The 57671-nt window shown below is 45.7% G+C and carries 53 protein-coding genes (2 of these 53 running past the window's edge); 27 read left to right on the forward strand and 26 right to left on the reverse strand.

Annotated elements, in window-relative coordinates:
* Both LEP1GSC047_RS06795 and LEP1GSC047_RS06800 read right to left on the reverse strand, forming a co-directional pair.
* Positions 1-535, reverse strand: partial view of a S1C family serine protease gene (locus LEP1GSC047_RS06795; protein ID WP_010411360.1) — the beginning only. 953 nt of this gene lie to the left of the window's left edge; the window shows 535 of its 1488 coding nt (coding positions 1-535); the start codon lies at positions 533-535; its stop codon lies off the left edge, out of view.
* Positions 528-1415: an LIC11113 family protein gene (locus LEP1GSC047_RS06800; protein WP_010411356.1), complete on the reverse strand. Its 888-nt coding sequence runs from the start codon at positions 1413-1415 to the stop codon at positions 528-530. Before LEP1GSC047_RS06800 ends, LEP1GSC047_RS06795 begins: the two co-directional genes overlap by 8 nt.
* Before the next feature lie 257 nt (positions 1416-1672).
* Here LEP1GSC047_RS06800 and LEP1GSC047_RS06805 point away from each other — a divergent pair, with 257 nt between their 5' ends.
* The 4 genes from LEP1GSC047_RS06805 (at position 1673) to LEP1GSC047_RS06820 (ending at position 5117) form a co-directional block, all read left to right on the forward strand.
* Entirely contained in the window at positions 1673-2521 is an 849-nt protein-coding gene (locus LEP1GSC047_RS06805) for a sulfurtransferase (RefSeq protein ID WP_010411353.1), read from the forward strand.
* Between the two features lie 116 nt (positions 2522-2637).
* Positions 2638-3066 (forward strand): thiol-disulfide oxidoreductase DCC family protein, encoded by a 429-nt coding sequence (locus LEP1GSC047_RS06810; protein ID WP_010411349.1) that lies wholly within the window; start codon positions 2638-2640, stop codon positions 3064-3066.
* Positions 3067-3483: 417 nt separating this feature from the next.
* Positions 3484-4302, forward strand: coding sequence for a M23 family metallopeptidase (locus LEP1GSC047_RS06815; protein ID WP_052580639.1), 819 nt, complete (start codon positions 3484-3486; stop codon positions 4300-4302).
* A gap of 5 nt (positions 4303-4307) precedes the next feature.
* Entirely contained in the window at positions 4308-5117 is an 810-nt protein-coding gene (locus tag LEP1GSC047_RS06820) for an HAD family hydrolase (protein ID WP_010411344.1), read from the forward strand.
* 247 nt (positions 5118-5364) lie between these two features.
* On the opposite strand, the gene LEP1GSC047_RS06825 is transcribed toward LEP1GSC047_RS06820, so the two are convergent.
* Both LEP1GSC047_RS06825 and LEP1GSC047_RS06830 read right to left on the reverse strand, forming a co-directional pair.
* Positions 5365-6207 (reverse strand): Rossmann-fold NAD(P)-binding domain-containing protein, encoded by an 843-nt coding sequence (locus LEP1GSC047_RS06825; protein WP_010411340.1) that lies wholly within the window; start codon positions 6205-6207, stop codon positions 5365-5367.
* A 54-nt stretch (positions 6208-6261) separates the two neighbouring features.
* Positions 6262-6996 carry an RluA family pseudouridine synthase gene (locus LEP1GSC047_RS06830; RefSeq protein ID WP_010411338.1) on the reverse strand — a complete coding sequence of 245 codons (735 nt, stop codon included), beginning with the start codon at positions 6994-6996 and terminating at the stop codon, positions 6262-6264.
* 98 nt (positions 6997-7094) lie between these two features.
* Here LEP1GSC047_RS06830 and LEP1GSC047_RS06835 point away from each other — a divergent pair, with 98 nt between their 5' ends.
* Positions 7095-7709: a helix-turn-helix domain-containing protein gene (locus LEP1GSC047_RS06835; RefSeq protein ID WP_010411335.1), complete on the forward strand. Its 615-nt coding sequence runs from the start codon at positions 7095-7097 to the stop codon at positions 7707-7709.
* Positions 7710-7724: 15 nt separating this feature from the next.
* The gene (locus LEP1GSC047_RS06840; protein WP_010411332.1) at positions 7725-8732 is read left to right on the forward strand and encodes a hypothetical protein; all 1008 of its coding nucleotides are present in this window, start codon (positions 7725-7727) and stop codon (positions 8730-8732) included.
* A 118-nt stretch (positions 8733-8850) separates the two neighbouring features.
* Here the strand turns inward: LEP1GSC047_RS06840 and LEP1GSC047_RS06845 are convergent, their stop codons facing one another.
* Positions 8851-10341, reverse strand: coding sequence for a sodium:proton antiporter (locus tag LEP1GSC047_RS06845; RefSeq protein ID WP_020988402.1), 1491 nt, complete (start codon positions 10339-10341; stop codon positions 8851-8853).
* Between the two features lie 228 nt (positions 10342-10569).
* Here LEP1GSC047_RS06845 and perRB point away from each other — a divergent pair, with 228 nt between their 5' ends.
* Positions 10570-11031 carry a peroxide-responsive transcriptional repressor PerRB gene (gene perRB, locus LEP1GSC047_RS06850; RefSeq protein WP_010411327.1) on the forward strand — a complete coding sequence of 154 codons (462 nt, stop codon included), beginning with the start codon at positions 10570-10572 and terminating at the stop codon, positions 11029-11031.
* Here perRB and lpdA read toward each other — a convergent pair.
* Complete coding sequence (gene lpdA / locus LEP1GSC047_RS06855) at positions 11021-12439, reverse strand: dihydrolipoyl dehydrogenase (protein WP_010411324.1); 1419 nt, start codon at positions 12437-12439, stop codon at positions 11021-11023. The genes perRB and lpdA overlap by 11 nt on opposite strands.
* A gap of 508 nt (positions 12440-12947) precedes the next feature.
* Positions 12948-13691 (reverse strand): class I SAM-dependent DNA methyltransferase, encoded by a 744-nt coding sequence (locus tag LEP1GSC047_RS06865; RefSeq protein WP_039934388.1) that lies wholly within the window; start codon positions 13689-13691, stop codon positions 12948-12950.
* A gap of 67 nt (positions 13692-13758) precedes the next feature.
* On the opposite strand from LEP1GSC047_RS06865, the gene LEP1GSC047_RS06870 reads away from it, so the two are divergent.
* From LEP1GSC047_RS06870 to LEP1GSC047_RS06885, 4 genes are all read left to right on the forward strand, one after another.
* The gene (locus LEP1GSC047_RS06870) at positions 13759-14874 is read left to right on the forward strand and encodes a hypothetical protein (protein WP_010411316.1); all 1116 of its coding nucleotides are present in this window, start codon (positions 13759-13761) and stop codon (positions 14872-14874) included.
* Entirely contained in the window at positions 14865-15377 is a 513-nt protein-coding gene (locus LEP1GSC047_RS06875) for a chemotaxis protein CheX (RefSeq protein ID WP_010411313.1), read from the forward strand. The genes LEP1GSC047_RS06870 and LEP1GSC047_RS06875 overlap by 10 nt, the downstream gene beginning before the upstream one ends.
* 38 nt (positions 15378-15415) lie before the next feature.
* On the forward strand, positions 15416-16447 hold the full coding sequence (locus LEP1GSC047_RS06880; protein ID WP_020988530.1) for an alpha/beta hydrolase family protein: 1032 nt from the start codon (positions 15416-15418) through the stop codon (positions 16445-16447).
* A gap of 263 nt (positions 16448-16710) precedes the next feature.
* The gene (locus LEP1GSC047_RS06885) at positions 16711-18201 is read left to right on the forward strand and encodes a DUF342 domain-containing protein (RefSeq protein ID WP_010411307.1); all 1491 of its coding nucleotides are present in this window, start codon (positions 16711-16713) and stop codon (positions 18199-18201) included.
* A gap of 30 nt (positions 18202-18231) precedes the next feature.
* On the opposite strand, the gene mtnA is transcribed toward LEP1GSC047_RS06885, so the two are convergent.
* Positions 18232-19311 carry an S-methyl-5-thioribose-1-phosphate isomerase gene (mtnA, locus tag LEP1GSC047_RS06890; RefSeq protein ID WP_010411304.1) on the reverse strand — a complete coding sequence of 360 codons (1080 nt, stop codon included), beginning with the start codon at positions 19309-19311 and terminating at the stop codon, positions 18232-18234.
* A gap of 166 nt (positions 19312-19477) precedes the next feature.
* Between mtnA and LEP1GSC047_RS06895 the strand changes: the two genes are divergently transcribed.
* Together LEP1GSC047_RS06895 and LEP1GSC047_RS06900 are read left to right on the forward strand one after the other, a co-directional pair.
* The gene (locus tag LEP1GSC047_RS06895; RefSeq protein ID WP_010411301.1) at positions 19478-20488 is read left to right on the forward strand and encodes a rhomboid family intramembrane serine protease; all 1011 of its coding nucleotides are present in this window, start codon (positions 19478-19480) and stop codon (positions 20486-20488) included.
* 163 nt (positions 20489-20651) lie between these two features.
* The gene (locus tag LEP1GSC047_RS06900) at positions 20652-21089 is read left to right on the forward strand and encodes an LIC11177 family protein (RefSeq protein WP_020988318.1); all 438 of its coding nucleotides are present in this window, start codon (positions 20652-20654) and stop codon (positions 21087-21089) included.
* 204 nt (positions 21090-21293) lie between these two features.
* On the opposite strand, the gene LEP1GSC047_RS06905 is transcribed toward LEP1GSC047_RS06900, so the two are convergent.
* Positions 21294-22283 carry an HpcH/HpaI aldolase/citrate lyase family protein gene (locus LEP1GSC047_RS06905; protein WP_010411295.1) on the reverse strand — a complete coding sequence of 330 codons (990 nt, stop codon included), beginning with the start codon at positions 22281-22283 and terminating at the stop codon, positions 21294-21296.
* Positions 22284-22384: 101 nt separating this feature from the next.
* Positions 22385-23317, reverse strand: a complete 933-nt coding sequence (locus tag LEP1GSC047_RS06910) for an ornithine carbamoyltransferase (protein ID WP_010411292.1) — start codon at positions 23315-23317, stop codon at positions 22385-22387.
* A gap of 297 nt (positions 23318-23614) precedes the next feature.
* Between LEP1GSC047_RS06910 and LEP1GSC047_RS06915 the strand changes: the two genes are divergently transcribed.
* Both LEP1GSC047_RS06915 and LEP1GSC047_RS06920 read left to right on the forward strand, forming a co-directional pair.
* On the forward strand, positions 23615-25228 hold the full coding sequence (locus LEP1GSC047_RS06915) for a peptide chain release factor 3 (protein ID WP_010411287.1): 1614 nt from the start codon (positions 23615-23617) through the stop codon (positions 25226-25228).
* Between the two features lie 382 nt (positions 25229-25610).
* Positions 25611-26204: a CsgG/HfaB family protein gene (locus LEP1GSC047_RS06920; RefSeq protein WP_020988405.1), complete on the forward strand. Its 594-nt coding sequence runs from the start codon at positions 25611-25613 to the stop codon at positions 26202-26204.
* Between the two features lie 138 nt (positions 26205-26342).
* Here the strand turns inward: LEP1GSC047_RS06920 and LEP1GSC047_RS06925 are convergent, their stop codons facing one another.
* A complete protein-coding gene (locus LEP1GSC047_RS06925) occupies positions 26343-26537 on the reverse strand; it encodes a hypothetical protein (protein ID WP_010411280.1) in 195 nt (64 codons plus the stop codon).
* Between the two features lie 82 nt (positions 26538-26619).
* Positions 26620-28704 carry a heterodisulfide reductase-related iron-sulfur binding cluster gene (locus LEP1GSC047_RS06930; RefSeq protein WP_020988497.1) on the reverse strand — a complete coding sequence of 695 codons (2085 nt, stop codon included), beginning with the start codon at positions 28702-28704 and terminating at the stop codon, positions 26620-26622.
* A gap of 330 nt (positions 28705-29034) precedes the next feature.
* Between LEP1GSC047_RS06930 and mqnC the strand changes: the two genes are divergently transcribed.
* Positions 29035-30141, forward strand: a complete 1107-nt coding sequence (gene mqnC / locus LEP1GSC047_RS06940; protein WP_010411270.1) for a cyclic dehypoxanthinyl futalosine synthase — start codon at positions 29035-29037, stop codon at positions 30139-30141.
* 74 nt (positions 30142-30215) lie between these two features.
* Entirely contained in the window at positions 30216-30605 is a 390-nt protein-coding gene (locus tag LEP1GSC047_RS06945) for an LIC11299 family lipoprotein (RefSeq protein ID WP_010411267.1), read from the forward strand.
* On the opposite strand, the gene LEP1GSC047_RS06950 is transcribed toward LEP1GSC047_RS06945, so the two are convergent.
* The 3 genes from LEP1GSC047_RS06950 to LEP1GSC047_RS06960 all read right to left on the reverse strand — a co-directional run bounded on the left by LEP1GSC047_RS06950 (position 30568) and on the right by LEP1GSC047_RS06960 (position 33738).
* Entirely contained in the window at positions 30568-31818 is a 1251-nt protein-coding gene (locus LEP1GSC047_RS06950) for a GGDEF domain-containing protein (protein WP_010411265.1), read from the reverse strand. The genes LEP1GSC047_RS06945 and LEP1GSC047_RS06950 overlap by 38 nt on opposite strands.
* Positions 31819-32007: 189 nt before the next feature.
* Positions 32008-32823, reverse strand: a complete 816-nt coding sequence (locus tag LEP1GSC047_RS06955) for a GerMN domain-containing protein (RefSeq protein ID WP_010411263.1) — start codon at positions 32821-32823, stop codon at positions 32008-32010.
* 231 nt (positions 32824-33054) lie between these two features.
* Positions 33055-33738, reverse strand: coding sequence for an HAD family hydrolase (locus LEP1GSC047_RS06960; RefSeq protein ID WP_039934390.1), 684 nt, complete (start codon positions 33736-33738; stop codon positions 33055-33057).
* Between the two features lie 83 nt (positions 33739-33821).
* Between LEP1GSC047_RS06960 and LEP1GSC047_RS06965 the strand changes: the two genes are divergently transcribed.
* Genes LEP1GSC047_RS06965 through LEP1GSC047_RS06975 form a run of 3 tightly spaced genes read left to right on the forward strand, consistent with a single transcriptional unit; the run spans position 33822 to position 36851 of the window.
* Positions 33822-35096, forward strand: a complete 1275-nt coding sequence (locus LEP1GSC047_RS06965; RefSeq protein ID WP_010411258.1) for a KamA family radical SAM protein — start codon at positions 33822-33824, stop codon at positions 35094-35096.
* Between the two features lies 1 nt (position 35097).
* Entirely contained in the window at positions 35098-36171 is a 1074-nt protein-coding gene (locus tag LEP1GSC047_RS06970; RefSeq protein WP_010411255.1) for a D-alanine--D-alanine ligase family protein, read from the forward strand.
* Entirely contained in the window at positions 36171-36851 is a 681-nt protein-coding gene (locus tag LEP1GSC047_RS06975; RefSeq protein ID WP_010411253.1) for an iron-containing redox enzyme family protein, read from the forward strand. The genes LEP1GSC047_RS06970 and LEP1GSC047_RS06975 overlap by 1 nt, the downstream gene beginning before the upstream one ends.
* A gap of 41 nt (positions 36852-36892) precedes the next feature.
* Here LEP1GSC047_RS06975 and LEP1GSC047_RS06980 read toward each other — a convergent pair whose 3' ends face one another.
* The 5 genes from LEP1GSC047_RS06980 to bfr all read right to left on the reverse strand — a co-directional run bounded on the left by LEP1GSC047_RS06980 (position 36893) and on the right by bfr (position 41416).
* Positions 36893-37249, reverse strand: a complete 357-nt coding sequence (locus LEP1GSC047_RS06980; RefSeq protein ID WP_010411249.1) for a DCC1-like thiol-disulfide oxidoreductase family protein — start codon at positions 37247-37249, stop codon at positions 36893-36895.
* Positions 37250-37259: 10 nt separating this feature from the next.
* Positions 37260-38444 carry a hypothetical protein gene (locus LEP1GSC047_RS06985; RefSeq protein WP_010411246.1) on the reverse strand — a complete coding sequence of 395 codons (1185 nt, stop codon included), beginning with the start codon at positions 38442-38444 and terminating at the stop codon, positions 37260-37262.
* Between the two features lie 17 nt (positions 38445-38461).
* Positions 38462-39571, reverse strand: coding sequence for a THUMP domain-containing class I SAM-dependent RNA methyltransferase (locus LEP1GSC047_RS06990; RefSeq protein WP_010411245.1), 1110 nt, complete (start codon positions 39569-39571; stop codon positions 38462-38464).
* A gap of 23 nt (positions 39572-39594) precedes the next feature.
* Positions 39595-40776: a hypothetical protein gene (locus tag LEP1GSC047_RS06995; RefSeq protein WP_010411242.1), complete on the reverse strand. Its 1182-nt coding sequence runs from the start codon at positions 40774-40776 to the stop codon at positions 39595-39597.
* Between the two features lie 172 nt (positions 40777-40948).
* Positions 40949-41416, reverse strand: coding sequence for a bacterioferritin (gene bfr / locus LEP1GSC047_RS07000; protein ID WP_010411238.1), 468 nt, complete (start codon positions 41414-41416; stop codon positions 40949-40951).
* Between the two features lie 133 nt (positions 41417-41549).
* Between bfr and LEP1GSC047_RS07005 the strand changes: the two genes are divergently transcribed.
* From LEP1GSC047_RS07005 to LEP1GSC047_RS07020, 4 genes are all read left to right on the forward strand, one after another.
* Positions 41550-42674 carry a thiolase family protein gene (locus LEP1GSC047_RS07005; RefSeq protein ID WP_020988244.1) on the forward strand — a complete coding sequence of 375 codons (1125 nt, stop codon included), beginning with the start codon at positions 41550-41552 and terminating at the stop codon, positions 42672-42674.
* Between the two features lie 73 nt (positions 42675-42747).
* The gene (gene waaF / locus LEP1GSC047_RS07010) at positions 42748-43770 is read left to right on the forward strand and encodes a lipopolysaccharide heptosyltransferase II (RefSeq protein WP_010411234.1); all 1023 of its coding nucleotides are present in this window, start codon (positions 42748-42750) and stop codon (positions 43768-43770) included.
* Between the two features lie 3 nt (positions 43771-43773).
* A complete protein-coding gene (locus LEP1GSC047_RS07015) occupies positions 43774-45063 on the forward strand; it encodes an aminopeptidase P N-terminal domain-containing protein (RefSeq protein WP_010411231.1) in 1290 nt (429 codons plus the stop codon).
* A gap of 427 nt (positions 45064-45490) precedes the next feature.
* Positions 45491-45925 carry a hypothetical protein gene (locus tag LEP1GSC047_RS07020; protein ID WP_238325529.1) on the forward strand — a complete coding sequence of 145 codons (435 nt, stop codon included), beginning with the start codon at positions 45491-45493 and terminating at the stop codon, positions 45923-45925.
* Here the strand turns inward: LEP1GSC047_RS07020 and LEP1GSC047_RS07025 are convergent.
* From LEP1GSC047_RS07025 to LEP1GSC047_RS07050, 6 genes are all read right to left on the reverse strand, one after another.
* Complete coding sequence (locus LEP1GSC047_RS07025; RefSeq protein ID WP_039934392.1) at positions 45922-47100, reverse strand: M20 metallopeptidase family protein; 1179 nt, start codon at positions 47098-47100, stop codon at positions 45922-45924. The genes LEP1GSC047_RS07020 and LEP1GSC047_RS07025 overlap by 4 nt on opposite strands.
* Positions 47101-47395: 295 nt before the next feature.
* Positions 47396-48970, reverse strand: a complete 1575-nt coding sequence (locus LEP1GSC047_RS07030) for an FAD-dependent thymidylate synthase (RefSeq protein WP_039934394.1) — start codon at positions 48968-48970, stop codon at positions 47396-47398.
* 177 nt (positions 48971-49147) lie between these two features.
* A complete protein-coding gene (locus tag LEP1GSC047_RS07035; protein ID WP_010411219.1) occupies positions 49148-52435 on the reverse strand; it encodes an efflux RND transporter permease subunit in 3288 nt (1095 codons plus the stop codon).
* Between the two features lie 97 nt (positions 52436-52532).
* Positions 52533-53261, reverse strand: a complete 729-nt coding sequence (locus LEP1GSC047_RS07040) for a class I SAM-dependent methyltransferase (RefSeq protein ID WP_020988351.1) — start codon at positions 53259-53261, stop codon at positions 52533-52535.
* A 79-nt stretch (positions 53262-53340) separates the two neighbouring features.
* Positions 53341-54645 carry an adenylate/guanylate cyclase domain-containing protein gene (locus LEP1GSC047_RS07045; protein WP_010411216.1) on the reverse strand — a complete coding sequence of 435 codons (1305 nt, stop codon included), beginning with the start codon at positions 54643-54645 and terminating at the stop codon, positions 53341-53343.
* A 38-nt stretch (positions 54646-54683) separates the two neighbouring features.
* Positions 54684-56081, reverse strand: coding sequence for an MptA/MptB family glycosyltransferase (locus tag LEP1GSC047_RS07050; RefSeq protein ID WP_010411213.1), 1398 nt, complete (start codon positions 56079-56081; stop codon positions 54684-54686).
* Positions 56082-56168: 87 nt separating this feature from the next.
* Between LEP1GSC047_RS07050 and LEP1GSC047_RS07055 the strand changes: the two genes are divergently transcribed.
* The 3 genes from LEP1GSC047_RS07055 to arsS all read left to right on the forward strand — a co-directional run.
* Entirely contained in the window at positions 56169-56654 is a 486-nt protein-coding gene (locus tag LEP1GSC047_RS07055) for a DUF4395 domain-containing protein (protein WP_010411210.1), read from the forward strand.
* Between the two features lie 171 nt (positions 56655-56825).
* Entirely contained in the window at positions 56826-57167 is a 342-nt protein-coding gene (locus tag LEP1GSC047_RS07060) for an arsenosugar biosynthesis-associated peroxidase-like protein (protein WP_010411208.1), read from the forward strand.
* Between the two features lie 12 nt (positions 57168-57179).
* On the forward strand, positions 57180-57671 hold the beginning of the coding sequence (gene arsS, locus LEP1GSC047_RS07065) for an arsenosugar biosynthesis radical SAM (seleno)protein ArsS (RefSeq protein WP_010411204.1). Its footprint extends 561 nt past the window's final position; only the first 492 of its 1053 coding nucleotides appear in the window; the start codon lies at positions 57180-57182; its stop codon lies off the right edge, out of view.

Genomic DNA, 57671 nt, shown 5'->3' on the forward strand with positions numbered 1-57671 from the left:
CCAGGCCGGTAAACGAATATCGAAGCCGCTCGACTCGATTCACGACCCCGTTTTCGAGGGTAAGATTCTCGTCCCCCTCGGGATACCCAAGCATCAATAAATTACTTCCTAAGGAAGGGGATTCCTCCGCGATTTCCAGAGGCTCGATTCCCATAAAAAATTCGTCGTCCGCCACTTTTAAGAGAGCAAGATCGCAATCGAAGCCCAAAAACTCCACTTGAGCATCGTAGTATTTTCCGCTATTATAATGTTTTACTTTTAAAAATTTGGATTCCGCCACTACGTGAGCGTTCGTTAAAATTCTATTCCCTTGTATGATGAAACCCGAACCCACGTCTTTCGATAAATCCTGATCTCCGAACTCGAGAGGATCGGAGGGATCGGGATAACTATCGCTTCGAACGATCACCACGCTGCCGAACAGATTTTTAAGATCTTGGTTGCCGTTCTGCGTGTTTTGCGTGGAAACGGATTCGGGAAGAAATAGGAGGGCAGAGAGGGCCAGGTAGATTGCAGAATTTCGAATATTATTCATGGAATAGCTCGGCTTCGGACCAGACGATTTTATCTTTTTCGATGGATTGAATTTTGAGTTTCGCGAGAAAGCGTTCCCCTTCCTTTAGGCTTTGGGAAGGTTTATTATCCAGCACTAGATTCCCGGAAAAATCCGCTCTGATTCTCACCCAAGAATACGGTGATTGAGGAATACAACTGGCTTGGAAGGAAAAATAAATAGCCTTGTCCCAGTAAAAATCTCCGTCCTTACCCAAGAAAACTAGGGGGCAGGAAGAATCGAAGAAAATTTCCTTTCCATCCGGAGCCGGTCTGTAAGCAGGACGTCTTGCGATACTAAAAAAATATTGTAATCCCAAGTTATCGGCAGGCTTTTCAGGGAGTCGGGGTCGTTTATTCGGTTTTTCTAAACGTTCTGCGGATGAATCTGACGGAAGGTCTTGGGCGGAAAAAGACAGATCCCAATAGACGACTTTACCGATTTTCACCGGACCTTTTACTCGAATCGAATCGATCGAATCGGGATCGGAAATCGTTCCCTTACCGGAGTAAAAAAAACCGTTCAGAATTTCATCCTGGCATTTGATCGAAAAATACTGTAATCCTTCAAAGTCGAGAGTCTTCGATAATTTGCATGGACGAATATTTACGTCCGGGTGAGATTGAAACCAGGCTTTCAGCGGTCGTGCGTCTTTTTCCTTCGAATATTTTTTCCAACCGTCCTTGAACTCGGGATCATCCAGCGTACCGGTTGAGGAACTTTGTAAAGAGCCGGTTTCCGCTAAAAGCGAGAAGTTACGGGATGGAGATCGGTCCCAATCCCCTGCCGAAAGAATAAAAATCAGGAATAGACAGGTCGGAGTGACAAACGACTGGATAATTTTACGCACCGGAAGATTCACTGTTATAGAGTATCGGCTTCGGAAAAACTGTATTTTACCGAACCGCCTCAGGAAGAAAAAAATCGCAGCATTTTTCTTCCTTATGTCGCGAATTTTTCTCTTTCCGAAAAAAAAGTTAAACTTTCGAGCGGGACTTTGGAATATGGTTAAAAGTAAGTTTAGAATACTTCGGATTCCATCGAATCGTTTTCGAATTTTCCTCTTACTCTCTCGAACTTCTAGGTTCGAATTCTATAACAAATAAACGGTAGTGTATCTTGTCCAATTGGAGCTTTTTAAAATCAGACCTGTCTGATCAGGACTTATTAATCGATTGTCGTTCCCAGGCGCAGTACCAGGAAGCTACTCTGAAAGGAGCATACTATTTTCCTTTCGTGAAGAAGGCTTTCGCATCGGACCCTGAATCTTTCAAGAAGATGCTGGGACCCTTGGATGAAATTCTCGCTTTGGCAAAGAAAGAAGGGAAGTCCCGTATTGTCGTATTTGACGAGGGGATGGGCATGTTCGCCGCTCGCTTAACTTTGCTCTTACGGTCGGCCGGTTTTGTGCATACGTATGTTTTAGACAAACGTTGGCCTGTGGAAGAAGGAACCGAAAAGGGATCGAGGGAACTCGATTTCGGTCCCGCTTCCAAGATTCGCAAATTGGAAGGAATCATCGATAAGGCCTTTCTGGAAAAAAATCTAACTCGACTGCAAATATTCGATACTCGGACTCCAGAGGAATATGAAGGCAAGCTCCCACGCCTTACCGCCCCAGAGCCTGGAAGCTTATGCGGTCGTTTGCCGGGTGCTTTTCTTTGGGATTGGAGAATGTTATACGATCCCACCGGCGATCTAGTCGATAAGACATTCTTTAATAAAAAACTTCGCGGGTTCCCGTTTATGCCGGAACGCACGACCGTTATTTATGATTATAACGGAGCGAGATCCTCCCTTTTGGCTTTGATGTTAAAAGAAGTCGGATACAATGACGTAAACGTTTATATCGGCTCCTGGTTTGAATGGAGAAAATCCAGCTTACCGAAGCAGGCGGTGAATATTTACGGTCAGGCGGGGGGAGCCGGAGCGGCACCCAGAGTCGGTGGAGCGGAACGAAAAAACTAAGTCGGCTGTTTCGCAGCATCGATCCAAGAGAAATGGTACTAGGTTTTCATCCTCGTTTTTTAACCTATATTGTTCGCGAGATACATTGCTGCAGCAATAGGGTCTAATAAGTTGGCATGGCGTACGCACCGCTTGAGTTGAAAGATTATACGATCGTTTTTTTTGACGGCGTATGCAATCTTTGCAATGCGAGCGTTACATTCCTCATCGACATAGATAGAAAGAAGCGCTTGCGTTTCGCGAGCCTTCAATCGGCTACGGCCCAATCTTTCTTATCCCCGAGCGAATCCGTCGATCTCTTAGGAGAGGACGCGAGCATTCTCCTGTATACGCAAGGCAGGATCTTCCGGAAATCTAGAGCGATTTTAGAGATTCTGCGAGTGGTCGGATTTCCGTGGAATCTTGGGGTTGCCGGAATCATGATTCCGTCACCCGTCCGAGACTGGTTTTATGATTTTGTGGCCAAACGCAGGTATCACTGGTTTGGAAAATCCGATTCCTGCAGAGTTCCCACTCTAGAACTCCAGGAACGATTCTTAGAGTAAGTCGCTTTTCCCCTTTTTGATCTGCATCTTTCGGATTTCGTTTTCGGAAAGAGAGTAGACAACTGCCTTTATTTTTACTATATTATGTCGCATATCTTTGCTTCTTACGAGAAAAATCGCAAGAATCCATTTTACAGAGAGGATCGGTTCAAAAACCTGGAGTTAACGCTTCCAATTTTAGGGAAGCGGGCGCTCGCTTTTATTAAAAACTGTTAAAAATTTATTAAATAGAATGAAAACCGAAGAAATCTTATCGAAAACATATGATTTTAATGCAAAATTTGGCCCAATTGACCGATCGCAAGGATCCGAGACGAGAAAAATTCTTGTCCATGGACTCCGGCCAGGTAGGATAGGCTGAACTTTCGGAAATTTTCTGCCGATCCTAGAAACAGCCTTCGTTTTTTAGGAAGCTTTTTGGCAGTGCATAAAGGAAAGGACCAAATGAAAAGTAAAATCCGCCTAACGATTCTGGGGATCCTAACCCCGCTTCTACTAGTTTTTGCACTCAAATCTTTTGCGAATCCAAATTTAGAAGAAGTAAAAATCGATAATCAATATATCCAAACGTACCAAGGAAGAGAAGGAATTTGGATCGTCACCGGAAAGCTGAAAGACTCATTGGACGATTTATATCATAAATTCGGGACATCCGAATTAGAAGTTCGAGTTCTGAACGGAATTCATGACTCGGGAAAAATTCCCGCTTCCGAGCCCGTATTTTTTCCCTACAATACGAATTATACCCGAAACCTTCTCTTGGAAGACAAGGGACGGGAAATATTCAATTCCGATTCTCGGGAGCTTATCTGGCCTCTTAGTTTTAAACATTCTCGCGTAACGTCCCGACTTGGGAGACGCTGGAACGCCCTGCATGCAGGAGTGGATATCGCCTGCCCGAACGGATCTATCGTCATTGCGGCCGCGGACGGATTAGTCGTTGATTCTAAGAGGGACGGCGGTTACGGTCTAAGAGTCGTGATCCAGCATCCTCAGATCAACGGAATCCAAACATTATACGCTCATAATTCTCTTTTGTTCGTAAAACAGGGAGATAAAGTAAAGAAGGGGCAGGTCCTTGCGCTTTCCGGTAATACCGGTCATACGACCGGTCCTCATGTGCATTTTGAAGTGCGTTACCAGAACGTAGTCTTAAATCCGGAACATTACTTACCACCGTTCTTGGCGGACAGAGACTCTCAAGTCGCCATTGCCAAGGAAACGATCCAACAGTAAGCTACTTGTCCGAAACGTTTTGGTCCAAAGAAGCAAGTTCCTTTTTGCGCGGAATTCTAGATCGCGCGGAACCTCTCCGTGTTATATTCGATTTCGATAATACGTTAGTACGGAACGATTTTGGAGAAGCCGTCATGAACGAGCTTCTTCGGCAAGGTCTTCCTTGGATCTCCGATATACGTCCTTTTTTTGCGGAACCTGCGACAGCGGATCGCCTGGAAAAACTACGCAAATCCGATCCTTCGTCTTTTCAGAAAGAAGCCTGGGCGGCCTATGATACTATTCATGAAACGAAAGGGTTGGAAGTCGCTTACCGATGGTCGACCTGGATTTTTTCGGGTCGCTCGAATCTGGAATTGAGAAAAACCGCCCGAGCAATCTGGGAGCAAAACCGAAGTTCCGAAACCGACCTGGCGGTAAAACCGTACAAGGCTCTCTTTGAACTGATTCTTGAATTACGACGCATAAATGCGGATATTTGGATCGTGACGGCTTCGCCCGAAGGAGTCATCCGGGAAGTTTCCGGTCATTGGAGTATCCCGGAAAATCGGGTTTTGGGTGTGGAACTTGCGGAGGAAAACGGGATTCTTTCGCATCGCGTCGTGGAACCGTTCACGTACGGAACCGGAAAGGTCCGGAAAATCATGGAAGCTACGAACGGGGAAGGATACGATATATCCTTCGGCGATACCGAAAACGATTTTGCATTACTGGAAAATTCCAAATTACGGGGGATTTTTCTGGATCGGGGAAAAGGGAAAATACCTCCTGCGGGGTCATTAATCCAGCCGATCGGAGATTGGTCCGTACTATGACAAAAGCCTGGTACTGGTTTTAATTATAATATACAAAATATCTTATATACTTGAGAGCCGGGAACGATTCCAGGGGAATTCCGAAGCGAGGATAGGATTAACTCTTCCATTAGTTGTGCATTAATTCCTTGGACCAGCGGGGTTGAACCACGTTTTGTCTAGGTAGATATTCTTGAAAAGCCGGTTTAATATCGATGACCGGAGTGCCGTCAATGGACCGTTCCGATAGGGAAAATCTTATATTCGCTCATCTTTTTTTGAGATAGTCGGGCATTTGCGGCAGCGAATTCTCCGTCCAAACCCAAGCACCGACGAGCGCTAGAATCGGAGCGTCTTCTCCTTGCAGGATTCTTAATAAAGCATCCTTTAAATCCTTCGGCTCCGTGAACCGATAGGGGATGGAGAGAAAATCCTTCCGGAAATTTTCCTTTTCCTTTTTTTGAATATAATCGATGAAAAAGTCCGAAAATTTTTTCCCCGAGATCTTTTGCTCTTCGATTAGTTTTTGCAGATCGGGATGGGATGTGGATTTCGCTAATCTCTGGAGTATAATCGAAATTCCTCTTGCGCTTTGGCTTAAAAATGTCCCGGCTCGGATCATTTTTCGAGAGGCAGGTTTTTCCAAGGCCCATTCCTCCATTTTCTTTTTTATGAAGGCCAGAGAACCGTAATACGTAAGCAAATAGGGTAAATAGTAGAAGGCCGAGTATCCGATCGTCAGACGGGGAGATAATTTTTTTTCCAATTCCACCATCGGATCGAAGCAGAATTTCAACCCGGATTCGATGTCTTCGTCCGGCGTCTCGGATGCAGGGTATCCTAATTTTCCGCGGGCCGGAGTATAGATTAGAATGTCCACGGGATCTTCCATTTTTAAAGCTTCGATTATTTTAGAGACGGCCTCATCCGGTTCATCCAGTTGAATTTGTTTCAACGTTTTATTCGCGCCTTCCACATCCTTGTCTCCGGAAGTCGTTGCGATGATTCTCCAATTCCGCCCCGAGATTGTCCGGTCTTCGTTCAATCCCTGGATGGCGCTTTGGCCGGCGGCCCCGGAGCCTCCCACAATCAGTGCGATGGATTCGGACATTCTCTCCTCCCGTCGATCGCAGTACCGCGACCGGAAAATATCGTTCCAGAATATTCAATTAGGGAGGGAAATTCCAGGAAAAAAGGAAAGGTATTTTTGAAAATCATCCGGAAGCGGCGAAATAGCCCTGGCAAAAATTCCTTCCTCCGTTTTGAATTTTAGAAGATAAGAATGAAGTAAAGAACGGTTTGGAATCGGAACCGTTTTTTTTATCCTGAAATCGCTCGGAGTATAAACGGTATCGCCTAAAATTGGAAATCCTGCAGCCGCGATTTGGAACCGAATTTGGTGTCTTCGTCCCGTTACCAAGGCGGCTTCAAGAATGGAGATATTTGAAGCTGTGTTAGTCGATAAAATCTTAAAATCGGTGATCGCTTTCTTTCCGCCGGATCGAACGGCTGTTACACGACCTTTGCCGTCCTTCAAGAAACATTCTTCTCGAAACGATTTCTCCGGAGGAATTCGATTAACAATGCACAGATATTTTTTTTCCGCCTGGGAAAGGATCTCATCCGCTTCCTTATTTTTTTCCGGATCGGTACAAAATAAGACTAAGCCGGTCGTATCCAAATCCAATCGATTCACAAGTCTAAGATACGGAAGTTTTTCCTGGGCTTGGACTAGATCGGCGAAGTTTTTTCGATGCGGATCCAAGGTCGCGTGAACGGGAAGGCCGGCAGGCTTCTCAGCTATGAGTAAAAAACTTCCTCGGTAGCAAATTTTCAGAGCTTGCGAAGGCTGTTCGGAAGTTACCGATCGCGAAGAATTTGATTTTTCCCGGAACGTCATGCAAATCCTAGGATCAGAAATCCTATCTTCTTGTAAACCTGTCCTGTTTTTATGGAAATTAGATTGACACACTTTCCGTTATATTGGATGAAAAAGGTATGAACCAGGCCGATGCGGAAGAATTAGACGGAAAAGATCTCGTCTCCAGCGAACATATTACGGAAGTCGTAAAAGAAAACCTTAAATTAATCCGCCATACTAAAGGTCTCTCGCTCGATAAATTGGCTTCTCGCTGCGGGGTGAGTCGGGCAATGCTGTCTCAAATCGAGCAGGGTAAGAGCGTTCCTACGATCGCCGTTCTTTGGAAAATCGCCAACGGTTTGAATGTGCCGTTTAGCGAACTGTTAAAAGAAAAAGGAACGGACGGAGTTCTCGTTTTAAAAGCCGAAAATACCAAGATTTTATATTCCAGTTCTAAAGTTTTCTCTAGCCGGGCTTTGTTTCCTTTCTTAGGAGGAAGAAGAACCGAATTTTACGAATTGGTTTTGAAGCCCGGAGGAATCGAAGTTGCGGAACCTCACCAAGCGGGAACCACCGAGAATTTGGTGGTAGTATCCGGAAAATTAAGACTCCGGGTGGCGGACAAGGTAGTGGAGCTCGATACGAAAGATTCGGTGTTTTTTAGAGCAGACGTTCCTCATGAATACATCAATCCGACGGATAACGAAACTTTGATGTATCTGGTCATGGATTATAGGGACGAGGTTTCCTGAATTCGGTGCGGATCCTTGAGATCTAAAATTTTAGCGTTAATCGCGATAATCGTCGTTTGTTCGGATCTGTTCGCGGAATCCGAGGTCGAGACCAAACCTTCCGCTTCCGGATATTTCGGAGTCGATCGATACGAAGAGCAGATTTCCTGTCACAAAGAGGACTGCATTCAATATACGTTGGACGATTTGAACGAGAAAGGGGGAAAGTCCGAGCTGAAGAGACTTCTTTCGGAAAACGTAGGTAAGGTTTTCATAGACACTGTATCGAAACGATTGAAGCTCGGAGACGACGGCTTGGAAGATATTAGGGATTTTTTATTAGAAATCTCTAAACGTGACGGTAGGGTCGCCGTCGAGAAATTGCATATAGCCACTCGCGGATTGGAAATACCCCAACCGCCCCTGCTCAAGGACGTCGGATTTGTGGGATGGAACGTCTTCAAACGGGTGTATCGCGGAATTTATTATAGGCCGACCACCAATTATAACGCGAAAGTTTTGTACAACCCTACGACGGGAAATATCGCGATGGTTTTCATCGTGCATAAAAGATACGGAGATATTTGCGAAACGGTATTCGCTTCATGCAACGAGATCGAATATCTGGACGAAGATACGTTCGATCTACAATTATCCACCGCTATTAAGGAATCTAAAGAAAAGGGCCTTCCCGTGCGAGTGAATTTCAGGCAGGTCGAAGCGACCCTTCCCGAAACAAGATTGGAATGGGACAATCTAAAGAATATGGGTCGCTCCGCTAGAATGTATAAATGGTTGGCCGCGGCGAAAGATCGGGACGTGAAACCGGTAGTGAAATCCAGATTTCTTCCGTTGCAGGCGGCTTTGACCGTCATCGATTATTCTCTTTCCGTTTACGATTGGATAGGAAAATACGTGATGTATAAGCCTGCGACCGATACGAATGCCGAAGTCTTGTATACGGAAAAAATAAATCCGGAAGGGAAAGTTTCGCGTAGCCTACATTCCGTCGTTTTTGCTCCGATTCCTAAATCTTCGGAATAAGTTAAGCTTACTGCAATCGACCGATGTCTTTCCGGATTCCAGGAAGGCGTAAAAAATCCTTCCGTCCCCCCCTGTGCTGAGGAACGGAAGGATTTTTACGTACGGGATTCTTCTTCGATCAAATAAAAAAGATGAACGTTAATAGAATGAAGGTCGGGATCAGCAATGCCAAGGAATAAAGGACATATCCCCCGAAGCTAGGCATCTTGATATTGTTTTCCTCCGCTACGGATTTAACCATAAAATTCGGAGCGTTACCGATGTAGGTTAAGGCCCCCATAAATACGGCTCCGACAGAGATGGCCTTTAATAAAGATTCTCCAAACGGGTCGGATAGGATTTGATGCATATCTGAAAATCCTAATAAACCCTTGGCTAACGAAACGAAAGTCAGGTAAGTGGGGGCGTTATCCAGAACGCCCGAAAACAATCCGGTTACCCAAAAGAAATGCCAAGGCTTCGTTACGCCTAACTCTTTTCCATGATGCTCCAGTAGGAGGAGCGCCGGAATCATGGTAAGAAAGATTCCGATGAATAGATATGCGACTTCTTGAATCGGTTGTAGAGTGAATTTATTTCTTTCCCGTAATTTCGGATCGGACGTGAATTTGGAAGCAAGAATGAGTAAAATTAGTACTGCTTCTCGAAAGAATCCTAGATAATGATTTTCCTTGATTGCCGGTATGTAATGGTCATTAATGTAAGCGACGGATAAAACGACGCCTAAAAGCCAAATCAAGTTAACTTGACCTTCCAAGCCGATCGGCTCCTTGTTGGCGATATCGCGTTGGATATCTTTCTTGGTTTCCTTTCCGTGCATTATCGTGTCCCAGATAAAGTAGATCACGAGCAAAATGATCGAGGCGATGAGCATTTCCGGAAATAAGCCGAAGGTCCAGGTAAAGGGAACTCCTTGCAGGTATCCCAAAAATAAAGGCGGATCTCCTAGCGGAGTAAGCGATCCTCCGATATTCGAAACGAGGAAAATGAAGAAAATCACGGTATGAACGACATGCTTTCTTTCCGAATTTGTCTTTAAGATCGGACGGATCATCAACATGGATGCTCCTGTCGTTCCGATAAATGAGGACAGAAAGGTTCCTACGATTAGAAAGATGGTATTGTTGATCGGAGTGGCTTCGATGTCTCCCTTTAAAACGATTCCTCCCGAGATGTAAAAAAGCGATGCGAGTAAAATGATAAACGGGATGTAATCGAATACCATCGTATGATATATTTTTCCGCCGCAATTATAAGCCAAAAGGACTCCGAACGAGACTCCTCCCAATGCCAGGGCAAGTAGTAGCTTATTATTATTATTTTCCCACCAATGTGCCGTGGAATGCGAGATCAACGGTAAGAGCGCGATGCTTAAAAGGATCAAGATAAAAGGGATGACCGACCAAAACGGTAAGTCGCCTCCTAAGCCTTCGTGGTGTGATGTCGGATTCGAGTCGTGATGCTCTACAGGAGATTCCGGTGCAGTCGGAGTCGATTCCGTTTGAGCCAAATTTTCGCCGGACTTCCCAAGTGTAGAGTTCTCGGCTCCGATAGCCAAAGGTAGCAGCAGAGTAAAGATTAAGATGGAATTAAGGATTTTGTTTCTCATTCGTTCCTGTCATTTCCGAAGATTTTTGGTCACGTTATAGGTCGGAAGAATCCCTTTCAAAGGAAAAACCCAAATGGCGCCGTTTTTTCTTAGGGTTTTTTGGATTGCGGAATTCCAGACTAATCCAAAGGTTTCCTTAGATTAGCGGGAAGTGGGCGATTTTTGTATAAGATTCGGTGTGAAACGACCGTCTTATATTATAGAGACCTTTTTAAACGACTTTGCACAATGAATCATTTCGGTAAGAAGAATAACTACTGCCTCACTACGGATGAGATCGAAATGCGGCTTAAGTCCGTTTCCATTCAGCCTACGATGCAACGAATTTCAATTTGTCAGTATGTTCTTTGCGAGGCGGATCATCCCACGGCGGAGGAAGTTAAGGAATGGGTGGATAGCCGATCATTTAAGATGAGTTTGGCTACCGTCTATAATACCTTGAACGTGCTCGTCTCCGCCGGTCTTCTCCGTGAATTTAAATTTTCCTGTCTTGGAAAATCAGTCTATGATAGTAATATCGACGACCACTACCATTTTTTCGACGAGACCACGGGTAAATTTCACGACGTAGACGCATCGTTGCTCAGCCTCGAATCTCATTTGCCGACCGAATTCAAAGTGAATAAAGTGGATATTCTTTTTTCGGGTACGATGGATTCCGGTAAGAGCGACGCAATTTCTATAGATTAATCGCTTCTCCCAATCCTTGGGCTGCGGCTTCCATGAGAGCTTCCGAAAGAGTCGGATGCGCGTGAATTCTTCCGGCGATTTCTTTCAAGGTCAATTCCGATCCGATTCCCAAGTTGATCTCTCCTAATAATTCGGTCACATTCGGTCCGATCAGGTGGGCGCCTAATATTTCTCCCGTCTTCTTATCCGCTACTAATTTCACCATCCCTTCCGTATCTCCTAATGCCTGAGCACGGCCACTGACCCGAAACGGAAATTTTCCTGTCGCAATTTCGAAACCGGCTTTCTTCGCTTCTTCTTCCTTGTAACCGACGGATGCTACTTCCGGATGGCAATATGTGCAAGCGGGGATTTTACCGTAATCGACGGGCTCATAAACGAGGTTATGTGGGTTTCCTTTTACGATCGATATGGCCTCCGCCGCTTTGACTCCTTCCATTGAAGCTACATGCGCGAGCAGGGGAGCTCCTATGCAATCTCCGATCCCATATATATTCGGTACTTTACTTTTATATTTAGTATCCACCTTTATGAATCCTTTTTGAAGAAAGACGCCGACCTCTTCCAAAAATAATCCTTCGGTGTTGGGAACGACCCCGATTGCGACTAGAACTTTAGAAAATTCCTGCCGTTCTCCGTTTGCGGGGAGACCTTCTCCTTTTAATAATAGTGAGACTCCGTTTGCTTCTAGTTTCGGCTCGGTGACTCCTACGTTCGTGAGTATTTTAATTCCGCGTTTTACAAAAGATCGGTTCAGTAAGTTTGAAATTTCGGAATCTTCTAACGGTAGAATTCTATCCTGCAATTCGATAAGGGTGATATCCGTGCCCATCGTCGAATAAAAGTCGGCAAATTCGGCTCCGATCGCGCCTGCTCCGATAATGGCGAGAGATTTGGGCGCGCCTTCTTGGATCATCGCATGCTTGCTGGATAGAACTCTTTCGCCGTCGAAAGATAGATCGGGAAGTTCTCGGGGACGCGCGCCGGTTGCAATGATAAAAAATTCGGAATGAATTTCTTCCTTTGAAGAATCGGGGAGCCAAATGGTATGATTATCCTTAAAGACCGCGCTTCCTTTCTTTACGGAAATTTTATTTTTCTTCATGAGAAAGTCGACGCCATTTGCCATCGTATCGGCGACACCGCGGGAACGTTTGATTATCGCCGGAAAATCGGGTATCGCTCCTGTGACGTTTAGGCCGAAGGTCTCCGCTTTTCGTATCGATTGGAGAAGATGCGCGGACTCTAACAAGGCTTTCGTGGGAATACATCCCCAATTCAAACAAACGCCGCCGAGTTTTTCTTTTTCAACCAGGCAAACATTCAATCCTAATTGTGCGGCTCTGATCGCGGCAACATAACCGCCCGGACCGCCGCCAATCACGGTTACGTCAAAATTTTCGGCCATCTGCTTCCTCCAGATTCAAAGATCGCAAATAGAAAGTTCAATGGGAAGGAATTTTTTGTACAGAGGACAGAGGACAGAGGACAGAGGACAGAGGACAGAGGACAGAGGACAGAGGACAGAGGACAGAGGACAGAGGACAGAAATTATTTCTATTTACCTGGCAACAATTTTTTTAAAAACGAATTATGTTGGAACTCCTACACCGAGAAAAAGGGCAGAGGAAAAATCCAATGTTAGGGGAGTTTCCGTGTTCTATAGAAAGATTCTTGCGTTATAGTAGATCTTTCGTCTACCCCTGCCGCCTTTTCAACATCGCGCAGCTTCTGTCTAGCGCGAGCGAAGCGAGCGCGTCTGTCTTCAGTCCTCTGTCCTCTGCGTGGGAGTTCCGTCACAGAGAAAGGAGGGCCGAAGAAAGATCCACTGTTAGCATAAGAATCTTTCTCTAGAACATGGAAACCCGGCTCGCCGATGTTCAGTCTTCAGTCGTCTGTCCTCTGTCTTCTGTACGCTATACGCTTTTTTTCTTGAGTACTAAGATCATACGGCTGGCGTTACTGCGGAATTTTACTTCGTTATAATTGGAATAAACGTGAAGAATTTCCATTCGATGTTTTGAAACCATTCGCTGGAATTCCGTAAGAAAATAGGCGCGCATTAAATGCTTATCTTTGATCTCTTTGGAATTCAGATTGTAAATGTAGTTCACTTCCACCACGGTGGCTTGGTCGGCGCGAACCAATCTAAAACCGCGATTTCTTTGAATGATCGTATTCCGCGCTTTAGTCTGGGAAACGGGCGCAATCGCCTTACGTTTTATCTTCCTCAACGGTTCCGCATTCCAAACTTCCAGGACTGCTATACCGGCCGGTTTTAGATTCTGTTCTAGATGTTTAAGAGCCGCTTCGACTTCTTCATTACTTAACAGATAGTTAAACGAACCGAATAAACTTATAATTCCGTCCAATTGCTCGGCCGCTTTATACGTCTGCATGTTTCCCACTTCGAATCGACAATGTGAGTAGCGTTTTTTGGCAACTTCGATCATTCGGGCGGAAGAATCGACGCCTTTAGGCCTGTATCCGAGGCCCTGGAAATGAGTTACGTGCTCACCTGTTCCGCAGCCAAGATCTAAAATATTTCGAATTCGATGCTTTCTGAAGAGACGATCTAGGAATTGAGTTTCAAGGTCGAATTTTCTGGTATTCTTTTCAATATCGAAGTAGTATTCCGCGAGTTCCGAGTATAGTTTCATGGAAAAATCATTTGAGCTAGAAGGAAGTCCGCCCGTTACATATAGTAACGGAACGGAGTCCGTCAAAATGCAATTTTTCGGGGATTTTTTTCTATTTCTTTCCACCTTTCTCGTTGCCGACGAAATTTCCTCGGTATTGATCGATGGGGAAGTCATCGCCCTCGCCGGGATTTCGCTTACCATGCTTACAGTATTCGGATTTGTGGTTCGGAATAACGTTGAAAAACGGGAGGAAGCGAATGGGCAATCCAAGGCAAGGTCCCCACTAGAGGAAGATCCTGGAAAGGAATTGGACGGAATTCCTTCTTTAGAAACGGACCGTTCAACGCCTGGCATTTCTACAGCATCCGAAAATAACGAAAGGGAAATGTTCAGGGAGGAAGACCGGCTGCCGGAGATTCTACAGGAAGATATAGACTCGACGCCGGTTTGTTTTCATTTTCCCGTGAAAGGCCAGGTCTATGAAGTATTGCAGGACTTTTTGCGCGCATTACCCGAGGGAGATCATTGGGAAGTTCATTTATACGCGCCGAATCGAAAATTAAGTCCTGCCGCGACGAAAGAAGGAAGCATGATCGTGTTCCAGAGCGGGTTCCCGGAGGAAGTCGCGGAGAATCGTAACGCCGTATTGTGGAAACTCGAGTGGGAGGGTTTGCGCATAGGGCAGGTGTTATACGTATCCCGATCGGAAATAAATCTCAACGTTTCGACTATCACACCGTTGTTGGAATCGATTACCGAAAGGCTCGCTTTGGCGGCAAAGACCGAGGATTACGAAACGGGTTGGTTCTCTCATTTATCCTTTTGTAATACTTTGGAAAAGGAAAGAGTCGTAGGAGATGAGCCGAAAATTCTTCTGTTTATAGAATTCCGGGGAGCGGAAGGACGGTTGCTTCCGGCATTGAAAAGTTTCGGAAATTGGTGGAAAGAGAAGTACGGGGAATCCGCATCCCTATTCCGAATTCGAAATCACCGGGTCGCCGCTTTTTTAACTTCCAAAGATTGGATGGCATTTCAAGAGGCTCTTCCGCTCGTAATGGAATTTCTGGGATCTTCGGATCTTTCTTTGAATGTGGGGGCCTCGGTCCGGATTCGACTCGGTGACAAAGATTGGGAGTATAAAGCCAGAAAGGCCTTATACTCGTCCGTTACGGAAGGTTTAAATCGTTTAGTATGTCTTTAAATTTAGATCCCTTACTCGACGAAAAATTCATTCTTACGATCTCTCAGATCTTTCCGGAATTTCTGGACAAAAATTTGGGAGTTCATGCCGCAAGAGAGGCCTTTGGTCCTTCCAAGAACGAGGGATTCTGTTACGAAAATTGTACGTCCGTAGAATTCAAAGGAGAAGCGGAGGGTCGATTGTTCTTAGCGATGGACGGTTATACAAAATTAAAATTATTGCCTAAGATTGCCCGCTCGTTCCATATCGATCCGACGATTCGAAGTCATGCGGCGTCTATCATGCTTGAGTTTGCCAATCAGATCTGCGCCGAACTCATTTCGGAAATGAAATTAGGCAGATTTAAAATCGACATATTACCGCCGGAAAACCTGAATCATAAATTGGTCCCCGTCGATTTGGAGCATTATAGACAATATATACTGATCTACTTTTTAAAAGATGAAAGTGCAAAACAATATCTTGGAAGAATCTATCTGATTCTTCTTATGAAAAAATATTAATTTAAAAGTCTTTGGACGGTTTCTTTCACTTTTCAACTATGATAGAAAAATATTATTTAGTCGGCTTGCCTTTCCTGATTCGATATGCAGGTTTCGGTTTTTCTTCCGCTCCATCAACGCAAGAACGAAATCTTGTACTCGATTCGGGATTAGAGATAAGAACGAAACTCTTTCCGGGAAAAAGAAACGCTCCCGCCGTTTACATCCAGCACGGAATGAGTGCAAGAGGAATCGAGGACCCTCGAATTTTGGAACTAGCGAGGCATCTGCATGGTACCGGATTTACCGTCTACTTGCCGGAATTACCCGAAATCAAAGACTTAAAAATTTCGTCCGAGACTGTCCCTAAAATCCGTTCTACATTTCGAGCCATTTACGAGCTGGAAGGCAGACCGGTTTCTTATTTATCGGCAAGCTTTTCTGCCGGCATGGGTATGGTCGCTCTTTCGAACGAGGAGGAACAACTCAAGTTATCGTCCACTTTGTTGGTCGGGACTTATTCCGATTTTAGCAAAACACTTCCGTTCGTAATCGCCAATTTTGACCGAGACCCTTATGCGGTGTACGTCATGTTATATAATTATATTAAGAAGATACGGAATCATTTTCACCGGTTGGAAGAATTCTTTTTGGAATCCGCCTTGGATTCCGGACTCCAACGACAGGCAGACGCGGCAGTCGGATTTAGATTGTATCCGGCCCTAAGCCCCGAGGAGCGCGAATTTGTGGATGAAATTAGATCGGTACCCTCATTCAGGGAGAGAGTGTCGGCCGAAATTTTGAATTCCCTTCCCTCCGGCTTCATTGAAGAGAATTCCCCTGCCAATTTTACTTCTTCTTGGAGAAAACCCATTGCGTTATTGCACGGATTTGACGACCCTGTGATTTCTCCGAACGAATCCGAAGATTTATTCCTAGATCTCCGAAATCGATTAAAAGATCCCCCGGTCTTTGTAAAGTCGCGTCTATTGACTCACGGCGATCATTTACCCTTTTATACGCAATTTCCGGAAATTCCGTCCATGGCTAAAATATGGGGATTCTTTATAAAAAACGCTTTTGAACTTTAAAAGCGGGTGTTATTTTTCTCGAGATTTATCCGTCCACATATAAAGGTACTTTCGTGTCAAAATACCTCGAGTTGGAACCTTTCTTAGTCGACGATAAGAAGGAAAAGGCAAGGGATTTACATGTAAACTTTTGTCTCCGATGGGAACGCGAAAAAAGAGAAAACTGAGAATCGGGCACGAACGTTGTCAGAAAATTGTTAACCGTTGCTAAATTATAAAAAAGGCCGCAACGAGTAAGAAGGTTCGATTGTTAGTAAGGTAGAATGATTGTGAGTACTGAACAAACCTCGGGATTGCCGGAACAAGATACAAGCTGGGAAAGCGTATTTACTTTGAAAGTAGCTAACGACGCTCTATCAGCCGAACTTACGATTCGGCCTGGGATGATAAAAGGGCGTTCCTTATCTACGGGAGTTATTCTGGAATTTTTGCATGATCGAGAAATATCTCAAGAACGAGTTTTAAGCGATCAAATTTATCAAACACTAAAGAACTTAGCCGATGCAACGTCGAAAATGAATTTTTCGCCGGTGACCTTTCCCGTAGCAGCGGGTCTTTCTCCGACGAAAGGAGAGGACGGATGGTTGAAATTTTACCATCCCCAGGCTCAAAGAGTCAAAATCGGAGAGGATGGGAAAGCCGATTTTCGGAATATCGATCGATACATATACGTAAAAGAAGGCGAGAAACTTGCATCCCTCTTTGAGGGCATTCCCGGCAAGGCCGGAATCGACGTATTCGGAAAACCGATAGCTCCCCCTCCGATCAAGAGACCGAAATTGACCGTCGGAAAGAACGTGCAGGAAAGGCAGACGATAGTGGACGGAAAACCGTTACGCGATTACCACGCGACCACCAACGGAGCCGTTTTTTCCACCGACAGTTCGGTTACCGTTTCCCAGGAATTGCAGATCGATTCCAATGTAGGGATAGGAACCGGAAACGTTAATTATGACGGAAACGTATTAGTCAAAGGTGATATAGAATCGGGAGCTTCCGTTGTGACAAACGGAAGTTTGATCGTTAAGGGAAATATCGAATCTTCCGATCTGACCGTCGCCAGGGATTTGGAAGCGAGCGGCGGAATTAAAGGCGATGGCAAGAACGTAATAAAAGTCGGCGGCCATTTAAACGCTAAATTCATTGAAAACGCCGAGATAGAAGTCGACGGAGACGTAGTGATCGAAGGATTTATTTTGAATTCCAAAATCCATTGCCTCGGAACGATCGCATTGAACGGTTCTAACGCGAACCTAGTTTCTTCGTCCGTAACGGTGTTTACCGGTTTAGTCTGCAGCAATTTGGGTTCTCAAGCGGAATTGGATACCGTCGTTGAATTAGGATTTCATTTTCGAAACGATCGCGCGTTTGAGGAATTGACTAAGCGTTTGCATTCCGCCGAAAAAGAGATGGAGAAGGTTCTTCCTAAAATCCAACAAATTAAGCAGCTAGTCCAACGGTCCCGCGGTCAAATTCCGGAAGATAAGAAGGAAGGTTACCGTAAGATTTTCGAAGAATATAACGAAAAAAATCGATTTATAGAAGCTTTGAAGCAAAAGATCGAGGTTCTCAGAACGGCTCGCTTCCATCCAGGGGAGGTACAACTGGTCGTCCGGAAGGGAGCCTATAAAGGGGCGATTATCAAATATAGAAGGCAAATCGAGAAGATCGACAAATTTCAGTCCGCCTTCATGATGCGTTTTCATCCGGGGCAGGATAAAGCGGCGATGGTCGCTGTCAAAGCTCAAAAATAAGAAAACATCGATCGAGAGATATTCGATTCGCTAACCGAATATCTCTCGGATCTCGGACGGTTTTACGATTCCTCGTTCGGTAATAAATGCGGTGATCAACTCCGCAGGAGTTACATCAAACGAAGGATTTAAGGCTTTGACCGCCTTCGGGGCGATAATGCCTTCCCCTAAAATCGGAGAACCGTCTTCTTTTTTTAAGAAATTCAATCTTGTGACTTCTTCGGGATTTCGCATTTCTATCGGAATATCCTTACCGGAAGCTATTCGGAAATCGAAACTTTTTTCCGTGGCAGCGATGTAGAAAGGGACGCCATGCGCTTTTGCGACGATGGCTAAAGGATACGTTCCGATCTTGTTGGCGGAGTCTCCATTGGCTGCGACTCGATCGACACCCACAACCACGGCATCGATTTTTTGAGTCGCCATCAACCAACCCGCCATGCTATCCGTGATCAGATAAGAGTCGATTCCTTCCTCTAGCAGTTCCCAAGCGGTTAACCTGGCGCCTTGGAGATAGGGCCGAGTTTCATCCGCATAAACCGTTAGATCGTATCCTTTTTCATGGAGAGAGCGGATTACACCCAAAGCTGTGCCGTGACCCGCGGTTGCGAGGGCGCCGGTGTTGCAGTGGGTCAAAATTTTTATTTTTTCCGATTTATTTGGAAATAGCGCCAATCCATTATTCGATAAGGCTATATTATTTCGAATATCGTCTTCGTAGACTCCGATCGCAAATTTCTCGGCGATATTTTGGATTTCGTTTAAGCTTAAAGATTCGAATTTTTCTTTTGGAAGTAGTTTTCTAAATTCGTCCAGAGCGGTCCGCAGGTTGACCGCCGTGGGTCTCGATTCCAAGATACGAGATAGAATTAGCTCCAGCGATTCATAAGACGGCTTGGTATCGAATTTTTTTAATTCTAAGACAACGCCGAATAATCCCGTTATCGCGATTGCGGGTGCTCCCCTAACAATCATTTCGCGGATGGCTAGGATCGTATCGTCCGCAGTCGACGCCAAGAACCACTCTTTTTTGCCGGGTATCAAGCGCTGGTCTAAAAGACGTAAAATTCGGCCTTCCCAGAAGATAGGACGTAAATTTTGCTTTTCCAAACTTTTTTTGGCCCGATTTACTAAAGCGAGCCCTCCTTTCCTACGATTATAACTATGTGATTGAAATCATCCACCTACTCCCAGGGGATGAGGACGAACCGGGGCTATAAAAGGGCCCCGGCTTTGCCTACTTGACTCCACTACCAGTTCCCTTAAACCTTACATAATGGCAAAGAGAAATTACGGCTCTAGTCTGAAGCTGTTCGGATTTTCCGTATTCCATCCCCTGAACATCCTGTTATTTACGAACTTCGCCGTATGGGGACTTCTCATGCTAGAAGGTGGTGGGGGAATTCTAACTTACTATTTCGGCCTAAATCCAAGTCTCGTCGTTGAGAAGGGGATGGTTTGGCAGATCTTCACTTACGGCTTTCTTCATGTGGTAGGCGAAGGATTATTCATGCCTTTTTTACATATCGGTATGAATATGTTCGGCTTGTATACGCTCGGATTTTGGATTTGTCGGTATATGAACGAGTGGAAATTTTTTGCGATATACCTTTTATCCCAACTCGGCGGCGGAATTTTCGTGGTCGTCTTTGCCTTTGTCGGGTTAAAGACAGGTTTGGTACCTGAATATTCTTCTTGGGATAGCTATCATACTTCTACAATCGGTGCTAGTGGAGGGGTATTTGGAATTCTGGCAATATTTGGGATTCTTTTTCCGGAAGCGAGATTTGCTTTCCCTCCGGTAAGAGCAAAATATGCTCCTTGGGTTCTGATTGGTGTGGGCTTTGCCTATGACCTTTTTACGTTACTTCAGTATTATCGGAGCGAAGATCATCAGACTTCTTTTTTTGGAATGATGAGCAATTCAGGACATCTTGGCGGTGCCGTGTTCGGTTTACTTGCGCTAAAATTTTTTTCGCAATGGGGTAAGCCCGTGAAGTCTCCCGTCTTCCTTAAAAGGATTCGGAAAGAAGCGAGTCCAAATGCTTCGATTCCGATGGAAGATTTTTTCCAGGTTCAAATTCGTAAAAACACCAATTTACTAAGTAAGTTGCATTCGATTTCGTCCGTCGAAGAGAGGGAGAAAGTTCTCGAACCGATGCAGGCAATGAATGCGAATCTTTGTCCACCTTCCTCGTACGACTCCGAAGATCCGTTTTGCCTACGTTGCGAGTGGTTGCAGAATTGCGAGTTGCGGAGACTGAGAAAGAAGGGTCCTCTCGTCTAAGGGGATAGGGAAAAAAATCTTTAGTTCGTGAAGTCGGCTAAGATTATGATGAAATTCCATTTTCAAAACGGGACGGAAACTACTGGACATAAATTTCCAAAGTTTGTATGCTAGTTATCAGCTGAGTCCTCGATACCATTAACCTTAAGGGATCCGAATAAAGTTGGCGGGAAAAAAGAAAACCATCCTTAGCGAAGTTTTGAAACGAGAGAAATTTCAAAAACTCGAAAAAAAAGATAAGGATAAGTCGCCGAAGAGCGTGATTGTCGTTAGACCTGACCCGTCTCCGAAAAAGGAGGATGGCCCCGGTCGTAAGATATATAAAGCCATAGATGAGTCGATGGGGGATCTTCGCTTCTATTTTTTGGAAGGCGAGTATCGAGAAAAGATAGCCGGACTCTTTAATTCTCACGAAAGCCAATTTGATCGTCTAGGAATTACTCCTCGTCGATTTCTGGACTTTGCAAGGGAATCTTTTGATCGATTCAAGCAGCTTCAAAAGAAAATGCCTTTGGAGCCGATGAGTAAGAAAGCCTGGGACTATATGGATCGTAGCCTAAATGAGCTCATAGGCAAGCTAAACGAGAAGTTTAGCAAATAGCAGAGGACAGAACATTGATAAGCAGGGTTTCCAAGCTATAAGGAAAGATTCCTGTGTTACAAGGGGATTTTTCCCCGTCTTCTATTACCTTTCCAACATCTAGCAGCTTCTGTCTAGCGTGAGCGAAGCGAACGCGTCTGTCTTCTGACCTCGGTCCTCTGAAAGCGAACGCGTCTGTCCTCAGTCCTCTGTCTTCCGCTTATCTTAAAAGAATCTCTTTGCAGCTTCTTCCGGAATGGAAATCCCTGTGAGTTTCGCTTTTTGCAGAACTTCCCAGAAATAACGATAGGTGGCACGATCATGAAGATCGCCTGCGTGTTGGATCGGCCCCCATTCTGCATCTTGGGCTTTTACCAGGATTTCGGCAGAAGTTTGAACTTCACTATAATCGGGTGCCATTGCATCTAGGATCGCTTGGATTTGCGTGGGGTAGATAGACCACATGCGTAAAAAGCCGAATTCATCATGAGCTCGCTTGGCGTCTCTGTAGGTTTGGTATTGATTCTTTAAATCCAATGTCACGTTGTGGGCCGGAATCACTCCGTGAGCCAACGCCGCGGCGACTACGGTAGATTTGGCGCGTCTTAAAAGTTCATGGTCAAACTGACCCGGACTTTTCATACAGGAAGCCGGGATAGCGCCGTGGTGCCCGGAAATGAAGTCCATCAACCCGAAGTCTAGAACTTGCATCCAAGGAAGTGCGGCGATTTTTTCGACTTCCCAAAGCGCTCCATGAGTTTCGATCAGAACGTGAATCGGAATTTCACGTTTAATTCCGGCTTTTTGCACAGCTTTCTGAATATACGTGATCATCTCTTCGACCTGAGATGCTTTCGTAGGTTTCGGAATCGTAATGTAAGCGATTTTCGCTCCCGCACCGGGTACGATAATGTCTACGTCCTGTTTCCAATATGAGTTCGTATAATCATGGATCCGAACCCCGCTCATATTATGCTTATTCAGTTCCGAGTTTTGGATTCGCACGATCATTTCTGCGTGCTCTTTTTCCTTACCCGTTTGAGCTCCGTCTTCGCAGTCCATCGTAATGTCGAAAAGACCGCCGAGTTTATTTTGGAGTTCGAGCGCTTTGGTGATAAGCTTTTCCGAACCGGCAAAATGCTCGCAGGCTGGAATAATGGGGAAGGGCTTCTCTCCTTCGAATAGCGCATCCTTCGGATGGGGTTGTTTGGACATAGAAATACCTTTGTTTCCGTTTTTAAAGCCGATTGCGGCCGTTCTTGGAACAGGGTTTTCGGAGGTGGTCCATCCGGCAACGGATTTTTGGAGGCCTGGCTTTACGCTTCTAGAAGCTGTAGAATAACTGCCTTTTGCGCATCCAGTCGATTTTCAGCCTGCTGGAAGATAATCGATCTCGGGCTTCTGACAACCTCTCTCGTGATTTCATATCCGGAATGAATCGGCATATCGTGCATTACTTTCGCCTTTGTCTCTTTTAGTAGAGCCTCGTTGATTTGGTAAGGCATCATCAATTCCATTCTAGCTTTCTTCTTATCCGCAAAGTTAGGATCGTTGAAAAATTCCATATCCACCCAGGTATCCGTGTATATATAATCCGTATTTTTAATCGCTCGGATCAAGTCTACTTCCCATGCCAGAGTTCCTTTTCTCTTAGCACGCTCTACCGTTTCCGGATCGATATTTTCCGCGTCTGCGATCGGAGTCACAAGCGTTAGTTTCATTCCGAGCGCGGAGGTGATTCCTATCAAAGAGTTCACTACATTATTATGAACCCCTATATACGTCATGCTTAGTTCCGAGATGGGTTTAGGATTGTCCAACGCTATCGTCAAGATATCCGCCAAGGATTGGCAAGGGTGGAACATATTGCAGCAGCCGTTGACCACCGGTACTTGCGAGCCTTCCTTCAGTTGTAAAAGATCCTCATGCTTGCGCATCCTCGCCATAATGACGGAGACGTTTCTGGACAGGTATTCGGCCTCTAAATCGATATCCGAGAGAAGGAAATTCGAAGTCATCCAATCCAAATAAATCGCATGTCCGCCCATTTCAGTCATAGCGACTTCGAAGGAAACCCGAGTCCTCGTGGAAGTTTTCTGAAAGAGCATGGCCAAAGTTCGGCCTGTCATGTGCCCAAGGTAATTGGCCCTATGGTGTTTTACATGAACGGCAAATTGTAGAAGATCCAATACTTCTTCGTCCGCCCAATCTTTCCAGGAAATCAGATGTTTTATTTTCGAAGCCGACATGATGCGAGTCAAAGGTCAGAAAAAATCGGGATTCTGCATTGGACAACCTGAAAAAGGCAGGCAGAAATTGCGGAAAAAAGGAGGGAGGGAAATCCCCCTCCCGAGTGTTTTCCGGGGAAAAAAGCGTGAATCTTGCGACTCTATAAGTCGGGCTCTAAAAGGCTAATCGAGGACTATCTATGATACCCATTACGGGGAGTTTACCGGTTAAATACGAATCCATGAATAAATCCTCAGGGTTTTCGTGCTGACACGGGATCCCGGCAGGAAAACGTATTCATAGAGGAGATTTACATCGTGTCCGAATCGGTCGTTACCCAAAAATCCGTGGAAGAGGAAACCAAACGAAGAAGAACGTTTGCGATCATCGCTCACCCGGATGCTGGAAAAACCACTCTTACTGAAAAACTTCTTCTCTACGGGGGCGCTATTCAATTAGCGGGAGCCGTTAAGGCTCGAAAGAATCGCAGGGCCGCCACTTCCGACTGGATGGAAATGGAAAAGGAAAAGGGAATCTCGATCACTTCCGCCGCCTTACAATTCGAATACAGGAACCATGTTTTAAATTTATTGGATACCCCGGGTCACGAGGATTTTTCGGAAGATACCTATAGAACATTAATCGCGGCGGATACTGCGGTCATGGTTTTGGATGCCGGAAAGGGAGTCGAACCTCAGACGATTAAACTTTTTAAAGTTTGTCGAGATCGTGGAATCCCGATCGTGACGTTCATCAATAAAATGGACCGGCCTACGAAACCTCTCTTTGAACTATTGGACGAGATAGAAAAAGTATTAGGAATCACTGCGATTCCGATGGTATGGCCGATCGGGACGGGTGTGGACTTCAGCGGAGTCTATAATCGTCCGGACAAGAAAATATATACCTATGATAGAACTCCCGGGGGTTCGCAAAAATCCTCCTTTCAAAGTTCGGGTATTGATGACCCGAATCTGGACACTATGTTCGAAGATTGGGTCTTGAAAGCGTTTCGCGAGGAAGTGGAACTTGTCGAAGACGGGATCGGAAAGTTTTCCTTACAGGATTTTTTAGAATCTAAAATCACGCCGGTATTCTTCGGATCCGCAGTGAACAATTTCGGGATTCAATTGTTCTTGGATCACTTTTTGGAAATCGCGCCTCCGCCTTTATATTTTCCTTTGAAAGACAGTTCAAGATTGGATCCGGTTACGACTCCGTTTAGCGGGTTCGTTTTTAAGGTTCAGGCAAACATGAACAAGGCACATCGGGATCGTATCGCATTCCTTCGAGTGTGTTCCGGAAAGTTTGAACGGGGATTGAACGTAAATCATGGCCGACTCGGAAAGCAAGTGAAGCTTTCCTCCTCCTTTGCTTTCTTCGGCCAGGATCGCAATACGGTGGATGAAGCCTATCCGGGAGATATTATCGGACTCGTAAATCCGGGCACGTATGCGATAGGCGATGTGCTAGCCAGCGGAAAGATTCCGGATCTCAAACCTCTCCCGGTGTTTGCTCCCGAAATTTTTGCGACACTTTCTTGCGTGGAAACCGGAGCGTTGAAGAGCTTTCGAAAGGGAATCGAGCAATTGGCGGAAGAAGGTATTCTGCATTTATTCACTTCCCAAACCGTAGGGGGAGGACTTCCCATCATCGGTGCGATGGGACAATTGCAATTCGAAGTATTCCGTCGACGTCTCCAAGACGAGTATGGAGCTCCTACCAATATCAATATACTTCCGTACCAAGTTTCTTGCTGGCTTCCCGAAGAAGATATAAGCAAGGTTCCGGTCGGTTCTAATCTGGTCGTTGATAGCATCAACCGAGCGGCGCTGCTCTTCGATTCGGAATGGGAAAAGGGGTACTTTCAAAAGAAGAATCCGGAAATCCGTCTTTTGGATTATCCGACCCAGGAAATTCCGCAAGATTAAGATCAATGCCAAATTCAGGATGTGAGGCCTTCTCCTTCGGCGAATCTTTCGGAGGATCGAAGCGTTTCTTTGGCCTTCCATTCTTATCGAGGATAAACGGTTTAGTATTTTCTACACGAATATAGAAAAGTACGATCGCACTTTTCGGATGTTCCCGCTTGCGATCGGACAAAAATTCCCGCGTCCGCAACGTTAACGATAAACCGAAGGTCGACTCGAAAGCGACCGCGCATCACTATTTCGATCGATTATAACCTTTCCTTTTTTCTCGGGGATTTTTACTAAGATTCCAATTTTTACCGGATAATTTTCCCGATTTGGAGCTAGAAAAGAAATGCAATGTCGTTTATACACGTCCATTATTGTTCAAAGAGGAGAATCGATGAAACGAATCCGTTTTCGAGCTGTCGTCGCGCTCATAATCTTATTTTCATTCTTTACTTGTAGAAGCGCCCAGCATTTCGATATTCAAGTTATCGCTAAATCGGGGATTTCTCAGCCTGGGAAGGACAAGTATGTCGTTTTTCCTTTTGAAATGGCGGAAGGATTGAAGCAGAACGAGGTCGTTGCGAACCGCAGGAAAAACATCGAAGCTAGAAACCGTGAAAAGGTCGAACTAGCGCTTGTTAGAACGGGACTGACCGTTTTGGAGAGAAGCAAGGTCGATAAGCTTTTAAATGAAATGACTCTGAGTCAAACGGGTATAACCGAAAGCGACGGCTTAAACATCGGAAAACTATTGAATTCGAATTATGCCTTCTTCGGAAGGATTACGAACTATAATGTGGTGCGCCGAGGAACGCGGGTCAGATTCATTGCAGAAGTGATCGTTAAGGCTGTGGATATAGAATCGGGAGCGATCGCTTGGGAAGCCATCATAAAAGGGCATATGCCGTTCAATAATGGGGAGCAGACCATTTTGGATGCCGAAAATGCAATGTATGAGCAGTTCAGTAAGAAACTCACCGACCTGTAATATTTTATAAATCGAAAATGGTAGGAAAAACGGATCGGAAAAATTTGCGTATTACGTGTATTTTTTAGGCGGCTCCCGTCGCATATAGTGTATTTGCACCAGATGATTCACGGCGGAGCGGAAACGTTCCGCTTTTTTTTATTTGAATCGTTCTATTTCCCTAGTTCGGTTTCGTATTCCTGGAATAATTTTTTTGCGACCTTGAGGTATTTCGACGTCGGTTTTCTCTTCGTTTAACGCTAAGTTTAAATATTTTCGGAATCGATCCTTATTGAGAGGTTCATGATAGAGTTCGATCATTCGATCTAAAATCGGAAGAATTTCAAATTGCATATAGGTTTCTGTAATCCGAAAAAAGATAAAAACAGCCTCCTAAGATTAGGAGGCTGTTTCGCGTAGGGTAATCGCCGAATCCTTACTTCAAGTTTTCTGCAACCAATTCCGCGATATCTTTCACTTTCACTTCTTCGACCTTACCTTCTTGTTTCACTCCGTCGGTGATCATCGTGATGCAGAATGGACAAGCGGTCGCGATCGTGGTTGCACCCGTTGCAAGCAATTGGTTGGTCCTCTTGAAGTTAACCCGATCGTTATTCTGTTCTTCCATCCACATCTGTGCTCCACCGGCTCCGCAACAGAGTCCCTTGGTATGATGGTCGGAGGGTTCGGATAATTTTCCGCCGGATACTTTCTTAACTACGTCTCGAGGATTTTCGTAGTTATCGTTGTAACGACCGATGTAGCAAGAGTCGTGATATGTATACTTTCCTGCATTTGCATCTTCCGCAACGCCTACGTCGATTTTCCCGCTCTTAGAAAGCTCGTTGATGAACTCGGAGTGGTGAACCACTTCGAAGTTCCCGCCGAATTGCGGATATTCGTTCTTGATGGTATTATAGCAGTGAGGACAGGCAGTAACGATTTTCTTTACGTTATAGCCGTTCATCGTGTCCACGTTTGCTTGGGCCAGGGTCTGATAGAGATATTCGTTTCCGCCGCGACGTGCCGAATCTCCGGAACAACCTTCTTCCGTTCCCAAGATTCCGAACTTGACGTCCGCCTTTTGAAGAATCTTAACGAAGGACTGTGCGATCCGTTTGTTTCGATCATCGTACGCACCGGCGCAACCTACCCAGTAGAGAACGTCTACGTTGGAATCCTCGGCCATCGTCTTAACGCCGAGACCTTCCGCCCAATCCGCGCGGGAGTGAGCCGCGACGCCCCAAGGGTTCGAGTTATTTTCCATGTTCACGAATGCGTTTTGCAGTTCGGTCGGGAATTTGGATTCTGCAAGAACCAAATGTCTACGCATTTCCATGATCGCATTGACCTGGTTATTTCCAACCGGGCAGGCTTCCACGCAAGCATAGCAAGTAGTGCATCCCCAAAGAGCTTCCTCCGATAGACCTTCATAATTATTGATGACGCCTGTATCGACTGCGGCAATCGCATCCGCAGCTCCTTCGCCTTGAACTTCCCGAATTTTTACGACTTCGGGAAGCTTATCCATTAGCGCATGTTTTAAATCTACGATGATGGCTTTGGGATTCAGAACTTTTCCGGTTCGATTCGCGGGGCATTGAACTTGGCAACGACCGCACTCGATACAGGAAAGACCGTCGAGTAGATTCGGCCATGGAAAGTCTTCGGCACGATTGACTCCCCAAACGGCAGTTTCATCTTCCAAGTTCAGTTTGGAAAGCGCGCCTTTTGGAGTGTCCGACTGTAAGAAATAATTAAATGGTGCGAAGATCAAGTGAGCGTGTTTGGAGGTCGGCACATACAACATAAATGCGAATACCGCAAGAATGTGAGACCACCACATGATTTGAACGACTAAGTCTGCACTGGAGTATTCGACTCCGATCACTTGCCAGATATTTCCGATGGCGGCGGCGATAGGAGCGGCATCATGAATCGGGTCTGCGTACTCCGCTCCGACAGCCTTTGCGCCTTCTCCCAATAGAGTCGAAATCATCAAAATGGAAATCATCGCGATTACGATTGCAGACGCAGGGGAATGAACATCCAATCCCTTGGCTTTTTGAATCCAACGCCTCCAGGCAAAGAAACCTAGGCCTACGAGAACCAAAACGGTCACGAATTGCAGAATATATTCGTAAACATAATTGGCAGTATCGCCGAAAACGGATCCGACTAAGGAAAACTTATAGGCGTCTTCCAATCCATAGCCGAATATACCCGCGACCATTTGACTGGACGTATGCAGCAAATACGTTACGAAACCGTAGAATATGAATGCGTGCATAATTCCACGTAACGGTTCTTTAAAGTTCTTCTTTTGAAGGAGTACGTTTACCAGGAAACTCTTGATTCTGAATCCCCAGTTCGGGTGTTCCCGGAAGTCTTCGGTTCCGACTGCTTTTCTACCGTTGAAAACGAGTTTGAGGCGGTAGAGGACCGCGCGGACGAACACGAAGTTCGCGACAGCGAACAGAACCGTGAAAATCACATGGAAGGCGATCTTGGATATAGCCATAGTCTTTCAGTAGTACCTTTGTCTTTGGATGGTCTTCAGAAGCACCGTAACGATGGGGAAGCACGCTGTCCAGGAAAAATTGCCGTAACGTCCGTTCTGATCCGAGTAGGAGAATTCTGCGCATTCTCGGCTAAAGCATTCAGGCAGAATTCGTTATCTTGGATAGGCATTCTAAAATCGATTCCTTTCTCCTAGATTCCTCTTGCATTTTGTCGAGAATAAGTCGCAATTAGAAGGAGTCGTTTAAAACCTAAAGGGAAAAAGATCTCGCCTTTTTCAGGTACGCGAAAAGTCTGAAGATAGATACAAACGAACGAAAGCCAGTACACGATGAGTCCTATTTTTCAAAAACAAGCAACAGATACCATTTTAGAGAAGGCTTTGGCCGGGGAGAGAATTTCTCCCAGTGAGGCCCTCGAATTATACGAGAGCGGAGATCATTTAAAGATCATGGGAGCGGCTCGTACCATACGGGAAAAGATTCTTCCTCATACAAGCGCTAGCTACACGATGTTTCGAGTCGTCAATTACACGAATTATTGCAATGTGGAATGCAGCTTTTGTTCCTTCATGGACGAGATCGGAAACGGAAAAGGGTACGTGCTATCCAAAGAAGAAATTCTGGAAAAAATGGATTACGCAGTTTCGGAAGGGGCCGACCAGATGTTCCTGCAAGGAGGAGTTTACCCGGATCTTCCGTTCGATTATTACTTGGATGTAATTTCCTCAGTAAAACAAAAATATCCGGAGATGCATATTCGGGCTTTTTCTCCCGTCGAAATCATCAATCTGGAGAAAATTACCGGCAAATCGTTGTTGGATGTTCTTTATCTTTTAAAGGATGCAGGACTGGATTCGGTTCCGGGAGCCGGAGCCGAGATACTTACGGATAGAATGCGCAATATTATTTCACCGAAGAAGGCCACGACGGAAGAGTGGGTTCGTGCAATGGAGACCTGTCACGAGGCCGGTCTTCCCGGCAGCGCGAATATCGTATTCGGTTCCGAAGAAACGAAGTCGGAAGTGATCGAGCATCTTACGGTTGTGAGAAATTTACAGGATCGGACAGGCGGATTTCTTTCTTTCATCCCTTGGACGTTTCAGCCTCAGACCAAACGATTTAAGGTCCGCTCGGTTCCTACGACGGAATATCTGAAAGTTCTAGGGATTTGCAGAATCTTTCTGGATAATATTCCGCATATAGAGACCTCCGTCATGGTCTTGGGGAAAGGGGTGGGCCAGCTTGCCCTGTCCAGCGGTGCGGATGATATTTCTTCCGTCGTCATCGAAGAGAATGTGCTCCGTTCTTTCGGTTTAAAGACGGAAAAGGAAGCCGTGAAATTCCTGCAGGAAGGCGGATTTACCCCCAAGAGACGGGACCTTCTTTACAATTATGAAAAATACGAAGGGAGAGAATACTCCCGATCACTTTCTTGAGTTCGCATAACGGAAGAAAGTTTCCATAGTGATTTAGTTGCATAAACAAAGCGAGAAGACCTAAGGGGGTCAGAATGTTACGTTTTTCCGATATACATGGTCGAATCTTACTCGGATACCTAGCGCTTACCGGGATTCTACTGGTATGCGCCTGCGTACCGTCCCGTAAAGAGAGAGTTCATTTGGAAACGGGGGTAAGCGTGAAGATTCTCGGACCTCATAAATACGAGTTTATTGCCATGGGCAAGGCTTCCGTCGTTTCAGTCGACGAGCAGGATATTTTTAAGATGAAAAAGTCCTCCTGCGAAGCCGCAAAATTGCAGGTGACTCAAAGATTAGACGAGTTGGAACCGAATCAAAAACACCGACTTTTTTTTCTGGAACAGAAGGCTCAGACGTATTTCGGCGACGGTGAATATTGCGAACTTACTTATATATACGAACTTCCGTCGGCCAAGAAGTGAATGCATCTCTTTGCTTGTCCTGCTTACTGGCGGTGACGATGGTGACCTTATTTCTTCCCGCCGATTTCGATTTGTAAAGAGCCGAGTCGATCGACTGGTATAGATCGTCGAAGGTTAAGTCTTCGTCAAACGGAAGTATCGAAGCCCCGATCGAAATCGTTATGAACACCGGAGTTCCATGTTCGTCTTCGATCGACAAGCCTTGAGCCGCCACGCCTTTTCTTAAAGATTCGCAAAGCATCTCGAGTCCTTCCGGATCGACCGAATCTAAAAGAATACAAAATTCATCGCCACCGATCCGCGCACACACATCCGTGGCCCTGACTCTGGATTTCATGACTGCAGAGAGAGTTTGCAGCGCTTCGTCTCCCGCCATATGCCCGAATTTATCGTTCGTTTCCTTTAAATGGTCCATATCCAAAATAATCAGGGCCATATTGAATTTATATCTACGGGCCCGTTTTTTGAAGATATCGAACTGTTCGATCAGATACCTACGGTTGTACAAGCCGGTAAGATCGTCCACACTGGAAATTCTTCTGATCTGATCGTTTTTCTTTCGGAGCCGAATCACCGCTCGAGAAAGTTTACTCTTATCCCGATAGTCCATCATTCTCCAGTAATTCATAATGATGTTTCCGAAAGTTCCGACGAAAATATACGTCAATAGGATCGGAAATTCCTGGAATGCGTTGGATATGGAGTCGGAGAGATAGCAAATTCCGAAAAAAGCGATTCCGAATGTGAGATTTACCAACACTACGGTCGTCGTAGTCAACCAAAGTAGAATGTTCATGCTCAAAAGAATGGCGGTCGCCTGGTGAAGATAGATATCGTAATGAACTTCGTCCAGATATAAGAAGGGTAAAAACGAAACGAGTAGAACGGAAGAGGACCATACTTTATAGGATTCCATGTTCTTAGGATTCCAATCGGTCTTGAGTGAGTTTCTCCAGAGAAATAGGAGAGAGAGCAGTACTAACGTGATTCTACTCGAATACAGTAGAAATAAAGGTTCTCCGCTGACGGTTCTGGAATCGGGGATTAAAAACGTGAAGAATGTTATTAGAATGCAGAACGAGTAGTGGATCGCGAGAGATTGCCGAATGTCGGTCAAATTACTTTCGATGAATTCACTAGGGTAGTCGTTAAATAGAATTCTCTTAAATAAGTGGCGAGCCCGAAGGTCGCTACCGGGAAACCATTGAACCATTCTTTTCTTTCCGCTTGGATCCGGAAGAATTCCGAGAAATTTCCGTCTCCAAGATCCACGGTTCGATTCTAACTATCGTTAAAGCAAGAAAGAATTTTACGCTAAGCAAAAAAACGTTGATTTGCCTCGAAAATAGAATGAGGAAGAGCGGATAACGGTACCTTGTGTCAAAAAGGTGATTTTTTTGAATTATAGTACGGCAATTTTTCTAGGATTTTTGGTTAGGATATCCGGAACCGGGAATCCAACACCACCTAAAGAGTGAACTTTCTTGCCGTTTATGTAGAGGCGGATTCCTTTTACTTTTAAATTTTCCAGTAAGCTATAGCAGAGTTGATCCACGCGATCTTTTAGCAACTCAGGACCTGCCCCCGTTTCGAATTCGCTTCCTAGGGAAAGTCTCAGGATACCGTTCTCGACGGAATATTCGGTGGAGTAGGTGAATTTTGGGGGAAGGGCATTGAGCACACCGCTTCTTTTTTCATCCGGGTCGGGTCCCTTGGATAATTCCTTGAGAATGAAATGAACTTTGTCGCCGGAGACATGCTTTCGTTTGACCTGAACGAGTCTAGAATGGCTTTTGCTGCCTTTTCCGTAAAATTTCAGAAAATACAATTCGATTTCTCCGGGTTCGTGATGGATTCGTTCCTCGGAGAAAGATTCGGAAATTGCGGCTTTTGGATTATCGACGACCGGTATAAATAGATCGTCCGAGTCGGTGCTTTCGCTTTCCGACCAATTTTGGCCTCCGTTTTGCATCAATTCGGAAAGAATTTCGTCTTCCGCCTGATCCATCACTTCTTCATGGGTTTGTTTTCCGGAAGTGGATTGAGGAGGCTGGGGAATCGTTTTTCCGATCGTATTGAATTTCGAAAAGAATCCGGAATCCCCGCCGCTTTCGGCGGATCGAAATCCCGCCCCGGTCGATTTATCCAATAAAACCAAGACAAATAAAATCCCGGTTAGGACATATAATAGGGATTTCAATTTTTCCGATTCCGGCACAATTAGATTTTCGGAAGTTCTTGGAATGCTCTTCTCACTTTTTAGAAGGTTTCTTACGGGAAATCAGAGGACTTTCAGAGGACGGAAGACAGAAGACTGAGGACAGAACATTGATAAGCGGAATTTCCATGTTCTAGAGAAAGATTTATGTGTTACAGGGGATCTTTCCTCTATTTCCGTAACTTTTCCAACCTCGAGCAGCTACTGTCTTCAGTCTTCTGTCCTCTGTCTTCAGAATATCTTATCCAGGTCCTGCAATTGAGCGAGTGAAACTTCCCAATCCGGAATTTCTCCTACGGGTGCGTGCCCATAAGCACAGAATGCGAAGGGACACCGGTTCTTTCGAGCCGCCTCGTAGTCGGAGCTACGATCACCGATCATCAAAAGGGCTTCCGGAGTAAGATCGTAATCAATCAAGTATTTCGAAACAAGATCGGCTTTACTTTTTAAGGAAATATTATCTAGAATTAGTATCGGATCGAATAGGGGGAGAATTCCCGAGACGTCGAGGATGGTTTCAACGTATGGTCTGCGTCCGTTAGAAGCCGCAAGGATTCGGTAACCTTTCTGTTTTAGGGAAGAAACCGTTTCCAGAACTTTAGGATAAAATTCCCCCTCTCCGGAGCGAATTTTCTCCACTAATAAACGTAATACCGAATCGGAAATTTGATCCCTTTCGGATTCCGTTAACTGAGGAACGAGATTTAAGAAAATGGTTTTGACCGGCTTTCCGATTTCAAGCATGATTTTCTCTCGATCCGGGACGTCTAGAGGAATTCCGGAGGAGAGTGAAAACCGGCGAATCGCCTCAGCATAGGTTTCTAAAATAATGCCTTCCGAGGAGAACAAAGTTCCGTCAACGTCAAAGGCGAGGGCGCTTACCGATTTAGGATTCCAATTCATGGACAAGGTCATTGTTTTGCGTCTAAATTTGACGGCATCCCTTTTTTCCTTCGCTTGATTTTCCATCCTTCGAAGAGGAAATGGAGAAAGCCGCTATGAGAAAAGTCATTGAAAATCACGTAGAAGAAGACGCGGCCTTGCCGTCGAGGGCGCGCCAAAGATTGTTCTCTTCTTTCGAGTGGTCCGATTATAAAGCTCAGTTACGGAACCGAATCCAAGCCCAGGATTTGAATCTTTATTTTGAATTAACGGAATCCGAACGACAAGGTATTCAAGAGACGATCCGTTTGAACGTAGGTGCGAGTCCTTATTATCTCTCTCTATCCGATCCCTTGGATCCGCAATGTCCGATACGTAAAATGATCGTTCCTCAGAGAGAGGAGGCTTTTTTTGCGCCGGAAGAAGCCTTGGACCCTCTTCATGAGGAAAATCTTTCTCCGGTAAAAGGTCTTACCCACATGTATCCGGACCGGGTTTTATTATTTTCCAACCACGAATGTTCCGTTTACTGCAGACATTGTATGCGAGGACGTAAAGTCTCCGATAGTTTCGAACGGATGGAACTTCCCGACCTCGAAGCATGCTTTGCCTATATAAAAGCGAATCCTGAAATTTCGGATGTCGTTATTTCGGGCGGCGATCCGCTGAATCTTTCCGATGCGAAGATCGACCTGATTTTGGAGAATTTGGAAAAAATCGCGCATGTAAAGATTTGTCGCATCGGAACCAGGAACCCCGTTACGTTGCCTATGCGAATCACTTCAGAACTTTGTAAAATGATCGAATCTCATAATACTGACAATCTATCTATTTTTTGTAATACTCAGTTCAATCATGAAAAGGAGTGCACCGTCGAAGCTAAAGAAGCGGTACTTAGACTATTAAAGGCAGGCGTCAATGTCGGAAACCAGTGCGTGATCTTAAAGGGAATTAACGACGACGGCGAGTCGATGTTGAGATTGCACAAAAAACTCTTAGAATTGCGAATTAGGGCCTATTATATGTATGATCCGGAGTTGATCCCGGGGTCCAGGGGGTTTCGAACTCCTCTCTATAAAGGAATTCAGATATTGGAATATATGAGGGGAAAAATCGGCGGCATGGGAATCCCCCAGTTCGTGAACGATTTACCCGGAGGAGGAGGAAAAATTACTCTCGGCCCGAATTGGTATTTGGGTTTCCATAAGGAGTCAAGAAATCACGTGTTTCGCTCCGCAGTTCGGGGGACTTATCATTTGAGCTCCGAGCCGCTCGACAGCGATTACGAATCATATTACCCGGAATTGGATCAGAAAGCTTGGGAATCTATTCGAAATTCCGCATATTCGGTCGATAGAGGGGTTTCGTTCGACGGACGGAGAAAACCATGACATGAAAAACGAAAATCCTTCCGTCTTGCTGGTTGCAGACGTTCAAGAAACCGATCTCCCTCCGAATTTAACGCAAGAGTGGGAGAGCCTCGAATCGATCGACTATTTAAAATCCTGTTTAGAGGAGTCGGGTGAACGCGTTGAGTCGGTCGGATCTCCGTCGGATTTACTGGAACGCTTATCTTTTTTTTCGACTCTACCTTTTTCCGAAAGACCGGTACTCTTCCATTTGGTCGAGGGCTTTTTATCCCGGAACCGCGAGGCTTGGCTTCCTGCGCTTGCTGAATATTTCGGTTTTCCGCATACCGGTTCCGACGCTTATGCTCATACGTTAAGTTTAGATAAACATGCATCCAAATTGTTTTCCCGCTCTCTAGGAATTCCGACCGCGAATTGGGGATGCGTGGAAGGAATTAACTTCGAAGAGAGCGGGGATTTTATCGAAGGCCTTCCGGACGGTTCGGAATTCCCGGTTTTCCTGAAACCTAGATACGAAGGCTCTAGTTTAGGAATCGCCCAATCGAATATGGTTACGAATCATGATTCCTTAAAGCAGTTTCTTCGCGAGAAAGGAAATTTTCACTCTTCTTGGATTTGGGAATCGTACCTACAGGGGGAAGAATGGACTGTCGCGGTGATAGGATCTCCGAAGGAAGGATATCGAGTTAGTCAGGTTGCCCGTATCTGTTTGCAAAATTCGGATGAAACCGTCTATGGTCAACGGACCAAAACGAAATCTTCGATGCCCGAAAGATTGATCTTCGATCTGGACGTCGAACGATCGACTTTGATCCGATCCTTTTCCCTTTTGCTCTGCAAGAAAGTCCGAACGATGGGCGCCGTCCGTTTGGACTGGAAATCGACCGCAGACGGATATCCTCGATTTTTGGAATGGAATACGACTCCGGGTTTATCGCCCTTTTATAGCAGCTTTCCTATCTGTTATACTCGCGAATTCGGAAATTATTCATCTTTATTAAGCGATTTATTGAGAATGGCAAGAAGCGAATTTCAAGAGGAAAGATTCGCCTATGCAAAAATAAAATCCCTTAAAGGAGTATTTGATCGTCGATGATGGGAACGTTTCGGGATGAATTGGTCTCTTTAGTAGCGAATCATAAGGTTTTGACCTCTAATGTCTGGCTGGAACAGAGGGAAAAACGAATGGAAAGATCCGACCTGCTCCTTTGGTTAAAGCAGGAATATTTCGTTTCGGTCGCGTTCGTTAATTGGTTTTTGAATACGGCCGCTATATCCGATTTTGTGTCTTCTAAAATTGTTTTAGTGGAAAATATCTGGGAAGAATTGGGGGAAGGCAAGGAAGATGAGGCACACGTTTCCCTTCTTAAGAGATTTCTTGCAGAAATGGAAGAATCCGTAAAAGCCGAGGATTTACTTCCGGAAACGGCGCAGTATCTGAATTTGATGCAAAGAATTACGACGACCGATTTTTTTGCCGCTTTGGGTGCATTAGGACCGGCAAACGAATACTTACTCAAATTGGAATACGGAAGGATGTTTCTTTCTTATAAGGAATTAAAATCGCGTATTTCGCTTCCCGACGGAAAATTCTTTCAGGTGAATCTGGATGCGGATGAATCGCATTCCGAAAAACTGTTTCGCTTAATCGACGAAGTCGCAGACGAAGAGCAAAAGCGGCAGCGAGTAAGAGACGGGGCAATTCTAGCTTTGGATGCTCGTCTCGTCTTTTACGAAGGGCTGCAACGACTCGCCGAGCCGATCTCGAAACGGTAATCGATTCAATCCTGTTTTAAGCCGGCCGATAGATCGGCGTGCTAGGGATTTATCCCTTTTTTCCTAAATGCCTTCAGTAGATTCATGACGAGAATTCCAAGGATCGGTACAAAGGGGAAATATAAGAACGGCGCAACCCAGCGCCATCCCGATAAAGAGTGGGAAAGTTTTCGAATCGCGAAAAATCCGGGGTATCGAACATTCCCGTCTACGAATTGCACATTTCCGGCCGCAGCATCGATCGTCAATGCCGGATGAATTTTTTTTAATTCATCTTTTTTTAATGTTCGGAACGATTGAAACTGAACGCTTTTGTCCAAGCATTTGCTTTTCAAGGATTCGGCTAAATCGGCGCAAAACCCGCATTCGCCGTCATACAGGAAGATTTTTTCGTTCATGCGATTTTAATTAAGGAAATGATTCCGATTTCTCCTTCGATTCGAGGTCGACCGGCAGATTGCGTAAGAAGGAACAGACTTCCGGAATTGCTTTATCCTCCAAGCCGATCCAAAAATAAATCCAAACTCCTTCTTTTTGCATCCCGTTGCATTCCTTTGTATACCACTTCGAGATCGTATTTTCCGATCTGGCTCTCCAGAAAATTTTGGGATACTTGGAAAGCATAGCGTCCCAGATATCCCTACCGACTCCTTCTCCTCTTGCGATTTCGTTTACCGCGAATTTAGATAGGAATGTTCCCCAAGGAGTATTCTGCAGGATCGCGCAACCTTTGTATGCGGATTCCAAAAGAATCCCCGCAAAATTCTTATTCCAAAATCCTTCCTTTAAACTCCGGCCAAAGGCCTCCTCCACGAGACCGTTCAGCCTTCGCGGATCCAGAGTAGAGAGTGTTTCGTGGAATTCGATCCGATTTTTTTTTCGGATTAAAGTTCCGCTTCCTTTAATGGTGAAAAGTTCTTTTAAAAGACTCGGCGCAGATGTTACCGCAATATGAAAATTGGTATCGTTTACGAACGAAAAAACCCGATTGGCTTCCGACAAAAGATGTCGATGCTCCTCCGCAATCTCGTCCTTCGAATCAAAATCCAAGATCGAGATTTTTTTCCCTCCGGGCGAATACAGTCCGTCATGGGTTTTCAATAGAATCAGCTTTTTCGTTTTTAGCTCTCTGCAGAGATTTGCTAAGTATGGAAACACGTCCGGTCCACCGAGATCCGTAACGAAAACCGGAATTTTTCTTTCCTTTAGGGAAGAGTGAACGGATTCGAGAGCATTGCTCGGGTTACGAAACCACTTAGCCGGAAGAGTATGAGAACCGGGCAAACTAGTTTCGAAAGTTCCGTCCTTAAATTCGTCTAACGTTGTCTTTGGAAGACTAGGGGATCGATAAAAGAGATTCGCATAGGAAACTCCGTCCTTCTCCAAAACGACTACCGGGAAGAGTTCCAACTTTTGAAGTAGCTTTAAATTGTATAAAAGCGCTTCCGCCGATTCCGTCAATGCTTCGGAATCGGCATGAATTACGGCAAACTTCTCCGGTTCCAAAGAACGGAAAAGTTTCAGGAACTGAAAGCTATCCTTGGAGTTTTCGGTAACTTCCAGAAGTTTAAGGAGGATTTCCTGGTGGTTCATCTCTCCTGGGATTCTCCTTAGTCGATGCGATAGGCAACCAATTTTCCCTTTAACTTAGCGATCGTAACCGATTGTTCTCTCGAAGCTTTGAGTTTCAGATTGCCTAGTAGGGAAGGATCCCCGGCGACGAGGGCTACGTCGGTTTCCTTAAATTTTTCCTTCAGTGTCGTTCCCCATTCCGCGTATAGCTCGGCGACGGTTTCTTTATCACCGATCCTTACGCCATAAGGAGGATTCGTTATGATCTTTCCGTTTTTGAACGGGAAATCTTCCGGAGGGGATTGTGCGGGGAATACGTCCCAACGGATTAAGTCGGAGACACCGGCTTCCTTGGCGTTTTCCTTAGCGAGTTCGATCGCATCGTCGGACACATCTGATCCGAATAAAATCGGACCGGCTTCTTTCGAAGGTCGTTCGCTCGGTTTAAAGGAGCCGAATAGTCGGGAAAAAATGGAAGATCGAGAGAGGCTTCGGTAATTCACCCAACCTCCGTTACGAACTCTCAGAGCCGCTTCGATTAATAACGTTCCTGATCCGCAAAACGGATCGTATAACGGTTCATCGACTTTCCAACCCGAAAAGCGGAGAAGAGCTTGCGCCAAAGTCTCCCTGATCGGAGCCTCTCCTCCTTGTCTTTCGTGGCCCCTTCGTTGAAGAGGTTGCGCGTGAAGTGCTAAAAACAATTTCGCCTGATCCATTCTGGAACGTAGATAAAACAGGACTTCAGGTTCGTCGCGATCCGCCTCGGGTAAGTCCAAGCCTTTTGCTCTAAACCGGTCAAAAATAGCGTCCTTTAATCGATAGGTGGCATAACGTGAATCGGGTAGGGTATCCTTCGTGCTGGCGTCGATTCTGAAGCGAGTTCCCGGTGAAAGTAATTTCTCGAACGGATACATCGCGGCGACTTCGTAAAGATCGTCCGGTTCCTGAATATCTCCCCACGAGGAAAGTTCGAAGCTGATACCGGACGCGATTCCGGAACTTAAGCAAAAATCCCTTACTTTCTTGGCCGGTCCTTTGAAGAAAACACCTCCGCGATTTTCCGATAAAACTTCCAAGCCGGCTTCCTCGACTTCTTCTTTTAAAAGGAACGAAAGTCCGTCTCCGCAAGATGCGTGAAATGTCAAGCTCTCCGGTCTATCAAATTCGCTTAACGATAATTTGCTGGAGTTCCAACCGGAACGAACGTCTTCGTAATGTTCGTTCTCTTCGGAGGGAAAAGCCCGCTCGTTTCCGTAAGAATCCGAATCATTTTGAGGACGAGATCCGAATGGTTTCCGTCCCCCTTGACGAGGGGAACGATCGCCGCCTTCACGAGAGCGATACGGTTTACGTTCGCCACTTTCGCGAGATCCGAATGGTTTTCGATCTCCACTTTCTGAAGAACGAAATGGCTTACGATCTCCGCCTTCTGAAGAACGGAACGGTTTTCGGTCGCCGCCTTCCCGAGAGCCGAATGGTTTTCGATCTCCGCCTTCGCGAGAGCGATACGGCTTGCGATCTCCACTTTCTGAAGAACGAAATGGCTTGCGATCGCCACCTTCCCGAGATCCGAATGGTTTTCGATTTCCGTCTTCTCGGTTTCCGCTTCCTTCGCGAGAGCGATAGGGTTTACGGTCACCACCCTCTGAAGAACGGAACGGTTTACGATCGCCGCCTTCCCGAGATCCGAATGGTTTACGATCTCCGCCTTCTCGGTTTCCGCTTCCTTCGCGGGAGCGATAGGGTTTACGGTCACCACCCTCTGAAGAACGGAATGGTTTACGGTCGCCGCCTTCCCGAGATCCGAATGGTTTTCGATTTCCGTCTTCTCGGTTTCCGCTTCCTTCGCGGGAGCGATAGGGTTTGCGATCTCCACTTTCTGAAGAACGAAATGGCTTGCGATCTCCGCCTTCTGAAGAACGGAATGGTTTACGTTCGCCGCCTTCCCGAGATCCGAATGGTTTACGATCTCCGCCTTCTCGGTTTCCGCTTCCTTCGCGGGAGCGAAATGGCTTGCGATCTCCGCCTTCTGAAGAACGGAACGGTTTACGATCTCCGCCTTCTGAAGAACGGAATGGTTTACGGTCGCCGCCTTCTCGGTTTCCGTTACCTTCGCGGGAGCGATAGGGTTTGCGGTCGCCACCTTCTGAAGAGCGGTATGGTTTACGATCTTCTCCATCTCTGGAACGCGGGGGCCTTCTTTCTCCCCTTGGCGAGGAAGAATTTCCGTCCGAAGAGCGAAATGGCTTTCTATCCCGATTCTGGGATCCACCGGCACTAGAACGATACGGTTTACGTTCTCCATCCGAGCTTCCGCTTTCTTTGGCTCGGTAGGGTTTTCTTTCCGCATCAGGTTTACTTTCCCTGGAACGGAAGGGTTTGGATTCACCGTCTTTATCTGGACGGGGTTTACTGCCGGAGCGGAACGGCTTGCTTTTGGAAGGATCTGAGGATCCTGCGCCCCTGCCTGTCTGACGTGAGGAGGGGCCTTTTTTATTCGCGGATTTTTTTGGAAACAATGTTTAGGAGAGTTGTTGGGCTAAGTAATTCTGAACCCCGATGGTTTTGATGATTTCGAGCTGGGCCTCGAGCCAGTCGATATGCTCCTCCTCGGATACGAGGATCTTCTCGAGCAATTCGCGAGTACCGTTGTCTTTATTGCGGGTGGAAATTTCTATGCCCCGGTTCAGACGCTCTACGGCTGAATATTCTACGTCTAGGTCGTTCTTAAGGATGTTTTCCGTGTCTTTACCCACATTGATTTTCAAATATCTTTGTAGATCCGGAACACCGTCCAAATAGAGAATACGCTCGATGACCTGATCGGCGTGGTGCATTTCTTCGATGGATTCCTTTTTCATGTAATCAGCTAGCTTGTCGTAGCCCCAATTCTTATTCATTTTTGCGTGAATGAAATACTGGTTGATCGCGGTGAGTTCGGCGGAGAGTACTTCCGCTAGGATTTCGAGGACTTCTTGGTTTCCTTTCACGTTGTCTCGCCTCCAATTTATCACTATAAACGATCCGGCGCTATTTTGGAAAGCCCTATTCCGAATCAGGACTGAAAGGGACTCGCTTGTTTTTGACTTTGCGCGGGATTCGGGTTCGAATCCTGTGTAGGATATGCCTCAGGCCTATCTTCTGGATGCCCAGCTGAGTAAGTTCGGTAAGACGGACTCCGATTACCAATCGCTTTCCTATGAGACTGCGAATCACTTACTAAAGCGGAACCCGGAATTTCGACCGGAATTTTTAATCTTTTCCGCAATGGCCCCGGAGAAGTACACGGGAGAAATTTTTTTACCGGCAAAAATCAAAGAAGATCTGGGACTTCCGAGTCTTTACGCGATCAGGACCGAGACTGCCTCTTCTAGCGGAGCCTCGGCCATTCATTTAGGTCGGTACTTGATTCTTTCCGGCCGATTCCGTAGAGGGATCATTATCGCCACGGAGGTGATGAGTCGATTGCCTCGGGAAGAAAATAATCTTTTACTCGGCTCCGTTTTATCGGAAACCCAAAGAAAATTCGCGATGTCCATGGCTCAAGGAGGCGCGATGACCACGACTCGCTACCTCCATGAATACGGATATTCCAGGAAGGACCTCTTTTTACTTTCAAAGAAACTGCATGATAACGGCCTTGAAAATCCGATCGCACATATTAAAAAAAAATTAACCGAGGAGGAATATTTTGCGTCTCCGATTTTTTCCAGTCCTCTTTGCCTATACGATATTTCCCCGTTGTCGGACGGATCTTGCGCAATACTATTGGAATCCGATTCGAATCGGATTGGGGCGGACAAATCGAAAATCTCCGTTCTAGGAACCGGGCATGGTCTCGGGCATGTAAACGGAACTCCGGGAGGCTTGAGCTTTCCGTCTTCCGTCGAGGCGTTCGGGCAGGCCTACAAGGAGGCGGGCATAACCCCGTCCGATGTCCGAGTAGCGGAACTTCATGACGCATTCACGCCGTTCGAATTGATCGGAGCCGAGGATGCAGGTTTATTTCCCAGAGGAAAGGCATTGAAGTTTGTGGAGAAAGGAATTAGCGACAAGAGAGGAAAGCTTCCGATCAATCCTTCCGGTGGATTAAAGACGAGAGGCCACCCGGTAGGAGTTTCCGGCCTGGCACAAATCGCCGAATTATTTTCTTTTATGAAAGAATCGGGACATCCGATAGGATTGGCGCTTTCCATAGGCGGATTGGGAATAAATAATTTCGCGACAATCCTGAAGTTGGAGAATTAACTTTTGCGAAAATCGGATAGAAGGATCTGTTTCCCGGTTTTTCGCGAAGAAGCTTACCGTTAAGAAGGAAGAAATGGCGGAGAATATTCTTTTAATACAAACGGCTTTCTTGGGCGATCTGATTCTGACCACTCCTTTGTTTCGGGAAGTAAAGAGGAAGTATCCGGGATCGAAGTTAACGGTAATCGTAAACAAAGGAACGGAATCCGTGTTGGAAGCGAATCCTTGGATCGACGAGATCATTCCCTTGGACAAAAAAGTCATAAAATCTTCTATGTTCGGTTTTTGGAATTTCACTTCGGAAATTAGAAAACGTAAATTTACCCTCTGCATCGCTCCTCATTTTTCCTTTCGATCTTCCCTGATTGCCTGGAGATCGGGAGCTCCTCGCAGAATCGGCTATAAGACCGCAGGCTTTTCCCTCTTATTAACGGAAAGAAAATCGCGTCCTATTAAAGGTCCTCACGAAGTGGATAAACTTCTTTCCCTACTTTATTCCGAGGAGGAACGTAAATCCGTCTCTCGCAGACCGGAACTCTTTTGGAAGGAAGAATCCGTAAAGGGAATTCAAGAAATTCTAAAAAAGAAAAATTTGAAAAAGGGGAAATACCTACTGATAGCTCCGTCTTCCGTTTGGGAAACCAAGCGCATGCCTGCGGAAAAATTTCGCGAAGTGGGGAGATTGCTGAAGGAAAAGACCGGATTCCCGATCGTTCTTACCGGAGGAAAAGGTGATATTCCTCTCTGCGAAGAAGTGGGAAACGGATTCGCGATCAATCTGGCGGGGCAAACGACTCTGCAGGAAATGTCTTATTTAATGAGCGGCGCTGCCTTACTCGTGACGAACGATTCTTCCCCGATTCATTTCGCGTCCGCATTCGATGTGCCTACTGTAGCCGTATTCGGTGCGACCGTTCCCGAGTTCGGATATACTCCTTTGGCTACGAAAACGTTCATTTCGGAAATTCAAGGTTTACCTTGTCGGCCTTGCGGTATCCACGGAGGTAGGGTTTGTCCGGAAGGTCATTTTCGTTGCATGCTCGAACAGGATCCGCATCGAATCGTTCAGGAAACTCTTCGTCTAATAGGAAGGTAAATTATGGATCATAACATTTTCAAAAAGAGAATCCGGACCGTTCAAAATACTTTAAAGGATGGGGACATACTGCTCTTATTCGCAGCTACCTTACGGATTCGAAATCGGGATGTGGAGTATAAATTTCGCCAAGACTCGGACTATTATTATCTTACGGGAATCGAGGAAGAGGACGGCATTCTGGTGTTGCGCCGAGATTATTCCGCGCACTTTGCTCTTCCGAAGGATAAAGAGAGGGAAATCTGGACGGGAATCCGGCTGGGTAAGAAAGAAATCGGCCTAAGACTGGAGCTGGACGAAAGTTACGATTTAGGGGATTGGGATTCTAAAATCGGAGAGATCTTGACCAATCAATATACTCTATATCATTTTTTTGGAAAGGAGAAGGAAAGAGATTCGAGGCTACTCGATTTGGTGAGTTCGCTTAACCAAAGATTACGGGAAGGAAAATTCGGTCCCCAGAGATTGGAGATTCCTAACTTTCTGCATGAGATGAGAATGATTAAATCCGCCGAAGAAATCGATAAATTGAAGGAATCATCGAGGATCACCGCCTTCGGTCACCAAAGATTGATGCGTGAAACTAGGCCCGGAATGTACGAATTCGAGCTGGAAGCGATTTTGGAATCCGAATATCTGAAACACGGGGCCTGGGGAGGCGGATACGGCCATATCGTTGCTGCCGGTAAAAATGCCACGATCTTACATTATACTACGAACCGGGCAAGGATCGGCGAGAACGAGGCCATTCTGGTGGATAGCGGCGCGGAGAAAGATTATTACACTGCGGACGTTACTCGGGTCTTTCCTTCGGGAAAGAAATTCACGGCGGAACAGAAAGCGGTCTATGAGCTTGTGCTGTATGCTCAGAAAGAAGCGATTTCAAACACTATGGAAGGAGTCGAGTTTAACGCAGTTCACGAGTCTACGATTCTGACGCTTACTTCCGGATTGAAAGACATGGGATTTTTGAAAGGGGATGTTTCCGGTCTGATCGAGAAGGGAGAATTTAGAAGATTCTACATGCATAGAACCGGGCACTATCTCGGCATGGACGTGCACGACGTAGGCCGGTATTTTGAAAATGGAACGAGTAAACCCATGCGAACCGGTTTAGTCGTTACCGTAGAACCGGGATTGTACTTCGATCCTTCGGATGAAACTATCCCCGAGGCATTTCGAGGTATCGGTGTCCGAATCGAAGACGACGTTTTGGTAAACGGTAAGAGTCCGGTCGTGCTGACCGAAATGATTCCGAAAGAAATCGACGAAATCGAATCCTTACGAACGTAACCCAGCTCCTAAGAACGATTCGACCGTATAGGCGTTAGATGGGGGTAAAGGATTGAAGAAAAGGTTCGCTCGGTAAATTCTACTGTCCAGGTTCATGACCCTGTTGGAGCTCCTACAGAGGAGAGTTTCCTGGCTTATATGATCCTGTTGGAACGCCTAAAGAATTCATTGCATCAAACATCAAACATCTAACGCCTAATACCTAACAACTCGGAGCCTCATATTTAAAGATTCATAATTGTTAAAATGGGAATAAAATCTTTATTATTATGTCATTTTATTTTACGCGTTATCCGCCTATCTCGCGTTAATGCATAGTTTTAATAATTATATATTACGTTTATTAAAAATTCGATTGAGGTTTTTCCCTATTATTCGCAAATGCCTTAGTTATCGAGGATATGAATAGAATATGGAAGAACGTTTTATGAATTTTTTAATCTCGTCGGGCGGGTTTATTAGGATCAATCTGCGTATCCCAATTGATTTAGAATCTATCTGGAAAGGAGGTATCAAGAAATACGACGGGCCGGCCGGATATCTAACGTATCTACTCTCTTCCTATAAATTGAGGAGGTTTCAAGGCTCATTACCCAGATTGAAATTTCGTAAAATCGGATCCGTTGATCCTAGAAAACGAATCAAGGTTCGATTTAAGGATTATTGGGAAGCGGCGCGGTTTGCGACTCAGTACAACGTGTCATTGAGTAGTTTTATTTCCGCTTTACTCGAAATAGATACGGATGCGATTTCGAAATCGCCGGCAAACGTCTCCGGTTCTTCCTTGGAACTCCAAGCAAAAACCGGAGTAATTATACCGTTTCCCCGGCGGAAAGGCGGATCGGTTGCGAAAGCTGCCTAGTTTTCCTCTAGATAAAGGCGAACGGCTTCCTTCAAGACGGAGAGTCCGATCGGTAGAGCGGATTCATCGAAATCGAATTTGGAACTATGATGGGGATGGATGAATCCTTTGCTTGGGTTCATGGAGCCGACGAAGAAATAGCAACCAGGCACTCGCATTAAAAATGCGGAGAAATCTTCCCCTCCCATGGTTTTGGCGCCCTCTTCGGTTATATTACCCTGACCTACGACGGTATCGGCCGCCCGTCTTACGATAGACGTAACGTACGGGTGATTGATTGTGGGGGCGTTCGTTCGATCGTATCGTATGGCGACTGTCGCGCCGAAAGAGCCGACGATATTTTCCACGATTCGTCGGAACAAATCGGGCGCTTTATCGAACATTTCTTTCGTGAAAGTGCGGACCGTTCCTTTTAGCTCCGCCGTTTCCGGGATTACGTTGAATGCATTGCCGGAGTGAAAAGCGCCTACGGTTACGACGCAGGAATCGAGAGGATCCGTATTTCTAGATACGATACTTTGTAGGGCGGTCACGATATGCGATCCGACAAGAATCGGGTCAACCGTATGCTGGGGCATTGCTCCGTGGCCGCTGATTCCGGTAATGGTCACGGTGAATTCGTCTACGGCGGCCATCATCGGACCGTCGACCACTCCAATCTTGCCTACAGGAATATGATTCCAAACGTGTAGAGCGATAGCCGCGGAAACATCGTATTTTTCAAGGATTCCTTCTTCGATCATTCGATCAGCGCCTTGCCCGCCTTCTTCGGCAGGTTGGAATACCAGTAAAACCCTACCTTTCGGCACGATAGCGGCCAAATCCTCTTTCAGATCGGAAGCGAGTCCCATCAATACGGAAGTATGGGCATCGTGACCGCAAGCGTGCATTACCCCTTTGTGGACGGATGCGTAATCGACCTTATTTTCCTCAAAAATCGGTAGAGCATCCATATCGGCTCGGACGATGAGGGTTTTGCCGGGTTTGCCCGAATCTATTAAGCAGGCAATTCCGGTGGTTGCAATTCCATCTTGGAAGGAATACCCGAGAGAAGTAAGATGCTTAGCTACGTACGCAGACGTACCTTTTTCGTCGTATTTCAGTTCGGGATGTTTATGGAGGAAACGGCGATAAGTTACGAGTTCTTCGGTTCGTAAAGAGGATACGGATTTCATAGAAGCACCTATCCTCCAAGGAACGGGAGACATGGCGAGAAAGTCTTCCTTTTTTTCTTCCGAACAGAGGACATTCAGAGGACGGAAGGCAGAAGACTGAGGACAGAACATTGATAAACGAAATTCCCCCGTTCTACAGGAAGATTCTTGTGTTATATTAGATCGGTCCTCTACCTCAGCTGGCTTCCCAACGTCTAGCAGCTTCTGTCTAGCTTGAGCGAAGCGAGCGCGTCTGTCTTCTGACCTCTGTCTTCTGAAAGCGAACGCATCTGTCCTCAGTCCTCTGTCCTCCGTATCACAGAGTTCTATCGTACTCGCTTAATTCCTTTTTCCAAACCTGAGTGCCGCAATAATGGTCGCCTTCCGGGCAATACGGTTTCACGTCGCCTTGAAGTCTGATCCAGCAGGGGGCTTTAATCCATTTTACGATTTGGGGATGAACTTGCCCGATGTCGGTGAGCTCATTGATGGATGCCTGGAAAATCTCTTCTTGGGCATTATAGCAGGTTCGGGCTCTCCATTTATGATGCAAATTTAAAAGGTCCCCGCTCTCGTAAAAACGGACCGGGAATGCGTTCGGAAATAGGTAGGTCGCATATTCCGGTCTTCCGCCGACCTCCAAAAAGCGATTTAGATTTTTGAAAATACCGTCCATCCTGGTTCGATACGTTTCTTCCAGCTGAGAATACTTTAAGACGACTTTAGGAAGAATATAATCCGGCATTCCCGCATACTGCGACATCAAAACCGGGCGAGAACCCGGAACCATCCTATGTCTTTGGTCTTGGCTGTCCGCAGTATGAGAAATTCTTTTTTTGAAAGTATAATGAACGTTAAACATCGCTCTAGAAAGCGAACTCATCGTCGTTTCGTTCAGAGTGGAAGTTAGATGTCGATTTTTACTCGGATCCAATACCAAACGAATCGCCTCTTCGTCGTTAAGCGCTGTTCTTGCGACTCCGAGAGCCGATCGAACGGAGGAAGCCAGAATTTCCGGACCATTCGATGCGTGCGATACCAAGCGCGAATAACGTGTATCCAGATCTACGTCGAATTCCCTCACGAAATTTTGCGCTTCGGCGGGTCTATATTCCTGAGCGCCGTCTCGGTAGAATTCCGTAAAAAAACGATATTCCGAAGTTTCTTCCAGAGGGATCGGGTCATCCATTTCCTCGACGTAGAGCGGATCCGCTTCCCGCACCTTTTCTATCATCGCTTCCACGACGAATTTTTGTTCCTCAGGAACGTTAAACGAATTCATTAAACGGTAATATCGGTGGAGTGTGAGCCCGTTTACAGAATGATAAAGATAAGTAAACGTCCCGAGAGGCAATAGATATCTAGCTACCTCTAAACATTTTTTCTTTATTGCGGCCTGCCATTTTTCGGGATAGCCGGCCCTGGCTTTGTAAACTAGGAAATATTCGTCCTGAATGAACGGATGTAGAAGTTCGACAAATTCAAAATATGCATCAGACGCGTATTCGATCGCTTCGGTATAGAGTTCTAAATGTTTCCCTTCTAGATTAGGAGGAATATAATAATTTTCCCGTTTTACTTCGACGTATCGCTGGCTGACTTGTTCGGAGTTATAGTACGGATGGGAATGTAGGAAAGACCATACGAATTGACGCGAGACTTTATCTAGAGTGAAAATAAAATGCGGATGTTGACGAGTTGTGAGGTGCCCCGCCTTCTTCGTGGACTTTGCCACCTTATCCCGGATTTCCAAGGATTTTTCGGAGCTTACCATGTCTTCCGGAAGCAGAATCCCTTTGGAGGAATAGCAGGTCCTTGCCGATGCGATCGCCAGGTTAAACGGTTCTTTGGTGGAATCTAAAAGTTGAATAATCGGTTTTTGACTTTGCATAGCATTCGATAGGGAGGATTTCCCGGAAACGCTAGGATGGAAAATCATTCATTTGGGGAAAGGATTTTCCGACATAATCTTCTTCTTATGTCGCTTTAACGTCTGAAAACCGGAGGAATCGGAAACTCGATCTTTAGTGATTCGAACTACTTGCTGTCAATTTTGCAGATTTATTGCTTAATTATTCTTCGTTTTAGAAGATTTCTTTGTCTTTTTGGGTGGCTGTTCTTCCTCATCGGAGTTATCTATTTCGGAATGATTTTCCCAAGAGTGGGGTTCGATCGGAATCGAAACGTGGTTTTTATGATGAGTCTTTTGAAACTCCGCTTCCAATCTTTTTTTATCCAGGGCCTTCCGTTCTTCCCGGTGTTGATAAACGTTTAACAAATATTCCATTACGATCGGAAGCAACACGCGAGAAAGTACGGTAGCGACGATGATTCCGAAAATTACTACGGTCGCTAAAGGCCTTTGGACTTCGGCTCCGGCCATAGTCGACATGGCCATCGGGAGAAAACCGACGGCAGCGATTATTTCCGTAGTCATTACGGGTCTGAGAGAGTTGACCCCGGCGGTGATTACGGCGACTCCAATCCGTAATCCCTTAGCCAATTCTTCGCGTAACGTCGAGGCATAAACGACTCCATTCAATACTGCGATACCGCTCACAGCTATAAAACCGACACCCGCAGGAATACTAAAGGGGAGTCCTCGTACCACCAGGCCGATAATTCCCCCGGAAATCGCCAAAGGCACTACGATAAAGACACCTAACGCATAGTAGACGTTGCCGAAGGCTGCCATGAGCATGAAAAAAATAATTGCGAGCGCTATCGGAACGACGAATAAAAGTCGATTTTTGGCTCGAGTAAAATTTTCAAATTGTCCTCCCCAATCCGTTCTATAGCCGTCCGGTAAAGTCTGCTCGAGTTCCGCCGTAGCTTTTTGGGCTTCGTTTACGAAACCTACTAGATCCCTTCCGCGAACGTTAGCTTCTACCATGATCCGACGTTTCAACGCTTCTCTATAAATGGCTGCAGGTCCTTCTTCGAATTGTATGGTCGCTACTTGTCCGAGCGGGATCGTTATTCCTCCGGAAGTCATGACGGGGATATTTTCCACCTCGCTTAAATCGGATACGTCGAGTTGGAGACGGACGACTAGGTCAAAGCGTTTAAAGCCTTCAAAAACCTTTCCGGCCGTTCGCCCTATTCTCAAGGCTTCCACGGTCGTCAGGATTTCCTCCGCTTCGACCCCATACCTCGCCATTTTTTGCCGATCCGCCTTGATTTCGATTAACGGAAGTCCTAAAACCCGTTGAACTCGGAGATCCGCCGCACCCGGAACTTTTTTAATTTTCTCGGCGAATTTGGCCGCAGTATCTTTTAGCACCTGCAAATCGTCGCCGTAGATTTTAACGACGACGTCCGCTTTGGATCCGGACAACAAGGCATTTACCCTATTTTCGATCGGCTGGGAAAGTGCGATCGTAGTGGACGGAACGGAGTCTAGGATCGCGTCTTTCATTTTATCCATCAACTCTTCGCGAGAAGAAGCGTCGGTCCATTCCTTAACGGGACGAAGTTTTACCATCGCTTCCCCTTCTTCCGTTCCGACAGGTTCGGCGGCGGATTCTCCTCTTCCCATTCTCGAGACTACGCTTACTACTTCCGGAAACTTTCCGATCACTTTCTCCAGTTCCGTGTTCGTTTCCCTGGAGTAGTTCAACGATGTGGAAGGAAGTCGTTTAATATCGATTGCGAATTCACCTTCGTCGATTCTGGGTAAGAATTCCGAGCCGAGGGTCGAACCTAAAAGTAAGGAAAGGGCGAATATTCCCACGCCTGCACGAAGAAATAAACTTTTGTTTTTCATTCCGAAATCCAAAAGTTCGAGATATTTGCCGGTGATTTTATCCCAGTATTTGCTGTGATGAAACACCGGTTCCCGAAAGATAATGCTGGCCGCGGCCGGAAACGTGGTTAGGGTGAATACGAGAGCCACCGCTAAGGAAATCGCGACGGTCATCGCCATCGGTTGAAACATTCTTCCCTCCACACCTTCCAAAGTCATCAGAGGGAGATATACGAGCAGGATGATGGCCACCGAAAACGTGGCGGCTCTCGCTACTCTTACGCAGGCTTCGGTTATAATTTGCTCGGCGGCAAGATCCTGATCTTCCTGAGTGTTTTGTAATTCGTAAAACGCTTTTCGGAAAATGAATCCGTGGAGTATAGATTCGAGCATGACGATGGCACCGTCCACGAGAAGGCCGAAATCCAAGGCTCCCAAGGACATCAAGTTTCCTACAATTCCGAACATTCTCATAAAGATAGTAGCCACTAGCATCGGAATCGGTATGGCTAGGCTGACTAGTAACGCGCCTTTAACGGTTCCCATTGCTAGAATCAATATGAAAATAACTAAGATTCCTGCTTCGGCTAGGTTTGTGAAAATCGTTCCGAGGGTTCTGCCGATAAATTCGGATCGATCATAAAAGGTTATGATTTGCATCCCGGCAGGAAGTCTGGTTTTTAATTGCTCGATTCTTTCCTTGACTCTCTTTACGACCTCCAGAGAGTTTTGCCCCATGAGCATCATTGCCGTCGCTCCGACAACCTCTCCTTTACCGTCCTTTGTAATCAACCCGAAGCGCAGGGCTCGTCCGGTTTCCACCTCCGCGATTTGACCTAGTAAGAGTGGAACTCCATCTCTCTCGGTTTTTACCGCGACATTACGAATCTCCTCCACGGTTTTAAACTGGCTTTCCCCTCTGATAACGATCTGCTCCGCTCCTTTGGATATATACCCGCCTCCGGTATTCTGATTAGCGGATTCCAATTTCTCGCAAAGCTGAGAGAGCGTGATATTATGGACTGCGAGTCTATGAGGATCGATTTTGATTTGGTACTGCTTCGCATTCCCCCCGATGATATTTACGTCGATAATCCCTTCGACGGATTTAATTTCCCGCGCGAGTTCCCAATCCATATAGGTTCTGAGTTCTTCGGGAGTATGACGATCGCTTGTTAAAACGAACTCGTAAATGTCTCCTAGTCCCGTCGCGATCGGAGAGAGTTCGGGAGATCCGTATCCTTTCGGGATAACGCTTTCCACTGCCCGAAGTCGTTCATTAATGAGTTGTCTCGCTAGATAAATATCCGTTCCATCTTTAAAGATTGCGGTAACGCTGCTGACTCCTGTGCGAGAAATGGAACGGATTTCCGTTACGTTCGGGACTCCTGTCAGTTCCATTTCAATCGGATACGTGATGAACTGCTCTACTTCTATGGGCGATAAGCCCGGAGATTGAGTTACCACCGAAACTTGCACGTTGGTGATATCCGGAATAGCGTCTATCGAGAGTTGGTACGCATTAAATAAGCCGATTGCCGTGACAATTCCGGTTAAAACTAGAATTAGAATTCGGTTCTTGATGGAAAATCGTATTAATTTTTCGATCATAATCGGTTCCGGGAAAGAATACGAACAGCTTCAAATTTTGAGAATCACTGTCGATAGGTTTTTCGTAAAAAGAACTCGGGAGCGGATGAACGGTTCATTAGTTTTTGAGTAAGAGAAGAATCTTCATCCCTTTTTCCTCGGATTGTTTTTGGAGAGAAAATCCCGACCGAATCAACATTCGCAATAAATGATCCAGGGGTAGGATCAATTTATAATAAGAACTATGACTGAAATCCCATCGCTGTCCGTCCCACCGATGAAAAAGATCGGTCACCAGCACTTTCTTTTCCTCGAATGAAAGCACGCAGGAAAAAATTCGGTCTTTTTCGGCACGAACGGGGAAACCCGTCTTTTCCCCCGGTTTTCCGTTACTAAGATCCCTATAACCTAGGATAATCCGCGCGCCCGATTTTAAAAAATAAGACCAAAGAGAAATAACCGTTTGCATCTGCTCCAAGGATTCGAGATGAGTCAGAGTGTCTCCCATGCAAAGTAGGAGTTCCGGACTCTCGCCGATATACAGGCTTGGACTCGTAAAGTCGACAAGTTTCGTTTTTACGGAGAATCCTTGATTTCTCTGTTCCAACTGTAAAAGTAGATCCGAACTAAAATCGATCGCAAGTACGCTGAATCCGAGTTTGGAAAGAGGGAAGGATTGAATCCCGTTTCCGGCGCCTAGATCCCACGCTAGTCCGTTGTTTTTGGGGGATATCCCCCAATTGCGAAGGCGTTCCTCTTCTTCCCCTTCTTTTTGTTCGAGATCTCCCAGCATCCAGGAGTATTTTTCCGCTAAAAACGTATCGTAATGTATTTTAGGAGTTTGCATGGGGAACTCTAGATTTAGCGCTTGTTAGCCGACTTGCGATCATTCTTAAAAACGGAAGAGCGGACTTTTTCGATACGAATCACGTTAGACGATAAATCAGCACCTCTTTGTCCCGTCCCTTTACTTTTACGGGCGGTAAACTTTCCGCCTGCATATAATGTTTTATTTGCTCGTACACCGAATCCGTTACGAGAAGTTCGGTTCCATAATCTTTGTTCAGTTGTTCGACCCGGGAGGCGAGATTCACCGTATCTCCGATTATCGTGTATTCTTTGCGTTGGGAAGAGCCGACGTTTCCGGTCATCGCTTCTCCGGAATGCAAACCGATTCCGATTTTTGTTTCCGGAATTCTTTGCGCTTGATTCAACTCGGCTACCTTTTCGATAATTTCCAAGGCGGCTTTAACCGCGTTTTGAACATCTTTGCCCGGGTCGGATAAGGGAGCTCCAAAAACGGCCATGAACCCGTCTCCCAAAAACTTATTAATGATTCCATTATTCTTGTTCACGATATCGATCATATCCTCGAAAAGGGTATTTAAATAAGTAATCACTTCCGTGGGACTTTTTTTCTCGGAAAATTTCGTAAAGTTTCTGATATCCAAAAACATTACGCAGACTTCGCGACTTTCGGAGATCCCCTCCGCTTTTTGGCTCATCAGTCGATCTACGACCGACGGCGAAACATATTGTCCGAACATTCCTACGATCTGATTTCTTTCTTCCAATAGTTTATAAGAATTCCGTAATGTATTTCGTAGTCTGATACCGACCAGGCCAGCTATAATTCCGGATACGATGAAGATTACGGAGCGCATTATGATCGGAATTTTAGAATAGAAGAAAGCGTAATCGAAATCGTTTTCAAACGGTGCAGTCGGATTGTAAGTCCAGCCTATAACGAGAAATTCTATGCCTGCGACGAGCCCGGTAAACAACGATAATCCGAATTCCATTCGGAGGACCGAGAGAAGGATAAACGTGAAAAACAGATTGGAAAGAGGAGAATTCAGGACTATGATCGGCGATTCGGAACCGTTCACTAATATGAGTAGGATCGCCGCCGGAAGAGAAGTTTCAACGAATGCGTTTCCGAAGCGGGGAAAGAGCGGGAGGAGTTTACCGCGCTTTGCCCAGTAATTCAACAGCTTTAATATTACGAACTCGTAAATATTTCCGAAAAAAAGAATCCCGATCACGACCTCGAACGGGAAGGACAGGCCGATACTCTCGTTGAATTTTTCCCGAACGAAAATCGCAAGGAATATCCAGATCGTCATCGTCGTAAGAAAAACCAGTAATAAGATTTTACTTCTGATTCTTTCACTCTGGAGGATTTCCGATTCTAGAGTATCCGAGAAGGTATCGAAAATTTTGGGTGCCATCGATCATATTTCCTTTTAGCTGCGGAACGAATTTGTATTTATATCTTATCCTTTTTAAGGTCAATGAGTTTCCTTTTTTCCCAAAAGAATACGATCAGGACCGGAGCATATTCTAAAATCATAAAAATAGGGTCGTCGGCATACGGAGTTCGTCTATAGGTCGAATAGGACAGAATCCAAACTGCGGAGGCGACCTGGGGCCAAATTTGCTTCGTGAAGACGGTACCGGCTAGCAAAGGAAGAATGTACCATGGATGAATGGTACTGGAAAACAGATAGTAAATTCCGAGTAGGGAAACCCAAGTCTTTGCGACAAATTCCACGTCGGGAATCTGTCTCGATTGCAGAAAGGAATATGCGAGGAGTACAGCCGATCCGAGAGCGGCAAGATGCAGACCGGCGGAATACGGATACCAGGAATAACTTAAGATATATTTCCAAAGATAATATAAGCCTCCATGATATTCGAAGAGCTTAAAATATACTCCGATTCCGTTCTTCCATTGTTTTTCGATCGTTTCCGCAAGATTTATCGAATGCATTCCCCAGGCGTATATAAGTAAAACAGGAATCACTAAGATTACTACGGAAATGATTCGTCCTGAATATTGCCTCCTACCTTTCCAGATTCGGAGGAGAATGAACGGTAACGAAAGTAAGGGAATCACTTTGACAAGTACCGCCGCGATGTACGCTAGCCCGGCTTCGATCCTTCTATTTCGTTTCCAGGCTAATATGGCAAGAAGCAGGAAGAATATCAGTATAGGCTCCGGATGACCGCTGCCAGCGCCTTCCAATACGACCAAAGGGTGAAGCCAGTATTTTAGAAAATTCGTATTTTCCCCCTCCGTTCGAAAGGTAAGAAAAAGGCGGAGCGCTCCTAGCTCGAAGCAAAACAGTATCCCTTTCCAGACAACGATTCCGACCCATATCGATTGGAACTCCTTCATGCTCCAGGCGGAAGCGGAAAAGAATATCTGAAGTATCGGAGGGTATACCGAATAAAATCGGTGTGAATTCATCCGTTCCAGAAGCTCCGTCGCAATCGTCGATTCGGCGGACGAGAAGGACGAAACTTTCAATTCCTGCGGTAGGCTTGCGTAAGGAGATAGAAAATGGATATCTAAAAATCCATCCCATAGAAAACGATATACGTCCTCCGATAGGACAGGGGGAAGAAATACCAAAAATAATCTGAGTAAAATTCCTGCAGCAATCCCGAGGGATTCCCCGATTGCCGCAATTCTCGAATATACAAGAAAAATATAATATGCTAAAATGCTAAGAGCAAAAAATAGGATTAGATGCCAAAAATCGCTTCTGGAATAATAAAGAGTGAAATAGGATAGGGGAAGCGCCCAAGCGGCTAGGAGGAAAGAGAGGAGCCAATGCTGCCTTCCCGGCTTAAAAGATCGCAAATTTGTTAAATTAGTCATTTTGTTCAATATAGCGAATTTTTTCTTGAACGGGAAAAGCCAAAGCTAAAATCTTGAAAAAAGGCAGCTTGCGGGAGGATTCGTACCATGATTCAAATCGGAAATTTTCCGGATACAGTCAACGAGGTAACTGCTAGGACGGTTGCCTGCCTAGTCGTTATTCTTGCCGTGGCAACCATTTGGACTCAGTCCGTTTGGTTGGCGGCGGCTTTAACGTACGGATTTTTGGCTCGCGTTTTATACGGACCGAGATTTTCACTCTTCGCTAGATTGGCGATTCACGTTTTCGTACCTCTTATGGGTTTTGCGGCCAAGAACGTCCCCGGTCCTCCGAAACGCTTTGCCCAATTTGTGGGCGCTTTCTTTAGCGGGACGGCTTTAACATTTTTGCTTTTCGGGCAAATCCAGGCCTTCCAGATTGTACTCGGAATTCTCGTCCTTTTTGCAAGTTTGGAGAGTTTCGTCGGATTCTGTACAGGCTGCTTCGTTTTCGGCTATTTGATGAAGTGGGGAGTGATTCCACAAGAAGTTTGTGAAAAATGCAACAATCTTACGTTTGTTTCGAAAAATTAACCGAAGAGAATACTTTTCGAAGCAAGAAATTTTTCTTTTCGAAACCGAAGGATTCCCTTTAAAAGCAGTCCAACTTTCAGCGGTGTTCTTTTTTTCGTATCCGTTCCTTCGGTTAAGCTCTATTATTAAATACTTTATCTTTCCTGGAAAACCAAGAACAAGGAGCCGAAAATGGCACAAGAGAATACCTACTATAAACCCGAAGACTTAAAGAAATTCGGAAACATAGGAGAGTTTGAACCGGATCTGGCTAAGAAGTTCTTCGATTATTACGGAGCCGTGTTCGCCGACGGAGCGTTAAGCGCTAGGGAAAAATCTCTGATCGCTCTTGCGGTCGCGCATGTCGTTCAATGTCCGTATTGTATCGACGCGTATACTACCGATACGCTTGAAAAAGGGGTTACGGAAGAACAAATTTGGGAAGCGATTCATGTCGGTGCGGCGATTCGGGGCGGAGCGACTTTGGTTCATAGCGTTCAAGCATTAAATAAAGTGAAAGAACTTAGCATCTGATTTTTATTTTTTATGAAATCCTTACTAGCAAGGGGAAGCGATCTTGCTTCCTCGCAGGAACAACTTAAAATTCTTTCGGAAATATCGGAACGACGATCGTTTCCCTTATTTCGGCAAAAACTTTCCGAAAGCGGCTTATTTCCCTTAAAGCCGATCGGAACCGACATCCTACAAATTAACGTCGGAAAACTCTGCAATCAAACTTGTAAGCATTGTCATGTCGACGCGGGACCGGATCGTAAAGAAGTCATGTCCAAAGAGACTATGCAGGAATGCTTGGATGTACTCGTGTCGTCCGATATTTCCGTTTTGGATATCACCGGAGGAGCTCCCGAGATGAATCCGAATTTTCGGTGGTTGGTAGAGGAGGCCGGCAAGCTGGGAAAAAGAACCTTGGTTCGATGCAACCTAACCATTCTGCTTGCGGGGGAGAAGTATAAGGATCTTCCGGAATTTTTTGCAAAGCATTCGGTGGAGGTCGTTTCGAGTCTTCCCTATTTTCAA

It is taken from the genome of Leptospira inadai serovar Lyme str. 10, assembly GCF_000243675.2.
Classification (GTDB): domain Bacteria; phylum Spirochaetota; class Leptospiria; order Leptospirales; family Leptospiraceae; genus Leptospira_B; species Leptospira_B inadai.

Excerpts from the sequence above, each read along its gene's own strand:
- LEP1GSC047_RS06845 (WP_020988402.1), bottom strand. The coding sequence starts at position 10,341 with ATGAGAAACAAAATCCTTAATTCCATCTTAATCTTTACTCTGCTGCTA.
- LEP1GSC047_RS06870 (WP_010411316.1), top strand. The coding sequence starts at position 13,759 with ATGCAATTTTTCGGGGATTTTTTTCTATTTCTTTCCACCTTTCTCGTT.
- LEP1GSC047_RS06895 (WP_010411301.1), top strand. The coding sequence starts at position 19,478 with ATGGCAAAGAGAAATTACGGCTCTAGTCTGAAGCTGTTCGGATTTTCC.
- LEP1GSC047_RS06965 (WP_010411258.1), top strand. The coding sequence starts at position 33,822 with ATGAGAAAAGTCATTGAAAATCACGTAGAAGAAGACGCGGCCTTGCCG.
- LEP1GSC047_RS06875 (WP_010411313.1), top strand. The coding sequence starts at position 14,865 with ATGTCTTTAAATTTAGATCCCTTACTCGACGAAAAATTCATTCTTACG.
- LEP1GSC047_RS06920 (WP_020988405.1), top strand. The coding sequence starts at position 25,611 with ATGAAACGAATCCGTTTTCGAGCTGTCGTCGCGCTCATAATCTTATTT.
- LEP1GSC047_RS07035 (WP_010411219.1), bottom strand. The coding sequence starts at position 52,435 with ATGATCGAAAAATTAATACGATTTTCCATCAAGAACCGAATTCTAATT.
- LEP1GSC047_RS06950 (WP_010411265.1), bottom strand. The coding sequence starts at position 31,818 with ATGGTTCAATGGTTTCCCGGTAGCGACCTTCGGGCTCGCCACTTATTT.
- mqnC (WP_010411270.1), top strand. The coding sequence starts at position 29,035 with ATGAGTCCTATTTTTCAAAAACAAGCAACAGATACCATTTTAGAGAAG.
- LEP1GSC047_RS07005 (WP_020988244.1), top strand. The coding sequence starts at position 41,550 with ATGCCTCAGGCCTATCTTCTGGATGCCCAGCTGAGTAAGTTCGGTAAG.
- lpdA (WP_010411324.1), bottom strand. The coding sequence starts at position 12,439 with ATGGCCGAAAATTTTGACGTAACCGTGATTGGCGGCGGTCCGGGCGGT.
- LEP1GSC047_RS06985 (WP_010411246.1), bottom strand. The coding sequence starts at position 38,444 with ATGAACCACCAGGAAATCCTCCTTAAACTTCTGGAAGTTACCGAAAAC.
- waaF (WP_010411234.1), top strand. The coding sequence starts at position 42,748 with ATGGCGGAGAATATTCTTTTAATACAAACGGCTTTCTTGGGCGATCTG.
- LEP1GSC047_RS06975 (WP_010411253.1), top strand. The coding sequence starts at position 36,171 with ATGGGAACGTTTCGGGATGAATTGGTCTCTTTAGTAGCGAATCATAAG.
- LEP1GSC047_RS06995 (WP_010411242.1), bottom strand. The coding sequence starts at position 40,776 with ATGCGGAAAGAAAACCCTACCGAGCCAAAGAAAGCGGAAGCTCGGATG.
- LEP1GSC047_RS06880 (WP_020988530.1), top strand. The coding sequence starts at position 15,416 with ATGATAGAAAAATATTATTTAGTCGGCTTGCCTTTCCTGATTCGATAT.
- LEP1GSC047_RS06980 (WP_010411249.1), bottom strand. The coding sequence starts at position 37,249 with ATGAACGAAAAAATCTTCCTGTATGACGGCGAATGCGGGTTTTGCGCC.
- LEP1GSC047_RS07015 (WP_010411231.1), top strand. The coding sequence starts at position 43,774 with ATGGATCATAACATTTTCAAAAAGAGAATCCGGACCGTTCAAAATACT.
- LEP1GSC047_RS06960 (WP_039934390.1), bottom strand. The coding sequence starts at position 33,738 with ATGACCTTGTCCATGAATTGGAATCCTAAATCGGTAAGCGCCCTCGCC.
- LEP1GSC047_RS06925 (WP_010411280.1), bottom strand. The coding sequence starts at position 26,537 with ATGCAATTTGAAATTCTTCCGATTTTAGATCGAATGATCGAACTCTAT.
- LEP1GSC047_RS06835 (WP_010411335.1), top strand. The coding sequence starts at position 7,095 with ATGAACCAGGCCGATGCGGAAGAATTAGACGGAAAAGATCTCGTCTCC.
- LEP1GSC047_RS07050 (WP_010411213.1), bottom strand. The coding sequence starts at position 56,081 with ATGACTAATTTAACAAATTTGCGATCTTTTAAGCCGGGAAGGCAGCAT.
- LEP1GSC047_RS06970 (WP_010411255.1), top strand. The coding sequence starts at position 35,098 with ATGAAAAACGAAAATCCTTCCGTCTTGCTGGTTGCAGACGTTCAAGAA.
- LEP1GSC047_RS07020 (WP_238325529.1), top strand. The coding sequence starts at position 45,491 with ATGAATTTTTTAATCTCGTCGGGCGGGTTTATTAGGATCAATCTGCGT.
- LEP1GSC047_RS07060 (WP_010411208.1), top strand. The coding sequence starts at position 56,826 with ATGGCACAAGAGAATACCTACTATAAACCCGAAGACTTAAAGAAATTC.
- LEP1GSC047_RS06865 (WP_039934388.1), bottom strand. The coding sequence starts at position 13,691 with ATGAAACTATACTCGGAACTCGCGGAATACTACTTCGATATTGAAAAG.
- LEP1GSC047_RS06905 (WP_010411295.1), bottom strand. The coding sequence starts at position 22,283 with ATGTCCAAACAACCCCATCCGAAGGATGCGCTATTCGAAGGAGAGAAG.
- LEP1GSC047_RS06885 (WP_010411307.1), top strand. The coding sequence starts at position 16,711 with ATGATTGTGAGTACTGAACAAACCTCGGGATTGCCGGAACAAGATACA.
- LEP1GSC047_RS06930 (WP_020988497.1), bottom strand. The coding sequence starts at position 28,704 with ATGGCTATATCCAAGATCGCCTTCCATGTGATTTTCACGGTTCTGTTC.
- LEP1GSC047_RS06945 (WP_010411267.1), top strand. The coding sequence starts at position 30,216 with ATGTTACGTTTTTCCGATATACATGGTCGAATCTTACTCGGATACCTA.
- LEP1GSC047_RS07045 (WP_010411216.1), bottom strand. The coding sequence starts at position 54,645 with ATGGCACCCAAAATTTTCGATACCTTCTCGGATACTCTAGAATCGGAA.
- LEP1GSC047_RS07055 (WP_010411210.1), top strand. The coding sequence starts at position 56,169 with ATGATTCAAATCGGAAATTTTCCGGATACAGTCAACGAGGTAACTGCT.
- LEP1GSC047_RS06810 (WP_010411349.1), top strand. The coding sequence starts at position 2,638 with ATGGCGTACGCACCGCTTGAGTTGAAAGATTATACGATCGTTTTTTTT.
- LEP1GSC047_RS07030 (WP_039934394.1), bottom strand. The coding sequence starts at position 48,970 with ATGCAAAGTCAAAAACCGATTATTCAACTTTTAGATTCCACCAAAGAA.
- LEP1GSC047_RS07025 (WP_039934392.1), bottom strand. The coding sequence starts at position 47,100 with ATGAAATCCGTATCCTCTTTACGAACCGAAGAACTCGTAACTTATCGC.
- LEP1GSC047_RS07040 (WP_020988351.1), bottom strand. The coding sequence starts at position 53,261 with ATGCAAACTCCTAAAATACATTACGATACGTTTTTAGCGGAAAAATAC.
- LEP1GSC047_RS06830 (WP_010411338.1), bottom strand. The coding sequence starts at position 6,996 with ATGACGTTCCGGGAAAAATCAAATTCTTCGCGATCGGTAACTTCCGAA.
- LEP1GSC047_RS06910 (WP_010411292.1), bottom strand. The coding sequence starts at position 23,317 with ATGTCGGCTTCGAAAATAAAACATCTGATTTCCTGGAAAGATTGGGCG.
- perRB (WP_010411327.1), top strand. The coding sequence starts at position 10,570 with ATGAATCATTTCGGTAAGAAGAATAACTACTGCCTCACTACGGATGAG.
- LEP1GSC047_RS06825 (WP_010411340.1), bottom strand. The coding sequence starts at position 6,207 with ATGTCCGAATCCATCGCACTGATTGTGGGAGGCTCCGGGGCCGCCGGC.